Origin of the sequence: Rhizobium sp. CRRU65, from assembly GCF_048551595.1 — a bacterium.
Lineage (GTDB): Bacteria > Pseudomonadota > Alphaproteobacteria > Rhizobiales > Rhizobiaceae > Rhizobium > Rhizobium leguminosarum_J.
This window is the reverse complement of sequence record NZ_JBLYZH010000014.1, coordinates 1-55,336: the sequence shown is the minus strand read 5'-3', so window position 1 is coordinate 55,336 and position 55,336 is coordinate 1. Positions and strand designations below refer to the sequence as shown.

Here is a 55,336-nt window from a genome sequence, read left to right as displayed (position 1 = left end):
CATGGTCCAGCTGCGCGCCCGCGCCAAGAACATTGCCATTTCGGACCAGTTCGAGCGGCAGCTGCCGGCCATCTGGGCCGACGAGAAGTCGATGCGCCAGGTGGTGCTCAACCTTCTCTCCAATGCGGTCAAGTTCACGCCGCAGGGCGGCGAGATCCACGTTAAGGTCGGCTGGACAGCTGGCGGCGGCCAGTACATCTCGATCAAGGACAACGGCCCCGGCATTCCGGAAGAAGAGATTCCCGTCGTCCTGTCGGCCTTTGGCCAGGGCTCGATCGCCATCAAGAGCGCCGAACAGGGTACCGGCCTCGGCCTGCCGATCGTCCAGGCGATCCTTGCCAAACATGATGGGCAGTTCCTGCTGAAATCGAAACTGCGCGAGGGCACCGAAGTCATCGCCATCCTGCCTGCCAAGCGCGTGCTCCAGAGCCTGCCGGCCGTCGAAGAGGCTCACGCCGTTGCGCGCAAGCGCAAGAGTTTTGCCTGATTCAGCTAAAGAACAGCTGCTTGCCGAGGACGAAGCCGAGATAGAGGCAGCAGGCGGCGATCATGCAGGTCACCGCGAAGGAGCCGAGATCCTTGGCATGTTTGCCAACGATCGAAATCTCCGGCGAAATCCGGTCGATCACCTCTTCGACAGCGGTATTCATCGCCTCCATCGAAAAGAGCCCGAGAAACAGAAGCACGGCGACGACGATCTCGCCGATACTAGCACCGACGAGCGCCAGCGCCGCGATCGAAACGACGAAGAAACCGAGTTCCTGGCGGAAGGCTGCCTCTTTCAGCACCCGCAGGAAACCCGCCCAGGAATAGCTGGCGGCGGCGATGAAATGCCGAAGTCCGGTCTCTTTCGTCACCGCAGGCTTCATCAAGATGCCCTTCCTCTTCCTGTTGCATCAAACCGGGGAGCCTCCCCATCAATGAGCGAATACGCAAATACCGAATCCATTTGGGCGGCGCAAGCGAACGCGCGCGGATCGACGGCGCCCACTGCGGCCTTAATGCTTATTCGACACACCCGCCTGGGCGAAGGTCGCCATGCCGGAATGACAGGCGGCGGCCGCCTTGACGATACCGGCGGCAAGTGCGGCACCGGTGCCTTCGCCGAGCCGCATGCCAAGCGCCAGAAGCGGCGTCTTGCCGAGCATCTCGATTGCGCGAAGATGTCCGGGCTCGCCGGAGACATGGCCGATCAGGCAATGATCGAGCGCGGACGGATTGGCGGCCTTCAGGATCGCCGCCGCGGCGGTCGCGACATAACCGTCGATCAGCACCGGAATGCGCTCCATGCGGGCCGCAAGAATGGCGCCGGCCATCGCAGCGATCTCGCGGCCGCCGAGCCGGCGCATGATCTCCAGCGGATCGTCGAGATGGTCGCCATGCAGCGCCACCGCCTTTTCCACTGCCGCGATCTTGCGCTCCAGCATCTCGCCTTCCGAACCGGTGCCGGGTCCCACCCAGTCGCGCGCCGAACCGCCGTAAAGCGCATAGTTGATCGCCGCCGCAATCGTCGTATTGCCGATGCCCATCTCGCCGATGCAGAGCAGGTCGGTGCCGCCGGCGATCGCCTCCATGCCGAAGGCCATGGTCGCGGCGCAATCGCGCTCGGAAAGTGCTGCCTCCTCGGTGATGTCGCCGGTGGGATAATCGAGCGCCAGATCGAAGACTTTCAATCCGAGATCATAGGCGACACAGATCTGGTTGATTGCAGCACCGCCGGCTGCAAAATTCTCGACCATCTGTTGCGTCACCGTTGGCGGAAAGGGCGTGATACCTTGTCTGGTGACGCCGTGATTGCCGGCAAAGATCGCCACCAGCGGCCGGTTGACGGCAGGCGTGCGGCCCGTCCAGGCGGCAAGCCAGAAGGCGATCTCCTCGAGCCGTCCGAGCGCACCCGGCGGCTTGGTCAGCTGCGCGTCACGTTCGCGCGCGGCCACCAGCGCGCGGGCGTCCGGCCCCGGCAGGTCGCGGAGCAGGGTACGGAAATCGTCGAACGGCAGGCCTGAAACGCTCATCTGTGCGGTTTTCCTATAAATCCGGGTATTCTTGTTTTTTCCCCGCAAATCAGCTTCTTTGCGGATGGCAACTCTCTTAAAGCGGGCGGACGAGGCGAACAACTCCAAAAGCGCAGCCGCGACCATAAGCCGAGACCTCCGGCAGAACGAAACAGAATGAAGATCAAGGACTATGCGGTCGATACCGCCCGCGCCGTCGCCTTCCTCAGCCGCATTCCCATGCGGCAATCGCTGTTCAAGGGCTATGACGGCATGCTCGGCCCGCTGGTGCGCTCCTTTCCCTTTGCCGGCATCGTCATCGGCTTCATCCCCGCACTCGCCCTCTTCCTCCTTTTGGGGCTGCGCGCCGATCCGCTGATGGCAGCCCTGATCGCGCTTTCCGTCCAGGTCCTCGTCACCGGCGCGCTGCACGAGGACGGTCTGGCCGATACGGCCGACGGCATCGGCGGCGGCAAGAGCCGCGAACAGAGCCTGCTCATCATGAAGGACAGCCGGATCGGCACCTATGGCGCGATAGCCCTGATCCTCTCCTTCGCGATCCGCGCAGCCGCACTTGCCGCCATCGCCCGCCATTCCGCGCCGCTGGCTGCAGCCCTCGCCATTCCCGCCGTCGCGGCTCTCAGCCGTGGCGCCATTGCCTGGCACTGGCAGCGGTTGGCACCGGCAAAGGCCGACGGCGTAGCCGCCTCGACCGGCCAACCGGACGAGGCGGCGATGCAGTTTGCGCTCGCCTCAGCCGGCCTCGTCGCAGCGCTTCTGATCTGGCCGGCATTCGGCCTGCGGCCGCTGGTCGCAAGCCTGCTCGCCACCGGCATCGCAGGGTTTGCCTTCACCGCCTTCATCCGCCGCAAGCTCGCCGGCCACACCGGCGATACGCTGGGCGCCACGCAGCAAATTTGCGAGATCGCCACTCTTTGCGCCCTTGCCACGGCCCTTTGAAACTCCGATATATCCTCCATGCAAACACCCTGCATTCACGTCTGCTCGCTGGAACCCGCCACCGGATTTTGCGCCGGATGCGGCCGGACTCTTCGGGAAATCGGCAGTTGGATGAGTTATTCCGACACCGAGCGAAGACGGATCATGGCGCTGCTGCCGGCAAGGCTCGCAGGCGCCGCCACGCTGTCGAACCATATGAAAACGAGCCTCGCCGGTGAGTCGGAGCGGCCTTTATGATCCGTTTGACCGTCTTCCTCGTCGTGATCGGCATCGGCCTTGCCGTGCTGATCGTCAACAATGACAGCAGCCGCATCCTTGGCCTGCAGAGCGATGACTTCGGCCGCGTCGTCTATCTGCTGCCGATCGCGCTGATGCTGTCGGCCGGCATCTGGGCGAGCCGGCGCAGCGTCGGCGAAACGATGCGCCAGATGATGATCTGGCTGGTCATCATCCTGGCGCTCGTGACCGTCTACCTCTATCGCCAAGAAGCGCTCGGCGTCGGCAACAGGCTGCTCGCCGGCCTCGTTCCCGGCCGCGCCGTCGTCGTCACCACAAGCGAGGGCGGTCAGGAGATCATCCTGCACAAGCTGCTGAACGGCCATTTCCAAGCCGATGTCGCGGTCAACGGCCAGACGATCGAGATGCTCGTCGATACCGGCGCCAGCATGGTGGCGCTGTCGCGCGAAGATGCCGAACGGATCGGCATCGACCTCTCCCGCCTCACCTATTCCATGACTGTCATGACAGCCAACGGCCGCGGCCGCGCAGCACCCGTCACCCTCGACCAGGTGGCGATCGGCCCGATCGTCCGCAACAATGTCGCAGCCAGCGTCTCCGAGGACGGCCGGCTCGACCAGAGCCTTCTCGGCATGAGCTTCCTGGAAACGCTGGGCTCGCTGCAGATGCAGACCGACGAACTCCGCATGCGCGACTAATTGCGGCTCCACCGCTTTACGGCGACGACCGGATCTGGCAGCTTGAGCGCAAGAACAACAAGACCACAGAGACCAAAAAGAAACTCCTGCCGCATAATCCCTTAAATCGGAATCGATTTAAGGAATTTTGCAACAATTCAAAGTGCTGCAGCGTCCTTTGCGCATCTGAAAAGACGCGCGGCGCTGTAGTCTGGTGGCACCGCATGTTCGACCGGCCTTTGCCCAATGCGAGGCCTTGACCCATGGGTGCGATAGGAGTTTCGCAATGAATTCCCTCTGGCCGATCGTCATCGGCGGCATTCTGCCTGCCATTTTCTGGGGCATCACCGCCATCTTCCAGAAGCAGAGTGCGACCGCCGCCACCGGCTCCGCCGTCTATCTGATCGCCTTCGGCTCTGCCTGCGCGCTCGCCGGCGTGATCGCCGCACTGATCTGGCGCCCTGCCCCCTGGACCGCCGAGGGCCTTGGCTTTGCCGCCACATCAGGCGCTTGCTTTGCCGTCGGTACCGGCCTCATCAGCTTTACGCTCTTCACCTACGGCGTCCCCGTCTCGAAACTCGCCCCAATCTGGAGCTGCAACGTGCTGGTGACACTGGCAATCGGCGCCGTCTTTCTCGGCGAAGCCTCCGAGCTCGACATAATGAAGCTCGTCGCCGGCACCCTCCTCATCATCTCGGGCGCCCTTCTCGTCAGCAGCGCTTGACGGGAACTGGTGCGCCGCCACATGCTCCTGCGTTGCAGCGCCTTCTGCTTTGTTGATATCCTGCGTCCAGGCGCCTCTGCGCGCCGTACCGGAGCTCGACATGAACCCACGACAATTGAAGACATTCCTTGCGGTGATCCGGCACGAAAATCTCACACGCGCCGCTGCCGAGGTCAATCTCGCTCAGTCAAGTCTCAGCGACCAGATACAGGCGCTGGAAGAGGAACTGGGCGCAGAACTCTTCCTCCGCTCCCGGCAGGGCGTCGTCCCGACAGCGGCAGCTTCGGTCCTCAAGGCCTACGCCGAAGAGATACTGGCGCTGAACGACGAAGCAAAGGCCGCCGTCAGCGCCGCAGCCGGCAGTGCGGAGCAGTCCGTCACCTTGGGCACGCTCGAAACCATCGCCACCGAAAGACTGGCGCCGTGGCTGTCACTCTTTCGCGGGAAGAACCCAGACGTCGGCCTCAAGCTCAAGGTCGGCGGCAGCGGCGAATTACCTGCGCAATTGCAGCAGGGCTCGATCGACGTCGCCTTCACCTTCGATCGCGGGCAGCAGGATGAGCGCTTCTTGACGCGCCGCATCTGCAGCGAACCGCTGGTGCTGATTGCCGGCGGCGATTCACAAGCCCGACCACCGGTGAGCCTCGCGGCACTGAGCACCGCCCCCTTCGTCGCCACCGAAACCGGCTGCGTCTACCGTCACCTGTTCGACACTGCCTTTGCCGAAGCGCAGATTGCAGCACCATCAATCGTCACCGAAGCCGACAGCATCGCGACGATCATCCGGCTCGTCGCATCCGGCACCGGTTATGGCCTCGTGCCGCGCCTTGCGGTCGGCCCGGCCGCAACACGGGGCGACGTCGTCGAACTGCCATGGCCGGGCAATCCACCTGCCGCTTCACTGGTGATGATGTGGCGGCGCAGGCGCGTGCAGCCGCCGGCGCTTACCCTCCTGCTGCAATCGGCAAGCGAAGAACTCTCGCCGCTCAGACCAGCCGATGCCCGCCTTCGACATGCAGGATAGTGCCTGTCGTGAAGCCGTTGCCAATCAGGAAGCGGATCGCATCGGCAATATCATCGGGCCGTCCAACGCGTCCGGCCGGCAGGCGCTGTGCCATCGCATCAAGCGTTGCCTGCTTGGCCTCGCCCGCAACGAAGCTCCAGATCGGCGTATCCACCCATCCGGGCGACACCGCGTTGATCCGGATCGGCGCCAGCTCGATCGCCAGCGCCCTGACCAGGCCTTCGAGCGCCGCATTGACGGCTGCGACCACCGATCCACGCGCCGCCGGCCGGTAGGCCGCGATACCTGACGTATAGGTGATCGATCCTGACGGCGGCAAATGGGCGGCACCATATTTCGCCAGCAGCAGTGGCCCGTAGAACTTGCTCGCGACCACCCTTTGCGCCGCCGCAAGCTCGATCGAAGGCAGCAACTGATAGGCGCCTTCGATATCGGCCGCCGTGCTGACGATGTGATCGACCGGCCCACTATTGCGGAACAGCGCCGCGACCTCTTCCTCGCGCGATATATCGACGGCAACCGTCGCCAATCCAGGATGCTCGCCGAGATCGCGGCGAGCCGCCATGAGCTTACCTTCGCTGCGTCCTGCGATCGTCACCGCCGCCCCTTCCCCGAGCAACCGCGCCGCAAGCGCCAGCCCCATTCCGGAACTGCCGCCAACAATAATGATCCTCGCGCCTTCGATCCTGATATCCGTCATCTGCCATCTCCTTCTCGGCTGATGCAGCAGATGCCTCGGATCAGAGCGAAAGAAAAACGGAAGAAACCGATGGCGTCATCGGGTTTTCCGATGGCGCGTGTTCGGGTGATTGATCAGTTCCGCAGCCGGTAGTCGGTCTTGAAGATCCAGGCGAGCGTTCCCAGGCAGATCACCAGTAACACCGTGATCATCGCCAGGCTGATCGCCGGGTTGACGTCGGCGATCCCGTAAAAACTCCAGCGGAAGCCGCTGAAGATAGGGCACCGGGTTGAAGTGGCTGGCGGCACGACTCGGCGAAGCCTCCGAGCTCGACATAATGAAGCTCGTCGCCGGCACCCTCCTCATCATCTCGGGCGCCCTTCTCGTCAGCAGCGCCTGACGGAAAACTGGCGCAATGCGCTCAGTACGAGATGAGGACTTCACCGATCCTCGGGCGTTGCCTTGCAACCAGCAGAGTCGTGACACCAGAGTCAGCCTCACCGGACAAAATATCGACGGTAGCACGCCGACCGAAGAACTCGATCCGTGATCGCAAATTCCGGAAGGAACAAGAATTGGGTGAGCAATAGATGCTCAATTCACCATGCGCCTCTGAGCCCGAAAACACTGTAATTGCAAGATCAATGCCGAGATCGTCATGCTTGGCGAGACTGCATGTGTCGTCGGGAAGGCATGACACCTCGGCAGAGAAAGGCTCCTTTCCCTCGACCACCACAGCAAAGGTAACCTTGACGGGATGGGCGGCCTCCTGCGATGGGCCTTGCTGCGGTGCTATGTAATAGATGGATGCGATTGCGAGGCATCCAAGCACATTGCTGCTGACCATCAGATTGCCCCATGACCGATGACCTCTTGCTGAGCAATCTTTCATGTTGAAATTGCGGCACTTCCTGAGGGCCGGATCAGTTGCGCAGCCGGTAACCGGTCTTGAAGATCCAGGCGAGTGTTCCCAGGCAGATCACCAGAAACATCGTGATCATCGCCAGGCTGATCGCCGGATTGACATCGGCGATCCCGTAAAAACTCCAGCGGAAGCCGCTGACGAGATAGAGCACCGGGTTGAGGTGGCTGACCGCCTGCCAGAAGGGCGGCAGCATGCTGACCGAATAGAAGCTGCCGCCGAGAAAGGTCAGCGGCGGCACGACCAGCATGGGAATGAGGTTCAGCTGTTCGAAATTGCCGGCCCAGATGCCGATCATGAAGCCGAACAGGCTGAAGGTAATCGCCGTCAGCAGGAAGAACAGGATCATCATGAAGGGATGCTCGATCCTGACGTCGACGAAGAGATTGGCAGTCAGGAGAATGATGAAGCCGATCAGCATCCCCTTGGTCGCCGCCGCCCCGACATAACCGAGCAGGATCTCCGTCATCGCCACCGGCGCGGAAAGTACCTCGTAGATCGTGCCGGTGAATTTCGGGAAATAGATGCCGAAGGAGCCGTTGCTGATGCACTGGCCCAGCAGCGTCAGCATGATCAGGCCGGGTGTGATGAAGGCGCCGTAGGACACGCCCTCCACCTCCTGAATGCGTGATCCCACAGCGGCGCCGAAGACGATGAAATAGAGCGAGGTCGAGATGACAGGCGAGATGACGCTCTGCAGCAGCGTGCGGCGCGTGCGCGCCATCTCGAAGAAATAGATCGATTTGACGGCCTCGATGTTCATTTTTCCGCTCCCACCAGCGCCACGAAGATGTCCTCGAGCGAGCTTTGCCGCGTCGAGAGATCCTTGAAATGGATATTGTTCTCACCGAGCCGGGTCAGCAGGGCCGCGATGCTTTCCTGTTCGTTGCCAGCGTCGAAATCATAAGTCAGCCGGTTGCCGTCTGCTTCCAGCGTCAGCCCATTGCCGGCAAAACAATCCGGCAGGCGGCTGAGCGGTTCGGTGAGATCGAGGATGAGTTGCTTGCGGCCGAGCTTGGCCATCAGCGCCGCCTTGTCCTCGACGAGCAGCAACTTGCCGCCATTGATGACGCCGACACGGTCAGCGATTTCCTCGGCCTCTTCGATATAGTGGGTAGTCAGAATGATGGTGACGCCGGAGGCCCGAAGCTCTTCAACGACATGCCACATGTCCTTGCGCAACGTCACGTCGACGCCGGCGGTCGGCTCGTCGAGGAAAAGAATTTCCGGCTCATGGGAAAGCGCCTTGGCGATCAGCACCCGCCGCTTCATGCCGCCGGAGAGCTGGCGCAGCATATTGTCCTTCTTGTCCCACAACGAGAGCGCGCGCAGCACCTTCTCGATATGGGCAGGATTGGCCTTCTTGCCGTGCAGTCCACGCGAAAAGCTCACCGTATTGAACACCGTCTCGAACTGATCGGTGGTCAGTTCCTGCGGCACCAGCCCGATCATCCCGCGGGTGGCGCGGAAATCCTTCACGACGTCGTGGCCAGCAACCAGCACCCGGCCGCGGCTCGGATTGGCGATGCCGCAGATGATCGAGATCAGCGTCGTCTTGCCCGCACCGTTCGGCCCGAGCAGCGCCAGGATCTCGCCCTTCTCAACGTCGAGATTGATGCCTTTCAGGGCCTCGAACCCATTGCCGTAGGTCTTGGTGAGGTTCTGAACGGAAATGATGGGGGTCATGCAGGACTCTTGTGGATTCTCGAGGTCTTTCGGCCCGCTATATAGTTCCTTCATGACGCTTTGACATCCTTGGGAACGTGAACACTGCATTCGCTCCAGGCCAACACACAGTTGGCCTGCTGGCGCAAGCGGCCCTCTGGCGCAGGCGAAGTAGCCGGCATCGGGTCTTTGCGATACGAAGGCAGCTCGCCGGTGAAAGAAAGGCGGCTGCCGGTTTCAGATGTCATCATCCGGTGATCTTCGTGCCCGATAAGAGAGCCGAGGTCAGCACCGGCATCTGCCCCGCCGCCGCCCCTTTGCGGAGCCGTCTCCGGGTGTTCTCGTTGCGCCCCATTTTTGCTGCCTCGGCATGTAGTCAAAGTTATTGTTCAGTTACGAAGTGCTTGGAACCGGCCAGTATCCCCTGTTCAGCCGCGTTCGTCTTAGCCGGCCCTGCGCCGGCTTTCTTTTTATGTGCCTCTTCTCTGCCCCTCGCTCTTTCCATGATCCACTGTGGATGAAAGCGACTAAGGGTGCACCCTTCACAACTCATCGTAATTGAACCAGTCAAAATCCGCGGCCTTCGCCCGGCCCGACGTATCGAAGGCAAACACGCCGGCGAAAGCGCCGGTGAAGGAGCCGTGTTCGCCGCGGCCGCCTTCGTCGGAAATCACGCCGGCGTCGAGGACCGGGCCGATCGGCTGCCAGGCGCCCTTGCCTTCGGTCTGCCAGAAGAATTGCAGGTCGTTCTCGCGGATTTCCATGGCAAGCTGAACGCGGCCATCGGCGGCAATCGAAACCCCGCTGTCGGCGGGAAAGCTCAGCCGGCCGTTCGGGTAGTCGCCGTTGCAGGAGAGGATCGTCACGCAGCGGCCGAGTGTTTCGTGCAACGTCACCGCGACGGCGTGGAATTTGTGGCGGTTGTAGTAATGCGTCAGCCCCGCAACCTGCTGATAGGTGTCGGGCGAGAAGTCGATCACGGTCTCGGCGCGGAAACTGTGATGCTCCTGGCGGCGGGCAACCAGCGACTGTTCGAACCAGGAGCCGATGCTTTCGCGCGCAATCAGGCGCAGATGGCCGGGACGATCCGTCAGGTTGAAGATGCGCGCGGGCTCTGGCGTGCGCAGCCATTGGAAATCGGCGGGCAACGTGCCGCCATCGAAGCTGTATTCGCTGCGCATCGGCTTTTCCACCGGCGCCGCGCCAAAGAGGCCTGGCACATCGACATCGGGCACCGAGGTGCCGTTTTCAAGATAGAGCCAGTCATCGTCGCGCCAGACGCATTTCTGCAAGGATGTCTCGCGCCCCAGCGTGCAACGTCGTTTCGGCGGTAGCGGCCGGCCGCAGAGATGGGTGTGATAGGCCTCGCCCTCCGGCGTTTCGACATATTGGCCATGACCTGCCCGCTGTAATACCGCGCCTGGATGATCCTTGGAGGTGATGAGATGCATGTTCGGATGCATCTCATAGGGCCCGTCGATATTACGCGACCGCGCCATGGTGACGGCATGGTCGTAGCCGGTGCCGCCCTCGGCGGTGGTCAGATAGTACCAGCCATTGCGCTTGAAGAGATGCGGGCCTTCGACGAGGCCGAGCGGGCTGCCGGCGAAGATGTTCTTGATTGGCCCCTTCAGCGCCTTTGCCACCGGATCCCATTCCTGCAGCAGGATGCCGTCGAAGGCCGGCGATTTCGGCGAGCCGCCATAGCTTTCGGTGCGGTGGTTCCACTGCATGTTGACGAACCACTTGCGGCCGTCATCGTCGTGGAAGAGCGAGGGATCGAAGCCGGAGGAATTCACATAGACCGGCTCGGACCAATCGGCCTCGATCGTAGGTGCCGTGACGATGTAGTTCGGCGCATCCTTGAAATTGCCGTCGTAGCGCTTGACGTCGGTATAGACCAGCCAGAACTGCCCGTCGGCATAGGACAGGCACGGCGCCCAGATGCCGCAGCTATCGGGATTGCCGCGCATGTCGAGCTGCGATCTGCGCTCCAGCGGCCGGCGCACCAGCGTCCAGTTCACCAAGTCGCGCGAATGGTGGATCTGCACGCCGGGATACCATTCGAAGGTCGAGGTGGCGATGTAATAATCCGCGCCGACGCGGCAGATCGACGGATCGGGATTGAACCCGGGCAGGATGGGATTGCGGATCATGACAGGGTCTCCTCCGACCGGCGGTGCTTTGCTGTACGTACATCAGATTATAGCAGAAAAAGGCCCGGAAGACTTGCCTCCGGGCCTGAGATGACTATTCGCGTTCGGCGGACTTGGCCCAGAGGTTGATGTCGGCCTCGCGGGCATAGACGTCGATCTCAGCCAGTTCCTCGACGGTGAATTCGAGATTGTCGAGCGCCTTGACGCAATCGACGATCTGCGACGAGCGGCTGGCGCCGATCAGAGCCGAGGTCACACGGCCGCCGCGCAGTACCCAGGCGATCGCCATCTGCGCCAGCGTCTGGCCGCGCCTTTCGGCGATCTCGTTGAGCTTGCGGATATTGTCGATAATTGAAGGGCGGATGTAGTCGCGCTTGAGAAAGTGGTTCTGCGCCGCTCGGCTGTCTTCGGGAATGCCGCCGAGATATTTCGTCGTCAGCATGCCTTGGGCGAGTGGCGAGAAGACGATCGAGCCCATGCCGACCTCATCCAGCGTATCGAGCAGCCTGTCGTCCTCGACCCAGCGGTTGAGCATCGAATAGCTCGGCTGGTGGATCAGGCACGGCGTGCCGAGATCCTTCAGGATCTTTGCAGCTTCGCGCGAGCGCTGCGAATTATAGGAGGAAATGCCGACATAGAGTGCCCGGCCGGAACGGACGATATGGTCGAGCGCGCTACAGGTCTCTTCCAATGGCGTTTCCGGGTCGAAGCGGTGCGAATAGAAGATGTCGACATAGTCGAGGCCCATGCGCTTCAGGCTCTGGTCGCAGGAGGCGATCAGATACTTGCGGCTGCCCCATTCGCCGTAAGGGCCGGGCCACATGTCGTAGCCGGCCTTGGAGGAGATGATCAGCTCGTCGCGAAGCCCGACAAATTCGGTGCGCATGATTTCGCCGAAGGCGGTCTCGGCGCTGCCGGGAGGCGGGCCGTAATTGTTGGCGAGGTCGAAATGGGTGATGCCGAGGTCGAAGGCCGTGCGGCACATGTCGATTTTGCGGTCATGCGGCGTGTCGCCGCCGAAATTGTGCCAAAGGCCGAGCGAGACGGCCGGCAGCTTCAGGCCGGAACGGCCCGTGCGGTTATATTTCATTTTCGAATAGCGGTCTGCGGCTGGTTGCCAGCTCATCTGAATGTCTCCTTGATAAAATAGCTATATGGTCGTCATGCGACATTATCGGCCCAAGAGATTGCCGACACCTGCCTCTCATCCGGCTGCCGCCACCTTTGCCTGGGTCGAGCCACGTGTCCCGACCCACCCTTCGGACCCCCGTAAACGGGGCGAAGGGACATGCCGCGCCGTCTTCCTCAACCTCAACCTCGACGCTGCGTTTGGCACGTCCCCTCTCCCCGTTTTTTTTACGGGGAGAGGGTTAGGGTGAGGGGCAGCCATCGGCGCGAACCGCACAGCCGTGGGACAGGCCCGAGGTTGACGAAACTATTGTAACAAGCGCGCCGATACGGCAAGCCCAAGGCGCGCGTGCTCTCTACTTCAGAAGCGCCTGCGCTTCTTCGATGCCGAGAGCCGCCGGCTGCGTGCAGGTCGTGGTCAGGTCGATGAACCGGCCCTCCTCGCCCGATTTCAGGATCGAGGTCATGACGTCGACGCCGTGCAGCGTGCGGTCGAGCGAGCAGCGCGCGTCGCGTCCCTCGATCAGCGACATCGCCATGTCGGCAAGGCCGGCGGTGCGGTAGTTGGCGCGCGATCCGTTCGGGCTTTCCTGGTTGATCTTGCCGAACGGATGCTCCCAGGCATCGAGCGGCTTGATGTCCTTGTCGCGGCCGCTTGCCTCAACGGTGCCGCCGAAGAAGTTCGGGTCCGGCACGTAGAGCGAGCCGTCGGTGCCGTAGAGCTCCATATTGGCATGCCGATGCGACCACACGTCCCAACTCGCCGTCAGCGTCACGGTGGCGCCGTTGACGAATTCGAGCAGCGCCTGGATCGTCGTCGGCGTCTTGACCGGGATGATCTCGCCGTTGCGCGGCTGGCTGGTGATGGTGCGGGTGGGCGACGCCATCGAGGTCATGCCGCCGACACGTTTGACCGGGCCGATCAGGTTGATCAGGTTGGCGATGTAATAAGGGCCGAGATCGAGGATCGGGCCGCCGCCCGGCAGAAAGAAAAAGTCCGGGTTCGGATGCCACATTTCCATACCAGGGCTCATCACGTAACAGGCGCCCGAGGTCACCCGGCCGATGCCGCCGTCATCGATGAACTTGCGGGCGAGCTGATGGGCGCCGCCGAGGAAAGTGTCGGGCGCGCAGCCGACGGCAAGGTTCTTTTCTTTGGCAATGCGGCGAAGCTCCTCGCCCTCTTCCACTGAGAGCACCAGCGGCTTTTCGGAATAGACGTGTTTTCCGGCCTCGAGGATCGCCTTCGATACCCGGAAATGCGCATCCGGGATCGTCAGATTGACGACGACGTCGATCTCGTCATTGACGAGAAGCTCGTCGATCGTCTGCGCTTTGACGCCATATTCCTTGGCGCGCGCCTCGGCCGCCTGCGCGTTGATATCGGCGCAAGCCAGCACCTTAAGCCCCTTGAAGAGCGGTGCCAGCGAGAAGTAGGTGGTGGAGATGTTGCCGCATCCGATGATGCCGACGCCAAGTTCCCTGGTCATGATGAAGCCTCAGTAGGTCTGGAAGGATGCGATCGAGCGGCTGATATTGCGGTCGATGTCATTCGGGTTATCGTGTTCGACGACGTAGTGCTTGGCCTTGGTGGCGCGCAACGCTGTCATCAGCCTTGCCCACTCGACCTTGCCGTGACCGACATCGGCCCATCCGCTCTCATCCGTCGCTTCGCCGGCCGGTGCGATGTCCTTGACATGCACGGCGGTGATGCGCGGTCCGAGCTTCTCGATCCAGGCGAAGGGATCGGCGCCGCCGCGGATGACCCAGGCGATATCGGCTTCCCAGGAAATGTCGGGCGCGCCTTCGAAGATGTGCTCGATCGGCCGCGAGCCGTCCTGCAGCTTGAAGAATTCGAAATCATGATTGTGCCAGCCGAATTCGTAGCCGGCAGCCTTGTAAGGCTTGCTGATTTCCTGCAGGCGCTTGCCGAAGGCGGCCCAGCCGGCAGCGTCGGATGGCCGTTCCTCGGCCGCCAGATGCGGCGCATAGATCGAATCCATGCCGAGGATCTTGGCAATGTTCAGCGACTTCTGAACTTCCTTCTCCAGGAAATCGGGGCTGAAATGGCCGCTCGCCATGACCAGGCCATTCTTGTCGAGTTCAGCACGAAGGCTCTTCAGCCCGGCATCGTCGAGATCGGCATAGATACCGCCGAAGCCCTCGACTTCGGCATAACCTGATTTGCCGAGCTTTTCGAAGATCGCCGAATAGGGCTGGAAGTTGCGGGCGCTATAGAGCTGGTAGCTGAGTTTCGTCATCATGTTCTCCTTGGGCCTCGTGCCCATTCTTGCAAGATCAATCCGCCGACTGGCAGGAATACAGGTCGTAGAACCGGAACTCCGGAAGCGCGCCACGATCAAGCGGCCGTGCCGGGGTAAAGGTGATGCGGCGGCTCTCGCCGGCCGCAAGATCGAAGGCGTTGTCGGAATATTTGCCGTCGGTCTCGGTTTCGATCATCACGAAAAGCGCAAGTCCCCTAGCGGTGACGTTTATGTCGACGGAGCCATTCTCCTCGACATAGTCGTGGGTGACTGTCAGCCCCGCAGGTTCCAGCTCCAGCGCCTTGTAGGTACCGTTGACATGGTGCCCCTCGCCGCCTGTGCCGTTCGACGCGGTGAAACGCCAGGCAAGCAACGTTCCCTCGGGAATATCGGAAACGTTGATGCTCGTGGCAGTGACGGCCGCATCCGGCGAACATATGGCCTGTACGTCTCTCAGGTGTCGGCGCTCGCCCTTCGTCGTCAGCAGCGAGATCGAAAGGTCGACACTGACATCGGCAAGCGTGTCGTTGACGAGCGAGAAGCGGATCGTCTTTCCGTCGTCGGAAGGAATGGCAGCGACCGCGACCGGCTGGAAGAAGCGCTTGACGAGGTAGTGCATCGCCTTCCAGCGGCCGCCATAGTCGAGGCTCGACCAGGAGGCGACCGGCCAGGTGTCGTTGAGCTGCCAGTAGATCGTGCCCATGCAATGGGGTTTGAGCGACCGCCAGTATTCCACCGCCGTCTTGATCGCCAGCCCCTGCTGGATCTGGGAGAGATAGACGAAGTTCGGAAAATCCTTGGGGAAGCGGAAATAACGGAACATCGTGCCGGCGATGCGCTCGTTGCCGCCGGCATTCTTCTGGTGCAGCTCCATGACCGGGGAAGCGATGTTCATGTCTTTCGCCTCGGCATAGGTCTTGATCACAGGCAGCGACGTATAGGACTGGAAGCCGAATTCCGAGCAGAAGCGTGGACGCACCGAGCGGTAGTTGTCGAACGACTTGTTCTCGTGCCAGACCGACCAGTAATGCATGTCGCCGGATCCGTCCGCATGCCAGGCATCGCCGAAATCGAGATAACCGGAAGCCGGGCTCGAAGGCCACCAGAGCGCGCCGGGCAGCGCCTTTTTCACTGCCTGCTCGATCGTGCGGTTGAGGCGATCATAGGAGACGAGATAGCGGTCGCGGTCTTTACGGGATTCCTCGAACCAGGTCAGTGCTCCGACCAGCTCATTGTCGCCGCACCAGAGCACGATCGACGGATGCGAGGAGAGCCGGCGCACCTGGAAATCGACCTCGATCGTCACATTGTCGAGAAAGTCCTCGGTCGAGGGATAAAGGTTGCAGGCGAACATGAAGTCCTGCCAGACCATGAGGCCCAGCCGGTCGCAGAGATCATAGAAATGATCCTGCTCGTAGAAGCCGCCGCCCCAGACGCGGATCATGTTCATGTTGGCGGCTTTGGCCGATTGCAGCAGGTCTTCGGTCTTCTCGGGCGAAGACAGCGAAAACAGCGCGTCGGCCGGTATCCAGTTGGCGCCGCGGCAGAAGATCTCGCGGCCATTGACCTCGAAGGCGAAGCGACTGCCTGATGCATCCGGCGTGGTGATCAGCTCGATGGTGCGAAGACCGATCTGCTTGGTCACCTCATCAGTCGGCAATTCGACGGAAAGCCTGTAGAGCGCCTGCTCGCCACTGCCGGAGGGCCACCAGAGGCGCGGATTGTCGATATGGAAGAGGTGGTTGACATGCGTCTCGCCGTTGACGCCGACATCCAGGCGCACCCGCTCGCCGTCGAGGTCGAAATAGACCTGGGCAATGTCTGGCCCCTTTGAAAACAGCGTTGCCGTCACTTTGAGGTCCACCGAGCCGTCGTTATTGTGGGTCTGGCGGGTGACCACATGTTCGATGCGCGCGGTTTCGAGCTTCTTCAGCGCGATCGTCCCGTAGAGGCCGAGCGGGGCAATGGCAATGTTCCAGTCCCAGCCGAAATGGCATTGCGGCTTGCGCAGCATGTTGCCGTCGGGGATCGGCGAGTTGCCCGTGCTGTAGGGGATGTAGAAGGGCTGCTGCTTCTGTCGCGCAGCGCCGACAGCGACGTTGGAGGCGAAGACGATGCGGATGCTGTTGTCGCCTGATTTCAGCATGCTGGAAACGTCAGGACGATAGCGGCGGAAGCTGTTGTCGGCTTCGAGCGCCAGAAAACCGTTGACGTGGACGCTGGCAACCGTGTCGAGATAGTCGATATCGAGATACCAGTCGCCCTCGATCTCCTGAAGCGTGAAGCTGCGCTCGACTGCCCATTCGCGCTCGGCGACCCACTGCACCTTTTCCTCGTTGCGGCCGAAATAGGGATCGGGGATCAAGCTTGCACGGTGGAGCGCCGTGTGCACGTCGCCCGGCAGCATGATCGCGGTGCGGATCTTGCCGTCGACGGAGGCGAGCTGCCACGAACCGGAAAGGTCGATGTTGGGAGTAGTTGATCGATGCGTCACGATATCGTTTCCGATTTATGATTTTGAAAGAGACGGCGTTTGGTCGTCGTCCGGTCGTTGTCGTTCGTCAGGGCTCCTTCTGCCCGCCTCACTCTCGTCATCCTCGGGCTTGACCCGAGGATCCACACCGCATCCACCAGCAGCCACGGGCATGGATCCTCGGCACAAGGCCGAGGATGACGGAGAGTGGAGGCCTCTCGCCGAATTCGCCCCGCCCGCAGAGTTCTCTAGAGACGCAGCTCGCTTTCGGCATCGAAGACCGAGGCGACCGTCATGTCGAAGCTGAGCTTCACCTTGGCTCCGACGTTGAAGCGGCGTGCGCCGTTGACACGTACCGACATCGTGTGACCGGCATGTTTCAGCCACAGCAGATTGTCCGCGCCCATGGGCTCCTCGATATCGACGGTGGCGTCATGTTCTTCGCCGCCGGTATTCTCGTTGACCTTGATGTGTTCCGGACGAACGCCGAGCACCACTTTGCGGCCGGGCTGCAGCGTCTCGCCAGCGTCGTAGTCAGCGAGCGAGAAAATGACGCCATTGGCCGAAAAAGCAATGCCGTCGCCTGATTTGACCAGCTCGCCGTGCAGGAAATTCATCGACGGCGAGCCGATGAAACCGGCAACGAACAGATTGCGCGGCCTGTTGTAAATCGTCGTCGGATCGTCGAGCTGCTGGATGATGCCGCTCTTCATGATGGCGATGCGGTCGGCAAGCGTCAGCGCCTCGATCTGATCATGGGTGACGTAGATCATCGTGTTCTTCAGCGACTGGTGCAGGCGCTTGATCTCGACACGCAGCTCCGAGCGGAGTTTGGCGTCGAGATTGGACAGCGGCTCGTCGAACAGGAAGACGTCGACATCGCGCACCAGTGCCCGGCCGATCGCCACGCGCTGGCGCTGGCCGCCGGATAGCTCAGCCGGCTTGCGCTTCAGCAGCGGCTGAATCTGCAGGATTTCGGAGGCACGCGCCACCCGCTTGTCGATCTCTGCCTGCGGCACCTTGGCGACGCGAAGACCGAAGGACAGGTTCTTCTCGACGGTCATCTGCGGATAGAGCGCATAGGACTGGAACACCATGCCGATGCCGCGGTCCTTCGGCTCTTCCCAGGTAACGTTCTTGCCCTTGATGAAGATCTGCCCTTCCGAGGCATCGAGCAGGCCGGCGATGCAATTCAGCAAGGTCGACTTGCCGCAGCCGGACGAGCCGAGGAGCACGAGGAATTCGCCGTCATTGATGTCGAGGTTGAGGTCCTTCAGTACGCTGACCGCACCGAAGTTCAGGGACAGATCCTTGATGGAGACGCTTGCATTCATATTCATGAGATCAACCCTTCACTGCGCCGGCGGCGATGCCGCGGACGAAAAGCCGCCCCGACACGAAGTAGACGATGAGCGGCACCAGACCCGTCAGGATCGTTGCCGCCATGTTGACGTTGTATTCCTTCACGCCCTGGACGGAATTGACGATGTTGTTGAGCTGTACTGTCATCGGATAGGTATCCGGCCGGGTGAAGACCACGCCGAACAGGAAGTCGTTCCAGATGCCGGTCACCTGCAGGATCATCGCGACCACGAAGATCGGCAGCGACATCGGCAGCATGATCCGCAGGAAGATCTGCCAGAAGCCCGCCCCGTCGACACGCGCCGCCTTGAACAGTTCCTCCGGCAGCGACACGAAATAATTGCGGAAGAGCAGCGTCAGGATCGGCATGCCGAAGATCGAATGCACGATGACGAGGCCGGTCAGCGTGCCGTAGATGCCGATTTCGCGCAGGATGATGACGATCGGATAGATCATTACCTGGTAGGGAATGAACGCGCCGACGATGAGGATCGAGAAGAAAAGCTCGGATCCTCTGAAGCGCCAGTTTGCCAGCGCATAACCGTTCACCGAGGCGATCGCGATCGAGATGATCACCGACGGCACCGTGATGCGCACCGAATTCCAGAAACCGCGCGACAGGCCATCGCAGTTGAGCCCGGTGCAGGCCTGCGCCCAGGCTTTCACCCAGGGTTCGAAGGTGATCTCCATCGGCGGCGAAAAGATGTTGCCGAGCCGGATTTCCGGCATGCCCTTCAGCGAAGTCACCACCATCACATAGAGCGGCAACAGATAGTAGAGCGCTGCGATGATCAGCGTGCCGTAGAGCATGATGTTACGCGCCGACACCGCCGGGCGCGGCCTGGGGCCGCTAGGGCCATCGCCGAGTTTAGGCGCCACGGCGTCGATGCCGGCGGCGGTGGTGTTGAGAGTTCCTACATCAGCCACGCTTGCGCCCTCCGCCGAATTCCAGATAGGCCCACGGAACGATAATGATCGCGACTGTGACGAGCATCATGGTCGAGGCAGCAAAGCCCTGCCCCAGGTTTTGCGCCTGGAACATGTAATCGTAGACATATTTCGCCGGCACTTCCGAGGAAATGCCCGGTCCGCCCGATGTCTGGGCGACCACGAGGTCGTAGACCTTGACGATGCCGGAGGCGATGATGACGATCGTGGTGATGAAGACCGGCCGCATCATCGGGATGACGATGAAGAGGTAGGTCCTCCACATCGGAATCCCGTCCACGCGCGCCGCTTTCCAGATATCCTCGTCGATCCCACGCAGGCCGGCGAGCATCAGGCACATGACGAGACCCGTTCCCTGCCAGAGTGCCGCGATCAGAATGCCGTAGATGACGATTTCAGGCGTATAGAGCGGATTGAAGGTGAAGCTCGTCCACCCGATCGAGCGCACCACCGCCTGAATGCCGAAATCAGGGTTCAGAACCCATTGCCAGACGAGGCCGGTCACGATGAAGGACAGCGCGAAGGGATAAAGAAAGATGGTGCGGAAGGTGTTTTCGAAGCGGATTTTCTGGTCCATCAGCGCGGCGAGCATGAAACCGATGACCAGACTGAAGATCAGCGAGAGGATGCCGTAGACGGCCAGATTCTCGATCGCCGTCACCCAGCGGGGTGCCGCCCAGAGGCGCTGGTACTGATCGAATCCGACAAAGCTCAACCGCGGAAGGAGCTTGGAATTGGTGAAAGAATAAAAGATCGTCCAAAACGTGCCGCCGACAAAGATCACCAGCGCTGTGAGGATCATCGGGATAGACGCAATCTTGGCATTCAGATTGCGCAGTAACTTGTTTGGCCGGCCTGCTCGCGCTTGACCCGTCATAAACACTTCTCCTCAATCGCCACTGCGACAAGTAACAGAACGGCAAAACGCCGCCTGTCGTCTCCACCTCCGAAACCTGCTGAAGGTACCAGAGAGACGCCGCCGCGCGCCGGACCATCACCGATCGTCCGGAACGATCCGGCCCCCATGGGAGCCGGACCGCAAGGGCAGCGAATCTGCCGATCAGTCAGCAGAAGCGATGATCCCGGCGAAACGCTTCTGAGCGTCTTCCGGCGTCATCGATGGGTTGGCGAAGAATTCGGAGAAGAGGTCTTCCTTCTGCTTCTGGCTGTCGGCCGAAAGCAGCTGGTCGGTACCTTGGATCACGTTGCCCTTGGCCAGGATTTCGAGACCCTTCTTCATGCAATCGTTGGCGGCGGCGAGATCGACGTCGCCGCGAACCGGCAGAGAACCCTTCTTCAGGTTGAAGGCAACCTGGGTCTTGGGATCGAGCAGGGTCTTGGCAAGCACGGCCTGCGCCTTGGACTTTTCCTCGTCCTTCAGCAGCGGGAAGTAGAAGGCGTCGCCGCCAGTCGAGATGATCTCGTTCACGCCGAGCCCCGGCAGGCAGGTATAGTCGGTACCGGCCTTCTGACCGGCGAGCGCGAACTCACCCTGCGCCCAGTCGCCCATGATCTGGCCGCCGGCCTTGCCTGTGATGACAAGGTTGGTGGCTTGGTTCCAATCCTGGACGTTGCTGCCTTTGGCCATGCGCCGAGCGTCGTCGGCCGCCTTGAACACCTTGGCGATTTCGGGACCGGCGGCAACTTCCGCATCCTTGTCCTTGAAGACCTTGTTGAAGGTATCCTTGCCGGCAACCGCAACCATCAGCACGTCGAAGGCGCCAGTCGCCTGCCACGGCTGACCGCCGACGGCGAGCGGAATGATGCCGGCCTTTTCGAGCGCCGGAGCGGCGGCGACGAACTCGTCCCAGTTCTTCGGAACTTCGACGCCGGCCTTCTTGAAGGCGGCGTTCGACAGCCACAACCACTGCCAGGAGTGGATGTTGACGGGAGCGCAATAGATCTTGCCGTCGATGGTGCAGGAATCGAGCAGGCTCGACGGACGAACGATGTCCTTCCAGTGCTCGGCAGTCGCCACATCCGTCAGATCGCGCATCAGCCCGGCCTGAACGAGTTCCTCGGCCTGGCGGCCATGGTTGAACTGGGTGGCGCCCATTGGGTCGCCGCCGGTGATGCGGCTGATCATGATCGGACGGGCAGTGCCGCCGGAACCGGCGATAGCACCGTCGACCCAGTGGTTGCCGGTAGCGTCGAATGCCTTTGCCAGTTCGGCGACGGCAGCTGATTCGCCGCCCGAAGTCCACCAATGCGTGACTTCGAGATCGGTGGCGTTGGCGGCGCTGAACGGAAGCGCGACCGAAGCGGCAAGCATGGCCGCCATTATACGGATTTTCATGAGTTCTCCTCCCTCACTGAAACGTTGCCGGAAAAACTTAGATCAATCGATTTCTCCACGCAACTGCCCGCAGGCAAATTTTTCCGTGATAACCGGAATTGCTACTTCTGCCTGTTTAGATCAGGAGCACTGCATCCCCTTGAAACGATACTAGGCCGGGCGTTCTCGCACATGCGTTGCCTATTTATCAATTTGAATTTGCATAATAATTTTACACAAGAAATTTAGCCTTCCAATTCAGTCTCTTCGCAATCGCAATAAAACAGAGCACGGATTGCCGATTCAACCTATACGTACAATGTTGCAATGCACACAACAAAAAGCACTCGACATTTCTACTGTATCGTTACAGATTGCATTCTTCAGGGAGGTGCGATTTTGGCATGCGGCGGGCTTACGACGCTGGGAAAAGCCTCTATAAGCGACACCAATTCGCGCAGGACGGCCTAAAGGGATGGAAAACAAGGGAAATTTCGGGAACGCGGCATCGACGCCGGCAGCGCGCGAGCGCCCGACGTTGAAGACGATCGCCTTCATGACGGGCCTTGGCGTGACGACGGTGTCGCGCGCGCTGAAGGATGCGCCGGATATCGGGGCCGAAACCAAGGAGCGCGTGCGCATGGTCGCCCGCCAGCTCGGCTACCAGCCGAACAGGGCGGGTGTGCGCCTCCGTACCGGTAAGACCAACGTCATCGCCCTCGTCCTCAGCATCGACGAGGAGATCATGGGCTTCTCGAGCCAGATGGTCTTCGGCATCTCCGAGGTGCTATCCGGCACGCCCTATCATATCGTCATCACGCCGCATTCGCACAGCAAGGACCCGATGCTGCCGGTGCGCTATATCCTTGATACCGGCTCGGCCGACGGCGTCATCATCTCACGCATCGAGCCGGACGATCCGCGCGTAAGGCTGCTGAGCGAGCGCGGCATGCCCTTTGCCACGCATGGGCGCACCGATGCGGGTCTCACGCATCCCTTCCACGATTTCGACAACGAGGCCTTCGCCCATAAGGCGGTGGAAAAGCTGGTCAAGCGCGGCCGGCGCCGCATCGCCCTGCTGCAGCCGCCGAGCAAGCTCACTTACTACGCCCACATCCGCATCGGCTTCCAGACCGGCCTGCATGATTACGGCGCCGAGGAAGTGCCGCTGCGCATCAACACCGATGCCCCGCTCGCCGACATCCGCGACGTCGTCGAGGTGATGATGCGCTCGGCCAACGCACCTGACGGCATCGTCTGTTCAGCGGGCAGTGCTGCAATCGCCGTCAATGCCGGCATCGAAGCCGCCGGCAAGGCGCTCGGCCGAGACCTCGATATGGTCTCCAAACAATCGGTACCGATCCTGAACTGGATTCGCCCCGAGATCATCACCGCCCAGGAGGACGTCCGGCACGCCGGCCGCGAAATGGCCAAAGCCGTCATCGCCCGCATCGACGGCGTCGAACCGGAACTGCTGCAGAGCGTCAGTCAGCCGACTTGGCCGGAGAGTGGCAGGTAGGGCTGCGAGGACGGAACCAGTGCGGCGATGGCGAGCTTGGCTTGTCCCCATGGGGGATCGAAAGCTTTCCAATATTGCCGGCAAATCTTGTCAACGATAGCAGGAGACCGAGCCTGTCACAGCGGATCACTGCGTAAATCTAATGCCTACCAGCACCCGTAAACCGCCATCGAGGACATACCACACATACAATGTTGATTGTCCCCGCCGTTCCAAGCTGAATGCCAGTGTTTAAACAAGCTCACGCCCAATGCGCGCCCGGATTGCCGCCACCTGAGCAACCTGACCCTGTAGGCCCAGCATGCGTTCGCGCAACTTTGGGTCAAGCACGCTAGCATCGGGATGCCGCAGGGCCGCTCTCGCTTCGTTGAGTTTCTTCAACTGACGATTCGGCACCTTCAACGAGTCTCCACTGATGATGACCCCTGTCACCTCTGCCGGGCGATCTACAAAATGCTTCTCTTTATGATATTTCAGGCCAGCTCCGTGGATAGCACGCTTGATGGCCCACATGACGTCGCGGGACACGGATTGGCCCGAGATCGTAACGTCGTCAATGTATACGGTCAGCCGATAACCATGCTCCCTGCATTGTGTCGCTACCGCCTGCCAAAGGTCATAATGTGCGTAGTGCGCCATAATGGGGCTTAGAGGGCTTCCCGTAGGTAGATGCCCCTTGTGACAAGCCAAGCTAGCCAACGTAGCCGCAATGTCCTTCTCGCACTGCATTACCTTATGAAAGAAATAGAATACCTTCCTGGAGGGCGTGCTTGGAAAATATTTTTTGATATCGAGGCATCGGATGACCCTTTGGCCTCGATGCTGCGCGGCATTCGTCACGTAACAACGGCCTTTGACCGGGCAGAATAAATAGTCAGGTGGCTGAATCCGACCGAGAAGTCGTGCGACAGTTGCTTGGACCAATTTGAGTTGCCGCCTCGGATTCTCAACTCCTCGTACGCCGCCATTTTTCTTCGGAATTTCAAACATTGAGTAAAGCGAGTCCGCGAGAGTGGCTAGTTCCAGCAATTCTTTTTCCGACATCCCCAGAAGAGAAGCCAGCCGCCCTTTGCTCCGCAATTTAAAAAGCGGAGACTGATTCATCGGGTAGCTTTTCCTAATCGCTGACATCGATACGACCTGAACGTTGCTCTATAAACTGCATTAAATTGATGATCTTCGACGCTGCGAAAGCTTTTGCCTTCGCTTTAGACGGAGATTGCCCGATGTTTTCCGCAAAGAACATGATCGACGACATAGGTATACCGAACGTGGACTCGTACTTCTTTAAAAGATCGAGCGAGGGTTCTTTGTGGTGCCGTTCAATTTCTGATAGATATGACTTCGAAATGCCCAGTTTCTCCGCAGCCTCGTTCTGCTTCATGTCATGGAAGACACGTATTAGCCGAAGCGCTTCGTTTAACATCACTATACCTCCTTACAGAATACAAAGCAGGGCGGCGGCTACTCCCTCAAGTGTCCCATGATGACGTTATACACCCACACCAAGAAGGTGAGAGTACGCCCAATCAAGACCAAGAACTTGAAGGTCCTCGGAGAGAGAAGAGCTTTCGCACACCCCTCGGTCTTCGAAATCAAGAATATTATTCGCTGTCAGCGAACTTTTTTGAACTGCTTGGAGGCAAGATAATGTGGGTCGCGTAATCGGCGACATCCGCCTATGGCTCGCATGAGATCCTCGACAAGCCTTGGCTTGGCTGAGAAGTATGAAGCACGGTTGGTCGATTCACATAGTCGACTTGTTGCTCCGTCAATTGCTGAGCATGGTCACCTGCCCCGTCATCGCCGCAGGTCAGAGCGGGTCGCCTCAGCAGTGAAGAGCGTCTTGAACGCGAGCGTCCTTGGTCGCGGCGGCCAGGGCCAGTGATTGGCTCGATCTCGCGGAGAAATCCGCTCACATTGAAAAACGCACTCCGCCCCTCCAAGCATGGAGAGATCGGGATTCTTTAAAAGCCGTGGAGCGTGATGACCAAAGGCTGGATCAGAACCGCGGCGGAAGTACAGACACCATCTGCGAAGGAAACTGCCTGATGCGTTAAATGCAAGCCTCCTCGCGCCTTGGGGCGCTCCTCCTCAGTTGATCCAGCACCGCGGCGATCTTCGGGTTGCGCGCCTCGCCGCGCCGGGTAATCGCATGGATGCCGCGGTAGGTGGATGGCGCCAGCGGCTTGACGGTCAGGCGTTCGCCAAAATCTCGAAGCGACAGTCCGGGCATCACCGAGATCGAGCATTCGGCTTCCACCAGTGCGAACACCACTTCGAAGCTGTCGCTGAAGCCGTTGATGACGGGCTCGAAACCGATGTCGCGGCAGGCCTGGCGGATGGCCATGGAATAGGCGCTGGAGGCGACGTCGAGCGCCCAATGATCATCTCTCAGCTGTGCGAGTTCTATGACGGGCTCGCTCTCCAGCCTGTGGCCAGCAGGCAGAAGCACGAAAAGCTGGTCGCGGCAGAGAAACAGCGCGTCGGCCGTGTCCTCCAGCGTATGCGGATCGAACGATATGTCGTCGGCAATGACGATATCGGCCTGCCAGGCCCGGAGCGCTGCTACGCCTTCGGCAGGCCCCATCGTCGTCATGACGATGTTGAGATGCGGATGGTCGATCGCCAGTTGACGCATCGCGGCGGGGATGAAGGACGACGCCGCCGAGGGTTGGGCGGCGATCCGGAGGTCGCCGGCGACGATGTTCTGCAGCTCGGCAATATCGGTTTTGGCTTCCTCGACGATGCCGAAGATCCGGTCGGCATGCAGGACGAGCCGCCGGCCGGCCGGTGTCAGCGTCACCCCTCGCCCACGCCGCTCGACGAGCGCAATGCCGACTTCGTCCTCCAGTTGGGCGATCTGCTGGGAAACGGCGGATGAGGAAATTCCGAGCGCGTCGGCGACCGCCGCCATCGTCTCGCGGCGCGAGAGCTCGCGAAGCGTGCGTAATCTGAAAAAGTCCAAACTTGGCTCCCTCGGCTGATCAATCGACCACAATTTCTAATCTATATCCTTATTTTAATTAAGTAGACCTACGGAAAAACGCACCCTACCGTCGGATTCGTCAGCGTGCATCGGTTCGAAAAAAGCCAAGATTGCCCGCCATCTCATGAGACGAGTCACGGGGGATATCGACAGGATGCAGCAGAGCGGCGTGCCCTATTTCAGCCAATGGGAAACACCGGGCATGACGCTGCCGGTGCTTGCCGAGGGATCTCAGGCTCTGCTCAGCGATTCGCTCTGGCGCCATTCGGGAGCCGCGACGATCGAGGAGTATGCGCGCTGGGCGGTCAATGTCTGCGGCATGGCCTGCCTGAAGATGATCCTTGCCGCGCGTGGCGAAATCCATCCGACCCTCGAGCTTGCCCGCGCCTGCACCGCCTATGGCGGTTATGTCGTCAACGAGATCGATGCAACGATCAAAGGACTGATCTACGCACCCTTCGTCCGATTCGCCGCCGACCGTTTCGGGCTTAGCGCGGAGACGATCACCGGCGTCGAGACATCGGCCATTCCCGAGCTTCTGTCGAAGCGCCGGTTTTTCATCGCCTCGGTGAACTCGGGCATCCGCTGGCCGGAGCGCGAGCCGCCGTCGAAAGGCGGACATCTGGTGCTGGTGACGGCAGCCAGCGACGCGACAATCCGCTTTCACAACCCGTCCGGTCATGACGAAGCGAGCCAGGCCGATGTCACACTGCCGCTCGCCATTTTCGACCGTTTCTTCGCCAATCGCGGCATATCGGTCGACGCCTGACCTTTTTCAACACCAGATCGTTTCGGAGCCTTTCATGACCCCATCCCCAAACAGGCTGCGCATTGCCGTGCTCTTCGGCGGCCGCTCGGCCGAGCATGAGGTTTCCGTGCTCTCGGCAACCAATGTCATGGGTGCACTCAAGCCCGAGAAATACGACGCCGTCCCTGTCTTCATCACGCGCGAGGGGCAATGGCTGCTGAGCAATTTCGAGGACGGTATACTGGCGACGCCTTCATCGGGCACGGAAATCTGCCTGGTGCCGGGTGGGCACGGCCGGATGCTGGCGATGCCGGCTCATGGCGCGCCGCATGAGCTGGCGAGGATCGACATCCTGTTTCCCGTGCTGCACGGCCCGCATGGCGAGGACGGATCGGTGCAGGGCGCTACGGAGGTGGCCCGCGTCCCACTCGCCGGTTGCGGCATCCTCGGTTCGGCCGCAGCGCTCGACAAGGACATCGCCAAACGCCTGCTGAGGGCAGCGGGCCTGCCGGTGGCGCGCGCGGTGACGATCCATGAGGGTGCCGCCCCTTCACTGGCAGCCTTGGAAGGTGAGCTCGGCCTGCCGCTCTTCATCAAGCCTGCGCGCCAGGGATCGTCGGTCGGCGTCGCCAAGGTCCATGCCAGCCAGGAATTCGCGCCCGCCCTTACTGAGGCCTTCCGCCACGATCGCACGCTGCTCGCCGAGGAGTTCGTGCGCGGCCGTGAGATCGAATTCAGCGTCTTGGAAGATACGGCAGGAGAACTCTTCGTCTCTCGGCCGGGCGAGATCGTGCCGGCCGAAAGCCACGGCTTCTATAGTTACGATGCCAAATATATCGACGAGAAAGGTGCTGTGCTGAAAGTGCCGGCCGAACTGCCGCAGGAGATCGAGACCGCCATGCGCGACGTGGCCTCAAAAGCCTTCAGAGCCGTCGGCTGCGATGGCATGGCCCGCATTGACTTCTTCCTGACGGATGACATGCAGTTCCTCGTCAATGAAATCAACACCATCCCCGGCTTTACCGATATCAGCATGTATTCCAAGGCGATGGCGGCAAGCGGCGTCACCTACGCCGAAATCATCGACCGCCTGGTGGATCACGGCCTGGCGCGGAGCCGACGGGCCGCCTGAGACGGGAGCTTGATCATGAACAGGCTGGTCTTGATTTCGGGATGTTCCGGCGGCGGAAAATCGACACTGCTTGCAGAACTTGCCGCCCGCGGTCATTCCATCGTCGAAGAACCCGGCCGGCGGATCGTCAAACAGGAACTCGAGGGCGACGGCGCAGCCCTGCCCTGGGTCGACATGGCGGCCTTTGCTCGCCGCGCAATCGAGATGGCGATGGCCGACCACACGGCGGCGCGTGAGCAGTCCGGCTGGACGTTTTTCGATCGTGGGCTGATCGATGCGGCGGCAGCGCTGCAGCACCTGACCGGAGAACAGGTCCTGGAGAAATTGAGCGCCGCCCACCGCTATCACCAGAGGGTTTTTCTCACGCCGCCATGGCCCGAAATCTACACGACCGACCCCGAGCGGCGCCATGGCTTCGACGAGGCGGTCGCCGAATATGATCGACTTGCCGCCGTCTATCCGACGCTCGGCTACGACGTCGTCACGCTGCCGAAAATCGTGGTCGCCGACCGGGCGGATTTCATCCTCGACTGCCTCTCTCCGGAAACGAGGCAGCAGTAGACGAGATCGTTAGGGTCTCTCTCGGCCGCCTTCTCGAAGGGGCTCAGCGCGTCCGAAAAACGCACCACTGGAACGACTGCCGGCCGCCACCCGGTGTCGTGTGTTCCTCCCGCCAGTCATGCTGAAGCGCGAAGGTGGACGAGAATTCGGTCGCAAGCGCCACCGCGTCGTAACGCTGGACAGGCAAGCCGCTGCACCGTTCCGGCCCGTCCGGCGCGAAGGTCGCGATGATCACGACGCTGCCCGGCGCCGTGCCGGTTTCGAGTGCTCGACGATAGGCCAGCCGCTGCTCTGGCTCGGTGAGGAAGTGAAAGACGGCGCGGTCGTGCCACACATCGTAATGGCGGTCGGGCTGCCATGACGTGACGTCGGCAACCACCCAGGCGATGCGGGCGGCTTCATCCCGCAGCCGCGCCTTGGCGACTTCGAGCGCCGGCGCGGCTATGTCGAGGACGGTGAGGTCGGACCACCCGCGCTCGACAAGACGGTCGACAAGGCTCGATGCGCCGCCGCCTACATCGATCAGCGAGGCCGTGGCCGGCAGTTGCAGCGCGTCAAGCGCCTGCAAGGAAGGCCCGGGCGTCGGCTGATACCAGCTGACGCTGTCGGCAGATTTCGTCCGATAGACCTCGTCCCAGTGTTCCCGCTTCTCGCCTGTCATCCGATATCCCCATCTCTTGCAGAGCCCGATTCCCTAACCGATCAACATGTAGGGACTGAGACGTCTGCAACCAGTCGCAGTGTACCCAGGACCATGTTCTCCGTTCAGGAAGCGAAGTGACGATAAACCAGATCCTTAGGGTCATCTCTGGGTGCAGCAGGATCGAGGCGTGCGCCCAGCCGTTCGGCAACGGCAGCGGATGCAGCATTGCCGGGAGCAATATAGCTGACCAGCGACGGCAGCTTGAGCGTCGCGAAGGCCCAGTTGCGCAGCGCCAAGGCCGCTTCGGTCGCATAGCCTCTGCCCTCGTATTCCTCGTAGACGAACCAGCCCAATTCCTTTTCGGGAAAGAGCGGTCCGTGATTGATCCCCACCTGACCGACGCATTCGCCGGTTTCGCCAAGCTCGATCGTCAGCGCTCCATGCCCGAAAAGCTGCCACAGAGCGACGTCGTGACAGAACATCCCCCACGCCGCGCGCAGATCGAACGGACCACCCATTCCGATCGATCGCGGCGACGCCATGATCTGCGCATAGGCGGCGAAATCGCGATGTCAGGCATGCGGAGCCTGAGACGCTCGGTTCGAATGGTTATCGCGCCCGCTTCGGACAAGTCGCCTTCTCTGTCAGGTTGGGTTTGGAGTTTCGGCCGTTGAACGAAATATTCTAGCTTTCAAATGCCGAGGCGAATTGCAACGTCCCGCTTGGCGGAGATCCGCGAAAAACAATCCTCTGCACGAGCCGCGTATCGAGGTCGAGATACTCCAGTTGTCCATCGCTGCTGAAACCGACACGGCTGTAGATCTCGGGATTGCCGATCAGGGCGCATCCGCTGGCGCCCATCTCGTTCAACAATTCGAGACCCCGTGCAATCATCGCCTTGCCGATGCCCTGCCGCTGTCTCTCCGGCTTGACCGATATCGGCCCCAGCCCGAACCAGCCGTCATGCGCGCCGTTGATCGTCACCGGCGAAAACGCCACATGCCCGAGAATCTCGCCGCCCTGCTCGGCCACCAGCGATATCTTGAGATCGCCCGCCGCACGAAGTCTTCGGACAATTTCCGCTTCCGTACCGTCGCTGTAGGGCATCGGCTTGAAGGCGGTCGAGGTCAGATCATGAATCGCATCGATATCATCAGGCGTTTCGTCTCGGATAAGCATCTCTGTCAATTCCTCAAGCGCGTTGTCGTCAGGGCTGCCCGTACAAACAATGTCTTATCCCATTGAAACGAAGTGTCGCAGATCCCACGAAAATCTCGCGGAGATTCCGCTACCCCCTCTTCCGAAGAGGATTCCGAGGCTATAGACCTAAGCTCGTGGGCACCGTCCTGCTGATCGAAACATCGGAGCGTACCATCTCTGTCGGCACCGTCCGGAAGGTGGTTTGCGTCTTCGCAATCAGAGGTTCTGCGATGAATGATATCGCCGATCACGGTGTTCGTTTCGGACGAATTGCCGCCATGCTGCCGGTCAAGGACATGACCAAGGCCTATGATTTTTACGCCAATATCCTCGGCTTCAAGAAAACATTCGAGAACGGCAATCCTGTCGGCTTCATGATCCTGAAGCGCGATCAGGGTGAAGTGCATCTCACCTTGCAGCCGAACCACAAGGCTGCAGACTTCAATGTTGCCCACCTGATGGTCGACAATGTCGATGCCCTGCACACGGTTTGCCAGCAATATGGGCTGAGAATCATCAAGAGCCTTCAGGACAAGGACTACGGATTGCGGGCCTTCGTGTTTGAAGACCCCGACGGCAACCGTATTGACGTTGGCCAACCGATCTAAGCCAGCCATGAGAAGTGGATGGGGATACTGTCCCCATCCAACTTTCGGGCACATTCCCGGATTTCGCAGTGCTCGTCATTTGAGTCGAGCACCTGCATCTTGTCCATCACAGGGAAAGTCGAAGACCAGCAAGCCGGGCTCCTCCAGCGGCAGTTGCGCCACGACCTGCCCTTCCTGGTTCAGCACCGCCGTCGGCCCCCAGGCGATGCGCCCGTCGTGCTCGCCCGTCACGTCGGACGATATCAGCCACAAGCCTGTCTCGCGGCATCTTTCACCTCGAACGGCATTATGCAGCGGCTTGAATATTTCCGCCTTTTCCCGTGGCATCATGTTGTTGGACAGGCATAGGATCAGCGACGCGCCAGACGCGGCGACCTTTGCGGCCGCTTCCGGAAAATTGGTGTCGTAGCAGATGTTGATCCCGTAGCGTAGGGCACCGATCGCAAAGAGCGGACTGTCTTTTCCTGCCTCGAAAGCCCGTTCGCCACGCAACAGGTGGGCCTTCCGGTAGCGGCCGAGGAGAACGCCGCGCTCGACGACGACGGCGGTGTTGAACAATCGCCCGTCATCGATCTCGATCAGCCCCATGACCAGCACCGGTCCCGACTTCGGCAACCGATCCAGGACCGCCGCGAACTCGGCCGATGCGAGATCGAAGGCAACACGCCGCGCCGATCGTTCATCGGTCAGGTAGCCCTGCAGAAAACCTTCTGGAAAGACCAGCAGGACCACGCCATCAGCCTCGGCGAGCGCCGCGACCCTAACCGCATAATCCAAGGCCGCTCCGACATTCTCCCGAAATTCCGGCGTCTGCGCGGCGGCTATCCGAATGCTCGTCACTTAGATCTCCGGGTTCTCGGCCGCAGCATCTCAGCAAAAGGCCCGGCACTGTGGCCGGGCCTCTCCTTGAAAAATCGGAAAACCTCAGAAGGTCGAGGCACCGCTGCCCCAGGGGCCGTGGTGGAAATCCCTACCATCAAGGCGGTCGAAGCCGTGGGCGCCGAAGAAGTCGCGCTGTGCCTGGATGAGGTTTGCCGTTCCCCTGCCCTGGCGATAGGCGTCGAAATAGGTCAGCGCCGAGGTCAGCGCCGGCACCGGCAGGCCGGCGGCAATCGCGGCACCGACGACACGGCGCAGCGCCGGGACCGATTCCTTGACCATGTCGGAGAAGGCTGGCGTGACGATGAGGTTTGCAGCATCAGGCGCCTTGGTAAAGGCCGAGGTGATCTCGTCGAGGAACTGCGAGCGGATGATGCAGCCGGCACGCCAGATCCTGGCAATCGTCGGCATCGGCAGTGACCAGTTGAACTCGCGCGACGCTTCCGCCATCACCGCGAAGCCCTGCGCATAGGCGCCGATCTTGGCGGCAAACAGCGCCAGTTCGAGATCCTTGTTGAGCTCGGGGCCGTAAGCGATCGGGAAGGACACGGCCTGCGTCCCGAAGATCTTTTCGGCGGCTTCGCGCTGCGATTTCATCGAGGAGAGGCTGCGGGCGGCGACCGCGGCTTCGATCGCCGTTGCCGGAATGCCCATGTTCTGCGCCTCGATCGCCGACCACTTGCCGGTACCCTTCTGGCCGGCCTTGTCGAGGATCATATCGACCATCGGCCCGCCGGAAACCGGATCGGTTGCGGCAAGCACCTTCTCGGAGATTTCGATCAGGTAGGAGTTCAGCCGGCCCTTGTTCCATTCGCCGAAGATGCCGGAGATTTCGGAGGCACTCTTGCCGAGGCCGTCGCGCAGGATGCCGTAGATTTCGGCGATCATCTGCATGTCGGCATATTCGATGCCGTTGTGGATGGTCTTGACGAAATGGCCGGCGCCGTCATTGCCGAGCCAGGCGACGCAGGGCTCGTCATTGTAACGGGCGGCAATCGAGGTCAGCACCTTCTCGACGCGCTTCCAGGACTCTTCAGTGCCGCCGACCATGATCGACGGGCCGTGGCGCGCACCTTCTTCGCCGCCGGAAACACCCATGCCGATGAAGGTCAGATCGGTATTCTTCAGCCGATCGAAGCGGGCGACGGTGTCGCGGAAATTGGCGTTGCCGGCATCGATCATGATGTCGCCCTTGGAGAGATGCGGGCGCAGCAGCTCCATCTGCTGGTCGACGGGCTCGCCCGCCTTGATCATGATGATGATCGGGCGCGGCGGCCGGATCGCATCGACGAATTCCTCGATGGTCTTGCAAGGAATGATCTGCTTCTTCAGATCGCCGGCGCTTTCGTAGAATTCGTCGGTTTTCTCCGGCGTGCGGTTGAAGACCGCGATTTTATTGCCTTTCTCCGCGATGTTGAGCGCCAGGTTGGAGCCCATGACCGCAAGGCCGATCAGTCCGATTTCTGCCTTTTCCACGACAAACCTCCGATGTGTCATTTGGACCGGTGTTGTGGCACTGTCTCGGTCAAACGGCAAGTCTCGCAAGGGTCTAATCGGTTCGCAAAAGCCAATGAAATGAAGCTTGCAATATCGCCGCTTGTCCGACAACCCGCCGGCTGGCGCCCAGTCCGGAAGCCCTGAGTTTTTCGTGCGCCCTGCCCGCAATGCCCTATCTCATGTTATCATCAGGGCATCGGGAGATATCACATTGTCATCGGGAAGACGAAAAGATACGGCTCTCCTGGCGGCCCGCGCCGGCCAGTACCGCGAGGCTATGCCGCCGCCGGCGCTGCGACGCCATTTCAGCCGCCTCTGGTCGCATGCGCTGCATGACGGACCGCCGGCAATGGTGGCGATCGTGCCGGACGGCTATTGCGACCTGCTCTGGATCGACGGCCGGCTGGTCGTCGCCGGCCCTGACCGGACAGCGGCCTTTCCCGTCATCCGGCCGGGCGCGACTGTCATCGGCGCACGTTTTGCGCCCGGCGCCGCAGCACCCTGGCTGAAAACGCCGCTCTCGGCACTGGTCGGGTGCTCGGTGCCCCTTGCTGACATCGGCCGAAAGGACACCGCCGAATTCGAAGCGCGGCTTGCGGATTGTCTCGACCCCCCGGCCGCCACGGCGCTGTTTAGCCGCCTGCTCGAAGAGACCGCGCGCGATGAGGAGGAGCCAGCCCGCGACGCCGCCATGATCTTCGCCGCCGCCGACAATGCTCGCCCGGTGTCCGGCCTGCTCGACCGCCTCGGCATGAGTGAAAGGCAGCTGCGCCGCCGCTGCCACCACCATTTCGGCTACGGCGCAAAGACGCTGGAACGGATTCGCCGGTTCCAGCGTTTCCTCGACCTCTGCCGCAGGTCGGGCGCTATGCCGCTTGCCCGCCTTGCGCTCGAAGCGGGCTTTGCCGACCAGCCCCACATGACACGCGAGGTCGGCGAGCTCTCGACGCTGACACCTGCCGTCATTCTCGGCCAGCTCAGCATACGGCAAAGAGCCGATTGACCGTTTTGTTCAAGACGCTGCTGGCCGGTCTGTTATTCTGACGAAACCAAATGCCAGGGACCTGCAAGCCATGTCGACAATGCCCGCGAAAATCCTACACCTGTCGATAGAGCGCGACTGGCGCGACGTCTATGACTTCGCCGGCAAGCCAGAGAACATGCCGCTCTGGGCCTCCGGCCTTGCGACCGGCTTAGAGACTCACGGCGCCGACTGGATCGCCCACGGCGCTCTCGGCAGCGTCAAGGTGAGTTTCGTTCCTGCCAATGAATTCGGCGTGATCGACCATACGGTGACGATCGAATCCGGCCTCAGGGTTTATAATGCTCTGCGCATCGTGCCGAACGGCGATGGCTGCGAGGTCATGTTCACGCTGCTGCGCCTACCCGGCATGACCGACACACAGTTTTCCGCCGATGCCGCCCATGTCGAGAAGGATCTCGCCATGCTGAAAGCCCTGATGGAGAGATAGATGGCCGAGAAGACAGAAAACCACGACCGCCGCATCGACTATGTCGAATTCAACGTCGCCGACATCGCCGCCGCCAAAGCCTTTTACGGCTCGGCCTTCGGCTGGCGCTTCACCGATTACGGCCCCAATTATTGCGAATTCGACGATGGCCGGTTGAAGGGCGGCTTTTCCGATTTCGGACCGGTGCGGCCGGGCGGCGGCCCGCTCGTCGTCGTCTATGCCAGTGATCTGGAAGAAGTGCTGACCTCAGTCGAAAGAGCCGGCGGCACGATCTGCCGGCCGATCACCGATTTTCCCGGCGGCCGTCGCTTCCACTTCCTCGACCGCGATGGTTACGAGCTCGCCGTCTGGGCGGCTGCTTAGCCAGACTGCCCGAGGCAGCCGAGTTGGTCAGGCTGCCTAAGGCTGCCGACCTAGATCAGGCAGTCTGCGACAGCCGATCGAGATCTTCCATGACGAGCAGGGCGCCGATCACCGTACCGCCCGCATCGCGCAGCGGCGACATGCGACAGCGCACCTGCCGCGATTTGCCGCTGCCCGCCGAGCGCTCATAGGAATAGTCGATCTGTTCGCCGGCAAAACAGGCGTCGAGCTTATGCTTGGCGCATTCGGCAAACCGCTCCTCGCCGATGAATTCGGAAAGGTGACGGCCGATGAGCTCCATCGGCTTCCTGTTGAGATGGGCGCTGTTGGCTGGATTGGAATAGAGGTAGCGATAGTCCCTTGTCAGCACCGCCACGCGATCCGGCAGGCTTTCCAGGATTACCGCGTTGAGGAACTGGCCATTGTCGGTATCAGGCACATAGGCTGGCGGCGGCTCGATGCGCACATCCTGCGGCGAAGGCACGCGCCAGTCCGGCCCATGTGCCCCGAAATAGCGGTCGAGCAGGTAGGAAAGCACCGACGTGTGCTCCGTGACGCTGGCGCTGTCGTCGGCATCCTGGCTGATCAGATGGCTCACAAACTGTAGCTGCATGTAGACTTCGAGCAGATTGACTGCCCGGTAGGCGAGGATTGCCTCGACCAGCGGCTCGACATGGCGGTCGAGCGCCGTGACACGTTGATCGTCGCCCAGGCGTATGGCTTCCTCGATTTGCACGCAACGCAAGGAAAAAGCTCGAAAAAGCTCCAGCAAGACGCCTCCACTCCCATTGTCCCAAGAGACGAGTCCGAAACCTCACATGGCTGCATTTCCCAAAAATGCGCCTTCCGGTAGACATTATTCGCGTCTTGGTGGTGACGGGTAACATGAAGTGCCCTCAGATTCAATCCGAGAGCACCTGCCGCTTTTCACCGCTGATAAATGGGGGTGGACCTTTTTTAGAGTATGATGCCGAAAAGTGTCAGCGGTTTTCGGGCGACATCATGCTCCAACTATTATTCTGGAGCATCCTATTCTAAGGCGCGAGCGTCTGCTTGATCTGCCAGCGGTCGTGATACCAGAGCCACTGTTCCGGATATTCCCGCACCCAGCTTTCCACCTTGTCGTTGAGCAGCTGGGCGGCGGCCGGCAGGTCGAGGTTGCCCTTGGCATCGCGCGGCATATCCAGCCGCGGCTCGATTTCCAGCCGGTAGCGATTTCCGGGCAGCCGGATGCAGCGCGCCGGATAGACTTCGCAGTCGAACTGGCGCACCAGCTTCGGCAGCAGCGGATTGGTCTTGACGTCGCGCCCGAAGAAGGTGCCCTTCAGCCCCTTGCGGAATTTCTGGTCCACCAGCACGCCCACGCCCTGGCCTGCTTCCAGCTGACGGGCGAGCGCGAAAGACGAGCCTGCGTGCGAGGGCACCAGCTTGCCCATGCGGGCGCTCCGGAAGTCGAACACCTTCTTGGCGACATAAGGATTATTCGGCGGCCGAAAGAGCACGGTGACGGTGAGCCCGAAGGCGGCACCCGCCACCGGCAGCAGCTCAAAATTGGCGGTATGGCCCGTAAAGACGATGAAGGGGCGCGGATTGTCGCGCAGGTCGAGAAAAATCGGGACGCCCGACACCTCCACCCTGCCCGGCTCCGACTTTTCAGGATCATAGTCGAACAGCTGATCGAGGAAGACGTATTCGGCCGCAAGCCGGCCCATATTGCCCCAGCTGGCGAGCGCGATCTCCTCGATCTCGGCCTCGCTCTTCTCGGGAAAAGCGTTGCGCAGATTGGTCAGCATCAGTCTGTGGCGGCTGGTCAGCCGGCCGAGGCGTCGCATCATCCTGTCGGCAAAGCGGATCGCGCCATCGGCCGGAAACAGCTTCAGGAAATTCATGAAGCCGAACATCAGCTGAGCCACCAGCCATTGCTGGAAATTCCTGAGCGCCAGAACGATCCGGGTGATGAACAGCTTCACGCGGTCAATCCATCTTCAGGATGATCTTGCCGAAGATCTGGCGCGATTCCATCCGCTCCAGCGCCCGGTCGATATCGCTGAAGCTGACCTCGGTATCGATGACGGGATGGACGAGCCCCCGGCCCATCTTCTGCATCGCATTCGCCATGTTCTCCATGCGGCAACCGAAGGAGCCAAACAGCTTCAGCTGCTGCTGGAACAGCATCATCAGGTTCATCTCAGTGGAAACACCCGAGGTAGAGCCGCAGGTGACGAGGCGCCCGCCGCGCTTCATGCAGAGCATCGAGCCTGCCCAGGTATCCTTGCCGACATGTTCGAAAACGACGTCGACGCCCTTCTTCTTGGTGAGCTTGCGCACCACGCCTTCGAAACGGTCGGTGCGGTAGTTGATAACGTGATCGGCGCCGAGCGCCTTGGCCCTCTCGATCTTGTCGTCCGAACCAACCGTGGTGATGACGGTGCAGCCGATCTTCTTGGCAAGCTGGATCGCCGCCGTGCCGATGCCGGAGCCGCCGGCATGGACGAGGATCGTCTCGCCCGGCTCAAGCTTGGCATTGTCGAACAGCATGTGCTCGACCGTGCCGAAAGTGACCGGAGCAAGCGCCGCGCCGATCGCGTCGACGCCGGGAGGAGCCGGCACCAGCAGGCGCGCCGGCAGGTTGACCTTCTCCTGCGCAAAGCCGTCGAGATGGAAGCCGTGCACGCCCGAGACATGTTCGCAGAGATTGTCGCGGCCTTCGCGGCAGGGGCGGCAGAGGCCGCAGGTGCGCGCGCCGTAGATGGAGACGAGCTGGCCCGGCAGCACGTTGGCGACGCCCGGCCCGATCGATTCCACCACGCCGGAGGCTTCCGCACCGATGACCAGCGGCATCTTGCGCTTGGCGAATGCCATACCGCGCCAGCCCCAGACGTCGATATGGTTGAGCGCCACCGCCTTGACGCGCAGCGTCACCTCGCCGGCACCAGGAGCGTCCGGCTCCGGCAGGTCGGTGATCTCAAGCTTGCGGTCATCGATCAGTTGCAAAGCGCGCATGGCAAAATCCCTCGCCTTCAAGACGGTCTTCTTGTTTTGAAATTGTCGCGAACCGCTTAAGCCGGTTCGAGCGCCATGACAAGGCTGGCATTCTGCCCGCCGAAGCCGAACGAGTTGGAAAGCACGGCTGAAACCTGGGCTTCCCGCTTCTTGTTCGGCACGACATCGAGAACAATCGACGGATCGGGGTTGTTGTAATTGATCGTCGGCGGCAGCGTTCCGGTCAGCATCGTCTGCAGCGAGAACACCGCCTCGACGGCGCCCGCCGCCGTCAGCGTATGGCCGATCATCGACTTGTTGGACGACACCGGAATGCCGACGAGCCGATCGCCGAACACGGCCGACATCGCGCCATACTCCATCTTGTCGTTCTCCGGCGTCGAGGTGCCGTGCGCATTGATGTAGCCGATGCCGCTCTCGTCGATGCCGGCATCGGCTAGGGCCGCGCGGATCGTCGCGATTGCCGGGCCGCCATCGGGCGACGACCGGGTGCGGTGGAAGCTGTCGGCCTTGTCGCCGGCGCCCTTCATGATGCCGAGCACCTTGGCGCCGCGGGCGACCGCTGATTCCAGCGATTCCAGCACCAGCGTCGCCGCGCCTTCGGCGATGACGAAGCCGTCGCGATCCTTGCTGAACGGCTTGGAAGCCTTGGTCGGCGGATCGTTCTGTGTCGAAAGAGCTGACAGCAACGAGAAGCGGATCAGCGCTTCGGCACTCAGCGATCCATCGGTCGCGACCGTCAGTGCGCGATCGGTGCGGCCTTGGCGGATCGCCTCGATGCCGAGCTGGATCGCCGTGACGCCGGAGGCGCAGGCGGTCGACAGCGTGACGGGAAGGCCGCGGGTGCCGAACCGGTCGGCAAGGCGCTCGGAAATCGCACCGAACAGGGCCGCCTCATGGAAGGCCGGATCCGGACGCTGGCGCAGCGCCGTCAGGAAGCGCTCATAGGCATCCCCCGGATGGTCGGAAGCCGGCGAACGGTCGGCAAGCTCGAAGCGCGCACTCCACTCCGGCTCGATCGGCGGGGCGGCGAGGAATAGCGGGCCGTTGAAATCGCCGGAAAGGCCGGCGTCGGCGAGCGCCTCGATCGTCGTTTCGCGGGCGAAGGCATAGGAGCGCTCGACGGCGTTCGGCACCGGAATGCCGATGAAATCGACGGTGCCGGCGATCCGCGTCGACAGGCCCTCGGTCGGGAAGCGGTTGATCTCGTGGATGCCCGATGTGCCGGAGGTAAGGGCTGCCCAGTTGTCACTGAGGCCCTGGCCGAGCGAAGTGATGATGCCCATGCCGGTTACGGCGACGATCGGACGGCCGAGATGATCCTGGTAAGCGGAAGCTGTCATATCTCTCACTCCTCACGCATCTGCGGAAAGAACGGCAACGCCCTCGCCGCGCTGGTGTCCGACCATGGTCACGACGGCGGCGGTGACCCCTGCCCGCATCGGCGCCTCATGGGCGGCGTCGAATGGCGGAACCTTGGCCTTGCCGTCGACGGCAAGGGCGGCGAGCGCAAGACCCAGCGTAAACTGCGTCTCGATCGTATGGCCGGTGACGCCGCCGAAGCCGCGGATCGCAACGTCCGGCAATTGATGCTCGAGCACCGCCCGCTCGCGGGCGGCAAGATCGTGCATGCCGGTCGATCCGGAAAAGATCGCCGTGCTTTCAGTGGCAAGCCCGGCAGCCGGCGCCAAAAGCCGCTCCAGCCGGACTTCGAGATTGCCGGAATTGCGATTGCCGCGGTCGCCCTCGACTGCATCGATGACGGCATAGATATGGGCGCCGCGGGCTTCGGCGTGTTTGCGCGATTCCAGCACCAGGAAGGCGCCTGCCGAACCGGTGATCATGCCGCCGCCGTCGCTCGGCCTGCGCGACCAGAGCGGCACCCAGTCGCCGCGCGCATGAGCGCCGATCGCCTCGGTGAGCAGGATCATGTCGGGCCGTTCGGCCGCGAAGGCGCCTCCAACAAGTGCATGTGAGGATTCGCCTGATTTGATGCGGTAGAAGGCGGTCTCGACGGCGGATATGCCGGCTGCTTCCTCGCCCATGAAGGTACGCGACGAGCCGGTGACCTTGTGCACGATCGAGATATTGCCGGCGAGCAGGTTGGAAAGCTGGGCGAGGAACAGCGTCGGCCTCAGCTCGGTCGTCAGCTTCTCGTTGAGCAGCAACTCGCGGTCATTGCGCTTCAGCGCCTCGTCGACGATCAGCGTGTCGACATTGATGTCGCGCTCGCCGCCGCCGGCCGCCACGATCATGTCCATCGTGCCGCAGGCCTCGATATCGTCCTTGAAACCGGCATCGTCGAGCGCAAGGCCGGCGGCGAAGACGCCGATGCGCTGCCAGTTCTCCATCTGGCGTTGATCGCCGCGCTTGGCGATCTGCTGCGACCAGTCGATCTCGGGCAGCGGATGCACCGGATAGGGCTTGAACTTTTCGGTCTCGACGATCGCTTTGGGCGCACTGGCGGCCGAAAGCAGCGCGATATGCGCATCCTTGCCAACGCCCTGACAGGTGACGATGCCGATGCCCGAGATGACGACGTCGTTTGCAGCCTTGCTCATCCAATCACTCCCTGCGCCGCGATCGCCTCGAGAAGCCCGATCTCGCCGGCACGTTTCTTCACGATATCGCCGAGCGGCACCTCGGAAAACGGCATGGTGCGCAGTTTCAGCTGCGCATCGCAGACCTTCTTGCCGCCGCTGGTGATTCTAGCCTTGGTGACCGCGAAACCCGAACCGTCATGCTCGAGCACCGCCTCGATGTCGAGCACGGCTTCCGGTTCGACGAAGGTGCGCATCTTGGCGCCGTCGACCGTCATCAGGAAGGGCATGGCGGCAAAATTGGTGACGGCAAGCACCAGCATGCCGGAGGCCTGGGCCATGGTCTCGATCAGCAGCACGCCGGGAACGAGCGGCATGCCGGGAAAATGACCCTCGAAGACGGGGCTCTTCGCCGGCACGACGGATCGCGCCTTAAGCGTGCCCTTCTTCAGGTCCACCGCTTCGACGCGGTCAATCATCTGGAAATATTCCAGCAGCATTCGGATCCTCCGGCCCGACAGGCCAGATCCGCCCGCCGGTGACGCCTAAAGCGCGTCTGGTTCGCACTTTAGGTCTTTGTTTTATGCATGCCGTTGTCCCAAAACCGCTGCGCACTTTTGGCCGGCATGCACTAGTTAGGAACGAAACCGCCCGGCCGCCATATTCACGGCGGCAGGGCGTTCAAAAAAGACTGTTATATCGCTCAGGCCTTGGCTGCTTTGAGCTCGTCGATCTTGGCGCAGAGGTTCTTCAGCACGAAGTATTCTTCGGTGGAAACCTTGCCTTCGTTGACTTCCTGCGTCCACTTTTCGAGCGGGATCTTGATGCCGAATTCCTTGTCGATCGCAAAGACGATGTCGAGGAAATCGAGGCTGTCGATACCGAGGTCGTCGATCGTATGGCTCTCCGGCGTGATCGTCGCGCGGTCGATCTCGCTGGTTTCTGCAATAATGTCGGCAACTTTATCGAATGTAGCGGTCACGCGCTGTACCTCATGAAATGACGATTTAAACCCCCTCATAGGCAAATCCATTTCAAAAGCCAATGCTTTCGTCCCGGCGTTGCGGCAATTTGCCGGCTGGGTGTTGCCTAAACAGCAATGGAATGCCGGCCTTTGCCGTCACCCAGGGCGCGAGGCGACGCTGCTGCAGAAAACCCGTCTCGCCGGCGAGGGCGAAGAAGCCGTCCGAATCAAACCCGCGGACGGCCTCGTCTCGACGCCGCACTTCCAATAACAGCCAGGGCACGCAAACTTTGATCTGGATCAAATCGCGATCCGGCCAAAATTGATAATCATCAAGCCGCGCTGGAAGAAATCGGGATAGCCGAACCCGCAATCGCGGCGTAATCGTCTAGGGTATGCCCGGCATGCGCAGCCACACCCGGCACACGCGGATTTCGAAGGGATCAGGACATGGACGTCGCACGCAGTGAGGTTTCCGACGCCGGCACTCTCGCCGCCTGCCGTTCCTGCCAGGCGCGGCACGGCGTCGTCTGCGGCGCGCTGTCGAGCAGCCAGCTCCGGGAGCTTGGCCGCCACTCGCTGCGCCGCAAGGTCGATGCCGGCAGCGAGATCATCGCTCAAGGCTCGGAAAGCTCCTTCTATTCGAACATCATGCGCGGGGTGGTAAAGCTCTGCAAGGTGATGCCGGACGGGCGCCAGCAGATCGTCGGCCTGCAATTCGCCCCCGATTTCGTCGGCAGGCCATTCGTGCGTGAAAGCACGCTGTCGGCCGAGGCTGCGACCGATTCCGAAATCTGCGTCTTCCCGCGCAACCTGCTCGACCGCATGATATCGGCGACGCCGGAACTACAGCGCAGCCTGCACGATCAGGCGCTGAAGGAGTTGGATGCCGCGCGCGAATGGATGCTGACGCTCGGCCGACGCACCGCCGAAGAGAAGGTCGCAAGCCTGCTCCACCTCATCGCCACCCATGCCGAACCGCAAACGGCCACAAGCACCGCCTTCGACCTGCCACTATCCCGCGCCGAGATCGCCGATTTCCTCGGTCTGACGATCGAAACCGTCAGCCGCCAGATGACCAGGCTGCGCAAGAGCGGCGTCATTCGCATCGAGAACTTCCGACGTATCATCGTCCCCGACATGGATGAGCTGGAGAGGATGATCAGCGCGTAAACTGGGATCAGCTGCCGATTTCGGGTCAGGCGCTGATCTGAGATCAGCGCATAAAAGGGATCAGCTGTCGATTTGCTGATCCGAGATCAGCGCGTAATGACCACGCGGGTATTGGCAAGGCCGGCCTGCCGCGTCAGCGAGAAGAATTGGGCGGCATTGTCGGGATGCAGGCGAACACAGCCATGCGAGGCCGGCCGGCCCAGGCGCTTCAGGTCGAAAGTGGCGTGAACGGCGTAACCGCCGTTGAAGAACACGGCGTACGGCATCGGCGCATTGTCGTATTTGCGCGAGCGATGATCGCGCGACAGCCACTTGGCGCTCCACGAACCGGTTGGCGTGACATAGCCGTTGCGCGCGGTCGAAACCTTCCAGCGGTACTTGACGAAGCCGTTCTCGGAAACGGTCATCGTTTGCTTGCCGATGCTGATATTGGCGACCAGCGTTGCTGCCTGAGCGGCAACGGGAGAAAACTGCAGCAATAAACTTGCGGCCGCAGCCGCCAAAACCCGCCTCATGATACCCTCTTATCGCCTTGGCGCAGTTTAATTGCGCCCCCACGAAAGAGAGACTACGGCAATACTTATTATATTGCTTTAATCCGAATGGTAATCACAACTCTAACGGCGCATGGCAGCAAGCGGGTGCGCCGCAGGCTTACTGAAGCTTACGCTTCGCCCCAAATTGATTGAGCTGCTGGTAGGCCTTGTTCATCTTCTCGCGGATCGAGGCCATGGTGCCGAGATTATGGCCGCAGGCGGCACAGGTGATGATGTCGGTCTCCCGGATCTCGGGACGCTCGAACTTCATCTTGGTGCTCTTGCACATCGGGCACGGTAATTCAACCTGAACTGTCATCACTCTGCTTCCGGTCTGGTGGAGGTAGGAGGCGTTTCGCATAAACGTTTGAGTGGGAGCTGTCTACCGAGGCGTGGTCGTACCGTGCCGCCTCTACAGAAAACACAAGAAAAGCCCGAACGTCACACCGGCGAGCACCATGCAGCTGGCATAAAACACCGATACGCCGTCCTCGATGTCGCCCGAGGTCGCCACGTCGCGGCCGGCGTCGTTGATCATCGGTTCACGCACGATGACGCCGCCATAGATGCGCGGGCCGGCGAGCTGGACGTTCAGCGCGCCTGCCATGGCCGCCTCCGGCCTGCCGGAGTTCGGCGAACGGTGCAGGGCCCCGTCGCGCATCGCCACGCGGATCGCCTCACGGCCGGCGCTTGTTCCCCGCCGGATCCAGGCTCCGGCGGCAATCAGCAGGATGGAGAGGCGCGCGGCCGGCCAGTTGGCGACATCGTCGAGCCGAGCGGCCGCCCAGCCGAAGTCGATGTATTTTTCCGACTTATGGCCGATCATCGAATCCGCCGTGTTCAGCATCTTGTAGGCGAAAAGCCCCGGCAGGCCGAAGACTGCATACCAGAGCGCCGGTGCGACGACGCCGTCGGAGAAATTCTCGGCAAGGCTTTCGATCGCCGCGCGGCAGACGGCAGGCTCGTCCAGCGTCTCGGGATCGCGCCCGACGATGCGGGAAACGGCGGTCCGCCCGCCGGCAAGCCCCTCGTCGCGTAGCGCGACGGCGACGGCCGCGACGTGATCGGCAAGGCTTTTCTGCGCCAGGAAGATCGCCACCAGCCCGGTCTCCAGCAAGATGCCGACAAGGCCGAACAGCGCGAAGAACCGGTTGAACACGAAGCCTGCGGCCACCGCCAAAAGAAGCAGCGCCAGGATGGCAGCGACGCCGTTCATCCGGCGTTGCGACCCCGTGAGGCTTGCGGGATTGAGCTGCCGGTCGGCACAGGAGATCGCCGCGCCGAACATGACGACGGGATGCGGCACCCGCAACCACAGCCATTGTGGATCGCCGGCGATCCGGTCGAGCAGCAGCGCCAAAAGCAGCACGAGAAGGTTTTGGTCGATCGTCATCGCTTAGATCTCTGAAGGGCTTCGCCAAGCCGCCTGTCCGCCGCCGGATCGGGAGCAAGCCCGAAACGCAACCAATCCGGCGCATTATCGAACTTGCGGACGAGAATATGATGCTGGCAGAGATATGTGTAAATGTCGCTCGCCCTGGCGTCATTGACAAGGGTAAACAGCGCCGTGCCCCCTGCTATCCGCAACCCGGCACCATCCAGCGCCGTATGCAGGCCGATGCTGCGCTCCTCGATGCGGCTGTGGATCGGAGAAACGTCCGAACGCAGCAGCGAAGCGGCCAGCGAAAGCGCCGGGCCGGAGACGGCCCAGGGGCCGAGCCAATCCTCGAAGCGTTCGAGAATATTCTCCCCCGCAATCGCAAAGCCGAGCCGCAGGCCGGCAAGCCCGAAGAACTTGCCGAAGGAGCGAAAGATCACCAGATTGGAAAGCTGCGGCGCACGGGATGCAAGGCTCAGCGCCGGATTTGTATCACCGAAGGCCTCATCGACGACAAGAAACCCGTTTGCAGCCTTTATCCTGTCGTGCACGGCGACCAGCGTTTCGGCCGGCCATATCCGCCCATCCGGATTGTTCGGATTGACGACGACGGCCAGCCGATGCGCGGCTCCGATCGCGGCAACATCGTTGACCGCATCGACGGCAAAACCGGCCGAGGTGAAGGCACGCGCATATTCACCGTAAGTCGGCGACACCACAGCGATCCTATCGTCCGTCACGGCGATGCGTTCATCCGCGCCGACCAACCGCGGCAAAAGCTGAATGACCGATTGCGTACCGGGCACGGGCAGCGGCAGAATCTCGCCGCTGCCGTAATGGTCGCGCGCTGCAAACCTTGCCGCGTCGACCAAATGCCTGTCCGGCAGGCGGTGCCAAGCCCGTGCAGGAATCTCCGGCAGGGCGACGGGGCACGGATTGATGCCGGTGGAAAGATCGAGCCAATCTTCCGGCCTGCCGCCGAAAGCGGTGGCAGCGGCGGTGATGCCGCCGCCATGGACGATCGGTGCGCTCATGCAGCCGTTGCTCCGGCCAGATCGATCAGATGCATGTAGGACCCCGCCACCTGCCCGCACCGGAGCCCGGCTGCACCCAGATCGGTCCCGAGCGCATCCTGCACCTGAAAAAGCCGCTTGCCCTCGCCCTCGGAGACGACGCTGGAATAGTGGAATTCATGGGCCGTCATCATCCGCGCGAAGAAGGCGCCGTCGAGCGGCACGACACGGCGATAGCCGAGATGGCGCGTTCGCTCGGCATAGCTGGTAACGACCGGCAGCAGGCCGAGCATCTGATGGCGCTTGCCCTCCGCATCGATCAGCCCGTCGCCGAGCACCATATAGCCGCCGCACTCGCCGTAAATCCTGACGCCGCGCGCCGTCGCGTCGAGCATGCCGGCGCGGAAATTCTGCGCCTCTGCGAGCCGTCCGGCGTGCAACTCAGGATAACCGCCAGGCAGATAGATCGCATCGGCGTCGTTAGCTGGTGCCTCGTCGGCAAGCGGCGAGAAGAAGGAGATCGCAGCACCCCGGCGACGCCAGCCGAGCAGCATATGCTCGTAGGAAAAGGCAAAGGCGACATCGCGCGCCACGGCGATGCGTGCGCCCAGCGGCGGCAACCGGTCGATATTGGCGGCCGACGGCCGGTTGAGCCCTTGCTTCGCAATGCGTAGCAGAAATTCGAAATTGCATTCCTCGGAGACCGCATCCGCTGCATGGTCGATGAAATTGTCGAGCGTCGCATGTTCGCCGGCCTGGACGAGGCCGAGATGGCGTTCCGGCAGGGAAAGCGCCTTGTCGTTGCCGATGACGGCGATGACAGGCATGCGGATAGCCTCCAGCGCCTGTCGCAGCATAGCTTCATGCCGGTCACTGCCGACCTTGTTGAGGATGACACCGGCAACGCGGACATCGGCGCGGAAGCCGGCAAAACCGGCAACCAGCGGCGCCACCGACTGCGACATGCGGGAGGCGTCGACGACGAGCACCACGGAAAGCCCGAGCTGAGCGGCGAGATCGGCCGCCGTTCCCTTTCCGTCGGCCGCGCCGTCGAAAAGCCCCATCATTGCCTCGATGACAAGGATACGGTCGCCGGAGCGGTGAAGGGCGCCATTGGCCGAGATTAGCTCCGGGCGCATCGCCCAGGGATCGAAATTCAGGCAGAGCGTGCCGCTTGCGGCCGCATGAAAGGCGGGGTCGATATAGTCGGGGCCAGCCTTGCCGGGCGCGACCGCGACGCCGCGCCGGCGCAGCGCACGGAGCAGCCCGAGCGTCACCGTCGTCTTGCCGGCGCCGGAGGAAGGGGCTGCGATCAGGAGGCCGCTCATGCCCGCACCTTGCCGGACCGGCGGAATGGATCGGGTTGCAGGCGCCGCCCCGCGAGCGCACCAAGCCAGTCGAGTGAAGCTCGGAGCCGGACCTCCTCACCGACGACGACCACCGCCGGCGGCTCCAGCCCGGAGACAGCGACGGCCTCAGTCGCCTCCCCGAGCGTCGTTTCCAGCACCTGCTGCCGGCCAGTGGCAGCATTGCAGATGAAGGCAACGGGCTCCGACGGCAGCCGGCCTGCGGCGATCAGCCGGGCGCTGATCTCGCCGATATGCTTCATCGCCATGTACATGACGATGACGGGCGAGCCCTGGCCAATCGCCTCCCAGTTGATCCTGTCGGGCACGATGCCGGACAAATCATGGCCTGTAAGGAAGGTCACGGCATGGTTGATGTCGCGATGCGTCACCGGGATGCCGGCATAGGCGAGTCCGCCGATACCGGCGGTGATGCCGGGCACGATGCGGAAGGGAATGTTGTGTTCGGCCAGCGTCAACGCCTCCTCACCGCCGCGCCCGAACACGAAGGGATCGCCGCCCTTCAGCCGCAGCACCCGCTTGCCGGCGCGCGCCAGCTCCACCAGCCGCAACGAAATGTCGCGCTGTTTCGCCGAAGGCTTACCGCCGCGCTTGCCGGCATATTCCACCAGCGTTTCCGGCCGCGCCAGCGCCAGGCATTCCTCGTTGACCAGCGCGTCGTGGACGATGACGTCGGCCTCGAAAAGCCCCTTGGCGGCGAGCAGCGTCAAAAGCCCGGGATCGCCGGGACCGGCGCCGACGAGCCAGACGCTGCCCGGCTCAAGCACCGGAAGATGGGAGAATGCGGCATCGATCATCCTGCTGATCTAGGCCCCGCAAAGGGCAAGGTCAACGCCGCGCCCATCACCTCACTTGAAGTTGCTAAGACGACCATGACTCACTTTGCAAAGAGGCGGATTCGAATTCTCGAAAAACCGGCACAACAATATGAATATATTATCATATATCGAAAGCCGGCGCGATGCGCCGGCTCACCCATCCCTCAGGCTGCAAGCAGCGTGTTGCGGATGAGGTCGAGGACCTTCTCCGATTCAATACCGGTGCAGACGACCTGGCTCGGCAGGCCATCCCAAGCGCCGTCAGGCGGAAAACGCCGCCCATCCGGCCTGACGATCGTCTGACCATCGGCGATGCCGCCGCAGACGACGCGCACCGCCCCCGATATCGACGAGAACAGCTCCGGCACCACGACATAGACGCAGGCGCAACTGTCATGCACCATCATGCCGTCTTCGACCGCGTGCTTGTAGAAATCGATGTAGGACTGCGAGAGTGCGTCGAGCTGCTTCACCGCCTTGTCACCCCTAGCCGCCATCTCGCCGAGATAGCTGCGGCTCATCGTGGTGATCGCGGTGACGTCGAGGCCGATGACGGCGACCTTCCAGGGCGCGGTCATGACGATGTCGGCAGCTTCGGGATCACCGTGGATATTGGCCTCGGCGACCGGCGAGACATTGCCCGGCACATAGAAATTGCCGCCCATGATGACGACGTCCTTGGCCAGCGTCGCAATCTCGGGATCTTCCTTCAGCGCCAGCGCCAGATTGGTCATTCGGCCAACGGCGACGAGTCGCACTTCGCCCGGATGAGCGCGCACCGTGTCGATGATAAAGCGATGCGCCGGGCGCGGATCGAGCGGCAGGTCGATCGTCTCGGGCACATCGATATCGCCGAGGCCGTTCTCGCCATGCACCATGGCCGGCCACGGCCGCTCCGCGCGCGCGGAATCGATGGTGACGCTGGCGCCTTTGGAAACGGGTGCCGCAATATTCCATTCGCGCTTGAGGAAGAGCGCATTGCGCGTCGTCGTCTCGACCGAGGCGTTGCCGAAGACCGTGGTGATGCCGAGGAGGTCGATTTCGGGATGACGATGCAGAAACAGAAGCGCCATGGCGTCATCGACGCCAGGGTCAGTGTCGTAGATGACCTTGTGCATGAGATATCCTCTAGATGTGAACCGTGAAGCTGCCGAACGGCGCTGCGAATTGGCGCCACCATAACGTCCACTAGGCTTTCTGCAACCCGCTGCGGGCAACTGCCGCCGTCGCATGTGCAGATTTGATCTTGGCGACAGCAAGCTCGGCATCCGGCCCCGCAGCCGCCAGCGCAGCTGCCTCGGAGACCCCATGGCAGCCGACGCGGGCAAAGACGATCGCAGAAGGATTCGCCAGTCGCGGCGTCTCCTCCTCGAGCCGCAGCGCGCCGAAAAACACGGCGGGCACGGAAAAATGCGCGGCAACGGCAAGGATCGCGGGCTCCAGTCTTCGGCTGTCGATCGAGGCAATGGCTGTGAGTTCCGCCGCGCTTATAGCGACTGCGTCGAGCGCCTCGATCGCAAGCGCCAGCATCTCGGCAGGCGGCGTGCCGCGCTCGCAGCCGAGCCCGAGCACGTGGCGCCTCGCCGTATCGAAAGAGATATCGCTCATGGAAACCGTCAAATACGCCCTGCCCATGTCTTTGCAGCCATTGCAGCTTGGGGCGGCAAATGCAACAAGGCCGTTCGAAATCCCTGCCCGGAAAACCACCTTGCCCGATATCGCCTTCCATCTGCTTCTGCTGCTCTGCGCCGTGGCTTTCTTTGCCGGGTTGGTCGATTCCATTGCCGGCGGCGGCGGCCTCATCACCGTCCCCATCATGCTGATCGCGGGCATTCCGCCGCTCCAGACCCTCGGCACCAACAAGGTGCAGTCCCCATTCGGCGCGGCCTCGGCCACGATCACCTATACCCGCAAGGGCCATGTGCAGCTTGCGGAACAACTGCCGATGGCGCTGATGGCTGTCATGGGCGGTTCGACCATCTTCCATTACCTCTGGCGTAATTGATAGGGTGCATCGCCTTCCCGCATGATCGGACTGCCTGGAACTGACGGGCGATCAAAAGGAGATGACCCGATGAACGACGCAAACACCAACGCAGAGCGCTATCTCGCCATCTGGAACGAGACGGATGCCGCTCGCCGTCGCGCTCTCATCGCCGAGAGCTGGAGCAAAGCCGCCACCTATATCGACCCACTGATGCGCGGCGAAGGCCATGAGCAGATCAATTCGCTGGTCGAGGCGGTACAAAGCCGCTTCCCCGGCTTCCGCTTCGCCCTGATCGGCGCGGCCGACGGCTACGGCGACAACCTGCGCTTCTCCTGGGGCCTCGGCCCGGAAAACGGCGATGCGCTAATCAAGGGCACGGATTTCGCCGAACTCGAAGGCGGCAAGCTGAAATCCGTCCGCGGTTTCATAGATTTGCTGCCGGAAGCCGCCTGATGACGCCGACCGCCCGCTCCCTTGGAGACCATCTGCGCGAATGGCGCCAGCGCCGCCGCATGAGCCAGCTCAACCTCGCGCTGGAGGCGGAGATCTCGCAGCGGCATCTGAGCTTCATCGAGAGCGGGCGCTCGACACCGAGCCGCGACATGCTGCTGCATCTTGCCGAACGGCTCGACGTACCCCTTCGCGATCGGAACCCGCTGCTGCTCGCGGCGGGTTTCGCTCCTGTTTTTGCCGAACGCGCACTCGACGATCCCGCATTGGAACCGGCTCGTCGCGCCATCGACATGGTGTTGAAAGGGCACGAGCCCTTCCCAGCAATCGCTGTCGACCGCCATTGGACACTCATCGCGGCCAATGCGGCCATCGCTCCGCTGCTCTCAGCCGTTTCCGACCAGTCTCTGCTCACGCCACCCGTCAACGTACTGCGCCTCAGCCTGCATCCACAAGGATTGGCGCCCCATATCAAAAACCTTTCCGAGTGGCGCGCCCACCTTATCGGCAGGCTGCGCCAGCAGTTCTCGGCTTCGGGCGATCCAATGTTGGACAAGCTTTTAAAGGAGTTGCTGTCCTATCCGGCGCCTAAAACTGCTGGCGAGGTCCACACCGACTACGCCGGCATCGCCGTTCCCCTTCAGCTTTCGAGCAAGGCCGGCTTGCTTTCCCTGATCTCGACGACGACTGTGTTCGGCACGCCCGTCGAAATCACTTTGTCGGAACTCGCGGTCGAATCCTTCTTCCCGGCGGATGAGGAAACGGCTGCCATCCTGCGCAGCCTCGCGCTCAACTGACCGCCTCAGAACTCCACGCCCGGTTGACCCTTGATGCCGGAGCGGAAGGGGTGTTTGACGAGTTCCATCTCGGTCACCAGATCGGCGATTTCGATCAATTCTTCCTTGGCGTTGCGCCCCGTCAGCACGACATGCGTCATATGGGGCTTCTCGCTCTTCAGAAAAGCGACGACTTCGTTGATGTCGAGATAGTCGTAGCGCAACGCTATGTTGATTTCGTCGAGCAACACCATGGAGTTGCTTTCATCGCGGATCAGTTCCTTGGCCTTTTCCCAGGCGGCCGACGCTGCCGCGACATCGCGGGCGCGGTCCTGCGTCTCCCAGGTGAAGCCCTCGCCCATCGTGTGGAACTGGCAGAGATCGGAGAAATGCTTCTCGATCAGGTCGCGCTCGCCGGTCCACATCGCGCCCTTGATGAACTGCACGACAGCCGACGGCTTGCCATGGGCGATGTGGCGGAAGATCATCCCAAAGGCAGACGAGGACTTGCCCTTGCCCTTGCCGGTATGGACGATGATCAAGCCCTTGCCGTCCGTCTTGGTCGCCATGATCTTGTCGCGCGCGGCCTTCTTCTTCGCCATCTTCTCGGCATGGCGCGCGCCGTCCTTGCCAACTCCGCCTTCTGCGATCTCGCTATCAGGGGTCTCGTCGCTCATTGGGTCACCTCATTCTGTTGTGTAGCAGCCAGGTCAAACCGGGCCGAATTGCTGCGCGGCGTCCAGAGGCTGCGATCGATCGCCTCCAGCAGCCGCTCTCTCATCTCGTCGAATGCTGCCGGGTTCTTCTCGATCATGAAGCCGGCGACGGCGGGATTGGCGACGAAGGCCTGATAGACGGCCTCGAAGTGATGTTCGCCGACCGCCCCCGTCGTCGCCGAAAAGGCGAAGAGATAATCGACGGTGGCGGCGATCTCGGCAGCGCCCTTGTAGCCGTGGCGCATGACGCCTGATATCCATTTCGGATTGACGACGCGCCCGCGCACGACGCGGCCGATCTCCTCTTCCAGCGAGCGGATCAACGGCTTTTCCGGCCTGGAATGATCGTTGTGATAGATCGAGGGGCGCGCGCCTGCGAGCTGTTCGGCCGCCGCCGCCATACCGCCCTCGAACTGGTAATAGTCGTCGCTGTCGAGCAGGTCGTGCTCGCGATTGTCCTGGTTCTGAATCACAGCTTGCACCGAGCGCAGCCGCTCCTCGAACAAGCCGCGTTCGGCCTTGCCCTCTTCGCCAGCACCATAGGCATAGCTGCCCCAGACGAGATAGGCCTCGGCGAGATCGGCGCGCCGCTCCCAGCCCTTCTCGTCGATCAGCGCCTGCAGGCCGGCGCCGTAAGCGCCAGGTTTCGAGCCGAACACACGGTAGCCCGCCCGGCGTTTTGCCGAGACTTCGTCCAGGCCGGCGGCACCAAGCCTTGCCGCCTCGCCGCGCATGCGCGTTGCGATCGGATTGTCGGCCTCGTCCTCTTCAAGCGCTCCGACGGCGCGGATCGCCTTGTCGAACAGCGCGATCTGCTCGGGAAAGGCATCGCGGAAGAAGCCGGAAATGCGGAGGGTCACGTCAACACGCGGCCGCCCGAGCATCGCCGGCGGAATGATCTCGTAGCCGGTGACGCGGCGCGAACTCATGTCCCACAGCGGCTTGACGCCGATCAGCGCCAGCGCCTGGGCGATATCGTCGCCGCCGGTCCGCATGTTTGACGTGCCCCAAGCCGTCAGCCCGAAGGAAACAGGCCACTCGCCGTGATCCTGCACATAGCGGCGCACCAGCAGTTCCGCGGATTTCTTGCCGAGTTCGTAGGCCGCCGGCGTCGGCACGGCGCGGCTGTCGACCGAATAGAAATTGCGGCCCGTCGGCAAGACGTCAGGCCGCCCGCGTGTAGGTGCGCCAGAGGGGCCGGGCGCGACGAAGTGGCCGTCGAGCCCGTTGAGTAGACCGTGAATTTCGGCGGGGCCGCAGGCGAGGATGGAGGGCTTGAGGCGGGTTTCGATCTCGGAGAGGACTGGATGCGTCGCCTTCCAGTCTCCGGGGCATTCGATTTCACCGGACACGAATTTCGCCGCCAGCAGTTCGATACGCTCGACGGTGTCTCCGTTGGTTCGCCAGGGGGCATCGAGAATATCTGCGAGAATATCAGAACGCGGGCCGGTCCAGACGGCGGCCATGTCACAATCGAGAGGGTCGAAGATGGAGGCGCCCCCCTCTGTCCTGCCGGACATCTCCCCCACAAGGGAGGAGATCGAGGATGAGAGGCCTCGCTCAATCTCATGCGTCGAATGTACGGCATCTTCAAACGGTTCTTTTTCGGGAAACCCAAGCGACTTGCCGATCTCCCCCCTTGTGGGGGAGATGTCCGGCAGGACAGAGGGGGGTATCCCCCGCACGCCGCCACCCAATCCAGCATCCGCCGCAATCGCCCGCTGCAAACTCGCATCCCCGCCCTCGCCGAGCCCGCGCGGCACCCGCGCCAGAGCCACGGTGAGGTCGGTCAGCAACCGCCCCTCGGGCGAAACGCCGAACACATGCAGTCCATCTCGGATCTGCATTTCCTTAAGGTCGCAGAGGTAGGCGTCGAGCTTCTTCAGCGCCTCGCCCTCGCTTTCGCCCTTCGCAATCCCGGCATCCCGGTCGAGGCCGATATCGGTCACGAGATCGAGGATCTGCCGGCTGAGCAGACGGATACGGCGGGGATCGCTGCCCGAGGCTTCGTAATATTCGTCGACCAGCGCCTCCAGATCCTTGAGCGGTCCGTAGCTCTCGGCCCGCGTCAAGGGCGGCGTCAGGTGGTCGATGATGACGGCGGCAGTGCGGCGCTTGGCCTGCGTGCCCTCGCCCGGATCGTTGACGATAAAGGGATAGAGATGCGGCAGCGGCCCGAGGATCGCCTCGGGATAACAGCTTTCAGACAACGCCAGCGCCTTGCCGGGCAGCCATTCGAGATTGCCGTGTTTGCCCATATGGATGACGGCATGGGCACCGAACTCGCGGCGCAGGAAAGCATAGAAGGCGAGATAACCGTGCGGCGGCACGAGATCCGGCGAATGATAACTTTCCTTCGGATCGATATTATAGCCGCGCGCCGGCTGGATGCCGACAAGCACCTCGTCGAAACGGGCAAAAGGCAGGGCGAAGACGCCCTCGCGAAAATACGGATCGTCTTGCGGATTGCCCCAGCGGGCTCTCACCTCATCTTGAATCTTATCGGGAAGAGATTCCAGGAAGCTGTTGTACAGACTCAGAGAAAGCGTCTCGCGGATGATCTTTCCGTCATGACCGGAATTGGTCGGCCCTTCCATCAGGTGGCGGATCAGCGCGTCGCCGTCGGCGGGAATATCGGCGACCGGGTATCCCGCCAATCGCATGGCGCGAAGCACCTCGATGGTGCCGGCCGGCGTATCCAAGCCGACGCCGTTGCCAAGTCGGCCGTTCCGGTTCGGGTAGTTCGCCATGACGAGCGCGATGCGCCGGTCGCGCGCCGATGTCTTCCGCAGCCGCGCCCAATTGGCGGCAAGCTCCGCCGTATAGCGCACCCGGCCGGCATCGGCCTGGCTGGCGACGATATTCGTCTCGACCAGCGCATCGTAGCGCGCCGCCGTCTTGAAGGAGACCGCCCGCGCCAGCACCCGGCCATCCACCTCGGGAAGCGCCACGTTCATGCCGAGATCGCGCGCCGACAGGCCTTGCGAGGACGCCGCCCATGCCTCCCTCGACGAGGCCGACAGGATCGCCTGCAGCACGATCGCCTCACTCGCCTCCAGCACCGTCGCCTGCCGGTCCGCACCCGGTGCGGAGACGGCAAAACCCGTCGTATTGATGACGACATCAGGTTTCAGTGCCGAAAACACGCTTTCGAGAATGCCTGTCGAGACAGGATCCTTGAGGCTGTAGGCAAAGACCGGCAGCGGCCGGAGGCCGAGTGTCATCAGCGCTTCGATCAGAGCTTCGATCGGCCCGGTCTCGCCGCTTTGGACGAGCGCGCGGTAGAAGCTGATGGCGACGATGGGTTGCGATCCTGCGTCTGCCGCCGAGTTCGGGATACCCCCCTCAGTCCTGCCTGACATCTCCCCCACAAGGGGGGAGATCAGGGATGAGAGGCCTCGCTCCATCCCATGCGCCGAAGGTGTTGCGGCATTTTCAAACGGTTCTTTTGCGGGAAGCCCGTGCGACTTACCGATCTCCCCCCTTGTGGGGGAGATGTCCGGCAGGACAGAGGGG

General features: G+C 61.8%; 57 protein-coding genes and 3 pseudogenes (1 of these 60 cut by a window edge). 18 read left to right on the top strand and 42 right to left on the bottom strand.

Annotated elements, in window-relative coordinates; genetic code table 11:
- Positions 1-487 carry the 3' end of a sensor histidine kinase gene (locus ACM5SV_RS25270; RefSeq protein ID WP_222014922.1) on the top strand. The gene continues 1,049 nt to the left of window position 1, outside the view, so only the last 487 of its 1,536 coding nucleotides appear in the window; its start codon lies beyond the left edge, outside the window; the stop codon is at positions 485-487.
- 1 nt (position 488) lies between these two features.
- Here ACM5SV_RS25270 and ACM5SV_RS25265 read toward each other — a convergent pair whose 3' ends face one another.
- Both ACM5SV_RS25265 and cobT read right to left on the bottom strand, forming a co-directional pair.
- On the bottom strand, positions 489-872 hold the full coding sequence (locus tag ACM5SV_RS25265; protein WP_222014923.1) for a diacylglycerol kinase: 384 nt from the start codon (positions 870-872) through the stop codon (positions 489-491).
- Positions 873-998: 126 nt separating this feature from the next.
- Positions 999-2,015, bottom strand: coding sequence for a nicotinate-nucleotide--dimethylbenzimidazole phosphoribosyltransferase (gene cobT, locus ACM5SV_RS25260; protein WP_017994336.1), 1,017 nt, complete (start codon positions 2,013-2,015; stop codon positions 999-1,001).
- Positions 2,016-2,171: 156 nt separating this feature from the next.
- Here cobT and ACM5SV_RS25255 point away from each other — a divergent pair, with 156 nt between their 5' ends.
- From ACM5SV_RS25255 to ACM5SV_RS25235, 5 genes are all read left to right on the top strand, one after another.
- Positions 2,172-2,954, top strand: coding sequence for an adenosylcobinamide-GDP ribazoletransferase (locus ACM5SV_RS25255; RefSeq protein WP_113545809.1), 783 nt, complete (start codon positions 2,172-2,174; stop codon positions 2,952-2,954).
- Between the two features lie 18 nt (positions 2,955-2,972).
- Entirely contained in the window at positions 2,973-3,191 is a 219-nt protein-coding gene (locus ACM5SV_RS25250) for a DUF1289 domain-containing protein (RefSeq protein WP_113545810.1), read from the top strand.
- Positions 3,188-3,889 carry a TIGR02281 family clan AA aspartic protease gene (locus ACM5SV_RS25245; RefSeq protein ID WP_138329175.1) on the top strand — a complete coding sequence of 234 codons (702 nt, stop codon included), beginning with the start codon at positions 3,188-3,190 and terminating at the stop codon, positions 3,887-3,889. The genes ACM5SV_RS25250 and ACM5SV_RS25245 overlap by 4 nt, the downstream gene beginning before the upstream one ends.
- A 265-nt stretch (positions 3,890-4,154) precedes the next feature.
- Positions 4,155-4,592, top strand: a complete 438-nt coding sequence (locus tag ACM5SV_RS25240; protein ID WP_113545812.1) for an EamA family transporter — start codon at positions 4,155-4,157, stop codon at positions 4,590-4,592.
- Positions 4,593-4,692: 100 nt separating this feature from the next.
- Positions 4,693-5,616, top strand: a complete 924-nt coding sequence (locus tag ACM5SV_RS25235; protein ID WP_222014924.1) for a LysR family transcriptional regulator — start codon at positions 4,693-4,695, stop codon at positions 5,614-5,616.
- Here the strand turns inward: ACM5SV_RS25235 and ACM5SV_RS25230 are convergent.
- The 14 genes and pseudogenes from ACM5SV_RS25230 to ACM5SV_RS25165 form a co-directional block, all read right to left on the bottom strand.
- Positions 5,579-6,316, bottom strand: coding sequence for an SDR family oxidoreductase (locus ACM5SV_RS25230; RefSeq protein WP_222014925.1), 738 nt, complete (start codon positions 6,314-6,316; stop codon positions 5,579-5,581). The genes ACM5SV_RS25235 and ACM5SV_RS25230 overlap by 38 nt on opposite strands.
- Before the next feature lie 113 nt (positions 6,317-6,429).
- Positions 6,430-6,604, bottom strand: a pseudogene (locus ACM5SV_RS25225) (sugar ABC transporter permease); the annotation flags it as partial.
- Between the two features lie 112 nt (positions 6,605-6,716).
- Positions 6,717-7,142 carry a hypothetical protein gene (locus tag ACM5SV_RS25220; RefSeq protein ID WP_222014926.1) on the bottom strand — a complete coding sequence of 142 codons (426 nt, stop codon included), beginning with the start codon at positions 7,140-7,142 and terminating at the stop codon, positions 6,717-6,719.
- 76 nt (positions 7,143-7,218) lie between these two features.
- Positions 7,219-7,980 (bottom strand): ABC transporter permease, encoded by a 762-nt coding sequence (locus ACM5SV_RS25215; RefSeq protein ID WP_012757797.1) that lies wholly within the window; start codon positions 7,978-7,980, stop codon positions 7,219-7,221.
- Positions 7,977-8,903, bottom strand: coding sequence for an ABC transporter ATP-binding protein (locus ACM5SV_RS25210; RefSeq protein WP_017994342.1), 927 nt, complete (start codon positions 8,901-8,903; stop codon positions 7,977-7,979). Before ACM5SV_RS25210 ends, ACM5SV_RS25215 begins: the two co-directional genes overlap by 4 nt.
- Before the next feature lie 521 nt (positions 8,904-9,424).
- A complete protein-coding gene (locus tag ACM5SV_RS25205; protein ID WP_017994343.1) occupies positions 9,425-11,038 on the bottom strand; it encodes a glycoside hydrolase family 43 protein in 1,614 nt (537 codons plus the stop codon).
- A gap of 94 nt (positions 11,039-11,132) precedes the next feature.
- On the bottom strand, positions 11,133-12,164 hold the full coding sequence (mgrA, locus tag ACM5SV_RS25200; protein ID WP_012757801.1) for an L-glyceraldehyde 3-phosphate reductase: 1,032 nt from the start codon (positions 12,162-12,164) through the stop codon (positions 11,133-11,135).
- Positions 12,165-12,522: 358 nt separating this feature from the next.
- Entirely contained in the window at positions 12,523-13,656 is a 1,134-nt protein-coding gene (locus ACM5SV_RS25195) for a Gfo/Idh/MocA family protein (RefSeq protein WP_012757802.1), read from the bottom strand.
- Between the two features lie 9 nt (positions 13,657-13,665).
- Positions 13,666-14,427, bottom strand: a complete 762-nt coding sequence (locus ACM5SV_RS25190; RefSeq protein ID WP_017994345.1) for a sugar phosphate isomerase/epimerase family protein — start codon at positions 14,425-14,427, stop codon at positions 13,666-13,668.
- A 37-nt stretch (positions 14,428-14,464) separates the two neighbouring features.
- Positions 14,465-16,924 carry a beta-mannosidase gene (locus tag ACM5SV_RS25185; RefSeq protein ID WP_222014927.1) on the bottom strand — a complete coding sequence of 820 codons (2,460 nt, stop codon included), beginning with the start codon at positions 16,922-16,924 and terminating at the stop codon, positions 14,465-14,467.
- 227 nt (positions 16,925-17,151) lie between these two features.
- A complete protein-coding gene (locus ACM5SV_RS25180) occupies positions 17,152-18,243 on the bottom strand; it encodes an ABC transporter ATP-binding protein (protein WP_012757805.1) in 1,092 nt (363 codons plus the stop codon).
- Positions 18,244-18,247: 4 nt separating this feature from the next.
- Positions 18,248-19,192 carry a carbohydrate ABC transporter permease gene (locus ACM5SV_RS25175; protein WP_012757806.1) on the bottom strand — a complete coding sequence of 315 codons (945 nt, stop codon included), beginning with the start codon at positions 19,190-19,192 and terminating at the stop codon, positions 18,248-18,250.
- Positions 19,185-20,090 carry a carbohydrate ABC transporter permease gene (locus tag ACM5SV_RS25170; protein ID WP_012757807.1) on the bottom strand — a complete coding sequence of 302 codons (906 nt, stop codon included), beginning with the start codon at positions 20,088-20,090 and terminating at the stop codon, positions 19,185-19,187. The genes ACM5SV_RS25175 and ACM5SV_RS25170 overlap by 8 nt, the downstream gene beginning before the upstream one ends.
- A 183-nt stretch (positions 20,091-20,273) precedes the next feature.
- Positions 20,274-21,509 (bottom strand): ABC transporter substrate-binding protein, encoded by a 1,236-nt coding sequence (locus ACM5SV_RS25165; protein WP_222014928.1) that lies wholly within the window; start codon positions 21,507-21,509, stop codon positions 20,274-20,276.
- Between the two features lie 454 nt (positions 21,510-21,963).
- Here ACM5SV_RS25165 and ACM5SV_RS25160 point away from each other — a divergent pair, with 454 nt between their 5' ends.
- On the top strand, positions 21,964-23,007 hold the full coding sequence (locus tag ACM5SV_RS25160; RefSeq protein ID WP_011652324.1) for a LacI family transcriptional regulator: 1,044 nt from the start codon (positions 21,964-21,966) through the stop codon (positions 23,005-23,007).
- Positions 23,008-23,238: 231 nt separating this feature from the next.
- Here ACM5SV_RS25160 and ACM5SV_RS25155 read toward each other — a convergent pair whose 3' ends face one another.
- From ACM5SV_RS25155 to ACM5SV_RS25145, 3 genes are all read right to left on the bottom strand, one after another.
- Positions 23,239-24,111 carry a reverse transcriptase family protein gene (locus ACM5SV_RS25155; protein WP_222014929.1) on the bottom strand — a complete coding sequence of 291 codons (873 nt, stop codon included), beginning with the start codon at positions 24,109-24,111 and terminating at the stop codon, positions 23,239-23,241.
- A 13-nt stretch (positions 24,112-24,124) separates the two neighbouring features.
- Complete coding sequence (locus tag ACM5SV_RS25150) at positions 24,125-24,433, bottom strand: helix-turn-helix transcriptional regulator (RefSeq protein WP_222014930.1); 309 nt, start codon at positions 24,431-24,433, stop codon at positions 24,125-24,127.
- Between the two features lie 630 nt (positions 24,434-25,063).
- The gene (locus ACM5SV_RS25145) at positions 25,064-25,975 is read right to left on the bottom strand and encodes a LysR family transcriptional regulator (protein ID WP_222014931.1); all 912 of its coding nucleotides are present in this window, start codon (positions 25,973-25,975) and stop codon (positions 25,064-25,066) included.
- Positions 25,976-26,150: 175 nt separating this feature from the next.
- Between ACM5SV_RS25145 and ACM5SV_RS25140 the strand changes: the two genes are divergently transcribed.
- From ACM5SV_RS25140 to ACM5SV_RS25130, 3 genes are read left to right on the top strand one after another with little or no spacing between them, the layout of a single operon-like run.
- Positions 26,151-26,765, top strand: a complete 615-nt coding sequence (locus ACM5SV_RS25140) for a C39 family peptidase (protein ID WP_222015028.1) — start codon at positions 26,151-26,153, stop codon at positions 26,763-26,765.
- 34 nt (positions 26,766-26,799) lie between these two features.
- Entirely contained in the window at positions 26,800-27,876 is a 1,077-nt protein-coding gene (locus ACM5SV_RS25135; protein WP_012757813.1) for a D-alanine--D-alanine ligase family protein, read from the top strand.
- Positions 27,877-27,891: 15 nt separating this feature from the next.
- Positions 27,892-28,437: an AAA family ATPase gene (locus tag ACM5SV_RS25130; RefSeq protein ID WP_012757814.1), complete on the top strand. Its 546-nt coding sequence runs from the start codon at positions 27,892-27,894 to the stop codon at positions 28,435-28,437.
- Positions 28,438-28,480: 43 nt separating this feature from the next.
- Here ACM5SV_RS25130 and ACM5SV_RS25125 read toward each other — a convergent pair whose 3' ends face one another.
- The 3 genes and pseudogenes from ACM5SV_RS25125 to ACM5SV_RS25115 all read right to left on the bottom strand — a co-directional run bounded on the left by ACM5SV_RS25125 (position 28,481) and on the right by ACM5SV_RS25115 (position 30,259).
- Positions 28,481-29,098 (bottom strand): class I SAM-dependent methyltransferase, encoded by a 618-nt coding sequence (locus tag ACM5SV_RS25125; protein WP_222014933.1) that lies wholly within the window; start codon positions 29,096-29,098, stop codon positions 28,481-28,483.
- Between the two features lie 104 nt (positions 29,099-29,202).
- Positions 29,203-29,711: pseudogene (locus ACM5SV_RS25120) on the bottom strand (GNAT family N-acetyltransferase).
- Between the two features lie 53 nt (positions 29,712-29,764).
- Positions 29,765-30,259, bottom strand: coding sequence for a GNAT family N-acetyltransferase (locus tag ACM5SV_RS25115; protein WP_012757816.1), 495 nt, complete (start codon positions 30,257-30,259; stop codon positions 29,765-29,767).
- Positions 30,260-30,510: 251 nt separating this feature from the next.
- On the opposite strand from ACM5SV_RS25115, the gene ACM5SV_RS25110 reads away from it, so the two are divergent.
- Positions 30,511-30,888 (top strand): VOC family protein, encoded by a 378-nt coding sequence (locus ACM5SV_RS25110; protein ID WP_012757817.1) that lies wholly within the window; start codon positions 30,511-30,513, stop codon positions 30,886-30,888.
- A gap of 75 nt (positions 30,889-30,963) precedes the next feature.
- Here ACM5SV_RS25110 and ACM5SV_RS25105 read toward each other — a convergent pair whose 3' ends face one another.
- Together ACM5SV_RS25105 and gndA are read right to left on the bottom strand one after the other, a co-directional pair.
- Positions 30,964-31,728 carry a carbon-nitrogen hydrolase family protein gene (locus ACM5SV_RS25105; protein WP_017994357.1) on the bottom strand — a complete coding sequence of 255 codons (765 nt, stop codon included), beginning with the start codon at positions 31,726-31,728 and terminating at the stop codon, positions 30,964-30,966.
- Between the two features lie 84 nt (positions 31,729-31,812).
- Positions 31,813-33,264, bottom strand: a complete 1,452-nt coding sequence (gene gndA / locus ACM5SV_RS25100) for an NADP-dependent phosphogluconate dehydrogenase (RefSeq protein WP_171815688.1) — start codon at positions 33,262-33,264, stop codon at positions 31,813-31,815.
- Between the two features lie 211 nt (positions 33,265-33,475).
- Between gndA and ACM5SV_RS25095 the strand changes: the two genes are divergently transcribed.
- From ACM5SV_RS25095 to ACM5SV_RS25085, 3 genes are all read left to right on the top strand, one after another.
- On the top strand, positions 33,476-34,267 hold the full coding sequence (locus ACM5SV_RS25095; RefSeq protein ID WP_222014935.1) for a helix-turn-helix domain-containing protein: 792 nt from the start codon (positions 33,476-33,478) through the stop codon (positions 34,265-34,267).
- 70 nt (positions 34,268-34,337) lie between these two features.
- Positions 34,338-34,736, top strand: coding sequence for a polyketide cyclase (locus tag ACM5SV_RS25090; RefSeq protein ID WP_012757821.1), 399 nt, complete (start codon positions 34,338-34,340; stop codon positions 34,734-34,736).
- The gene (locus ACM5SV_RS25085; protein ID WP_003540467.1) at positions 34,737-35,099 is read left to right on the top strand and encodes a VOC family protein; all 363 of its coding nucleotides are present in this window, start codon (positions 34,737-34,739) and stop codon (positions 35,097-35,099) included.
- A 55-nt stretch (positions 35,100-35,154) separates the two neighbouring features.
- On the opposite strand, the gene ACM5SV_RS25080 is transcribed toward ACM5SV_RS25085, so the two are convergent.
- The 8 genes from ACM5SV_RS25080 to ACM5SV_RS25045 form a co-directional block, all read right to left on the bottom strand.
- On the bottom strand, positions 35,155-35,871 hold the full coding sequence (locus tag ACM5SV_RS25080) for a PAS domain-containing protein (RefSeq protein WP_012757822.1): 717 nt from the start codon (positions 35,869-35,871) through the stop codon (positions 35,155-35,157).
- A 262-nt stretch (positions 35,872-36,133) separates the two neighbouring features.
- Positions 36,134-37,069 carry a lipid A biosynthesis lauroyl acyltransferase gene (locus ACM5SV_RS25075; RefSeq protein ID WP_017988604.1) on the bottom strand — a complete coding sequence of 312 codons (936 nt, stop codon included), beginning with the start codon at positions 37,067-37,069 and terminating at the stop codon, positions 36,134-36,136.
- A gap of 4 nt (positions 37,070-37,073) precedes the next feature.
- Positions 37,074-38,102 carry a zinc-binding dehydrogenase gene (locus tag ACM5SV_RS25070; protein WP_130668653.1) on the bottom strand — a complete coding sequence of 343 codons (1,029 nt, stop codon included), beginning with the start codon at positions 38,100-38,102 and terminating at the stop codon, positions 37,074-37,076.
- A gap of 56 nt (positions 38,103-38,158) precedes the next feature.
- The gene (locus ACM5SV_RS25065) at positions 38,159-39,445 is read right to left on the bottom strand and encodes a beta-ketoacyl-ACP synthase (protein WP_221969614.1); all 1,287 of its coding nucleotides are present in this window, start codon (positions 39,443-39,445) and stop codon (positions 38,159-38,161) included.
- A gap of 12 nt (positions 39,446-39,457) precedes the next feature.
- On the bottom strand, positions 39,458-40,663 hold the full coding sequence (locus tag ACM5SV_RS25060; protein ID WP_017994366.1) for a beta-ketoacyl-ACP synthase: 1,206 nt from the start codon (positions 40,661-40,663) through the stop codon (positions 39,458-39,460).
- Complete coding sequence (locus ACM5SV_RS25055; RefSeq protein WP_012757827.1) at positions 40,660-41,142, bottom strand: 3-hydroxyacyl-ACP dehydratase FabZ family protein; 483 nt, start codon at positions 41,140-41,142, stop codon at positions 40,660-40,662. Before ACM5SV_RS25055 ends, ACM5SV_RS25060 begins: the two co-directional genes overlap by 4 nt.
- Before the next feature lie 203 nt (positions 41,143-41,345).
- The gene (locus ACM5SV_RS25050; protein WP_003540486.1) at positions 41,346-41,624 is read right to left on the bottom strand and encodes an acyl carrier protein; all 279 of its coding nucleotides are present in this window, start codon (positions 41,622-41,624) and stop codon (positions 41,346-41,348) included.
- Between the two features lie 52 nt (positions 41,625-41,676).
- On the bottom strand, positions 41,677-41,910 hold the full coding sequence (locus tag ACM5SV_RS25045; RefSeq protein WP_017994367.1) for a hypothetical protein: 234 nt from the start codon (positions 41,908-41,910) through the stop codon (positions 41,677-41,679).
- A 146-nt stretch (positions 41,911-42,056) separates the two neighbouring features.
- Between ACM5SV_RS25045 and ACM5SV_RS25040 the strand changes: the two genes are divergently transcribed.
- Positions 42,057-42,779: a Crp/Fnr family transcriptional regulator gene (locus tag ACM5SV_RS25040; RefSeq protein ID WP_012757829.1), complete on the top strand. Its 723-nt coding sequence runs from the start codon at positions 42,057-42,059 to the stop codon at positions 42,777-42,779.
- Positions 42,780-42,865: 86 nt separating this feature from the next.
- On the opposite strand, the gene ACM5SV_RS25035 is transcribed toward ACM5SV_RS25040, so the two are convergent.
- The 8 genes from ACM5SV_RS25035 to ACM5SV_RS25000 all read right to left on the bottom strand — a co-directional run bounded on the left by ACM5SV_RS25035 (position 42,866) and on the right by ACM5SV_RS25000 (position 49,499).
- On the bottom strand, positions 42,866-43,294 hold the full coding sequence (locus ACM5SV_RS25035) for a L,D-transpeptidase (protein ID WP_012757830.1): 429 nt from the start codon (positions 43,292-43,294) through the stop codon (positions 42,866-42,868).
- A 139-nt stretch (positions 43,295-43,433) separates the two neighbouring features.
- Positions 43,434-43,634, bottom strand: a complete 201-nt coding sequence (locus tag ACM5SV_RS25030; protein ID WP_222014937.1) for an ECs_2282 family putative zinc-binding protein — start codon at positions 43,632-43,634, stop codon at positions 43,434-43,436.
- 93 nt (positions 43,635-43,727) lie between these two features.
- A complete protein-coding gene (gene cbiB / locus ACM5SV_RS25025; RefSeq protein ID WP_222014939.1) occupies positions 43,728-44,708 on the bottom strand; it encodes an adenosylcobinamide-phosphate synthase CbiB in 981 nt (326 codons plus the stop codon).
- The gene (gene cobD, locus ACM5SV_RS25020) at positions 44,705-45,727 is read right to left on the bottom strand and encodes a threonine-phosphate decarboxylase CobD (protein WP_222014941.1); all 1,023 of its coding nucleotides are present in this window, start codon (positions 45,725-45,727) and stop codon (positions 44,705-44,707) included. The genes cbiB and cobD overlap by 4 nt, the downstream gene beginning before the upstream one ends.
- Complete coding sequence (locus ACM5SV_RS25015) at positions 45,724-47,034, bottom strand: cobyrinate a,c-diamide synthase (RefSeq protein ID WP_221969609.1); 1,311 nt, start codon at positions 47,032-47,034, stop codon at positions 45,724-45,726. The genes cobD and ACM5SV_RS25015 overlap by 4 nt, the downstream gene beginning before the upstream one ends.
- Positions 47,031-47,870 (bottom strand): uroporphyrinogen-III C-methyltransferase, encoded by an 840-nt coding sequence (cobA, locus tag ACM5SV_RS25010; RefSeq protein ID WP_419425440.1) that lies wholly within the window; start codon positions 47,868-47,870, stop codon positions 47,031-47,033. Before cobA ends, ACM5SV_RS25015 begins: the two co-directional genes overlap by 4 nt.
- 185 nt (positions 47,871-48,055) lie before the next feature.
- Entirely contained in the window at positions 48,056-49,009 is a 954-nt protein-coding gene (locus tag ACM5SV_RS25005; RefSeq protein ID WP_012757836.1) for a nucleoside hydrolase, read from the bottom strand.
- 70 nt (positions 49,010-49,079) lie between these two features.
- Positions 49,080-49,499: a cobalamin biosynthesis protein gene (locus ACM5SV_RS25000; protein WP_026157385.1), complete on the bottom strand. Its 420-nt coding sequence runs from the start codon at positions 49,497-49,499 to the stop codon at positions 49,080-49,082.
- 100 nt (positions 49,500-49,599) lie between these two features.
- On the opposite strand from ACM5SV_RS25000, the pseudogene ACM5SV_RS24995 reads away from it, so the two are divergent.
- From ACM5SV_RS24995 to ACM5SV_RS24985, 3 genes and pseudogenes are all read left to right on the top strand, one after another.
- A pseudogene (locus tag ACM5SV_RS24995) lies at positions 49,600-49,866 on the top strand (TSUP family transporter); the annotation flags it as partial.
- 51 nt (positions 49,867-49,917) lie between these two features.
- Entirely contained in the window at positions 49,918-50,331 is a 414-nt protein-coding gene (locus tag ACM5SV_RS24990; protein ID WP_017988609.1) for a nuclear transport factor 2 family protein, read from the top strand.
- Complete coding sequence (locus ACM5SV_RS24985) at positions 50,331-51,125, top strand: helix-turn-helix domain-containing protein (protein ID WP_017994374.1); 795 nt, start codon at positions 50,331-50,333, stop codon at positions 51,123-51,125. The genes ACM5SV_RS24990 and ACM5SV_RS24985 overlap by 1 nt, the downstream gene beginning before the upstream one ends.
- A gap of 5 nt (positions 51,126-51,130) precedes the next feature.
- On the opposite strand, the gene cobO is transcribed toward ACM5SV_RS24985, so the two are convergent.
- Entirely contained in the window at positions 51,131-51,781 is a 651-nt protein-coding gene (gene cobO / locus ACM5SV_RS24980; protein ID WP_017994375.1) for a cob(I)yrinic acid a,c-diamide adenosyltransferase, read from the bottom strand.
- Positions 51,778-55,336 (bottom strand): cobaltochelatase subunit CobN (gene cobN, locus ACM5SV_RS24975; protein WP_419425439.1); only part of this gene is annotated, 3,559 nt, incomplete at its 5' end. The genes cobO and cobN, both read right to left, overlap by 4 nt.

What these genes read in the sequence shown, in the direction of transcription:
- ACM5SV_RS25165 (WP_222014928.1), bottom strand. Translation starts at nt 21,509, where the DNA reads ATGAAAATCCGTATAATGGCGGCCATGCTTGCCGCTTCGGTCGCGCTT.
- ACM5SV_RS25215 (WP_012757797.1), bottom strand. Translation starts at nt 7,980, where the DNA reads ATGAACATCGAGGCCGTCAAATCGATCTATTTCTTCGAGATGGCGCGC.
- ACM5SV_RS25000 (WP_026157385.1), bottom strand. Translation starts at nt 49,499, where the DNA reads ATGAGCGATATCTCTTTCGATACGGCGAGGCGCCACGTGCTCGGGCTC.
- ACM5SV_RS25195 (WP_012757802.1), bottom strand. Translation starts at nt 13,656, where the DNA reads ATGACCAGGGAACTTGGCGTCGGCATCATCGGATGCGGCAACATCTCC.
- ACM5SV_RS25055 (WP_012757827.1), bottom strand. Translation starts at nt 41,142, where the DNA reads ATGCTGCTGGAATATTTCCAGATGATTGACCGCGTCGAAGCGGTGGAC.
- ACM5SV_RS25180 (WP_012757805.1), bottom strand. Translation starts at nt 18,243, where the DNA reads ATGAATATGAATGCAAGCGTCTCCATCAAGGATCTGTCCCTGAACTTC.
- ACM5SV_RS25230 (WP_222014925.1), bottom strand. Translation starts at nt 6,316, where the DNA reads ATGACGGATATCAGGATCGAAGGCGCGAGGATCATTATTGTTGGCGGC.
- ACM5SV_RS25160 (WP_011652324.1), top strand. Translation starts at nt 21,964, where the DNA reads ATGGAAAACAAGGGAAATTTCGGGAACGCGGCATCGACGCCGGCAGCG.
- ACM5SV_RS25125 (WP_222014933.1), bottom strand. Translation starts at nt 29,098, where the DNA reads ATGACAGGCGAGAAGCGGGAACACTGGGACGAGGTCTATCGGACGAAA.
- ACM5SV_RS24985 (WP_017994374.1), top strand. Translation starts at nt 50,331, where the DNA reads ATGACGCCGACCGCCCGCTCCCTTGGAGACCATCTGCGCGAATGGCGC.
- ACM5SV_RS25065 (WP_221969614.1), bottom strand. Translation starts at nt 39,445, where the DNA reads ATGACAGCTTCCGCTTACCAGGATCATCTCGGCCGTCCGATCGTCGCC.
- ACM5SV_RS25255 (WP_113545809.1), top strand. Translation starts at nt 2,172, where the DNA reads ATGAAGATCAAGGACTATGCGGTCGATACCGCCCGCGCCGTCGCCTTC.
- ACM5SV_RS25190 (WP_017994345.1), bottom strand. Translation starts at nt 14,427, where the DNA reads ATGACGAAACTCAGCTACCAGCTCTATAGCGCCCGCAACTTCCAGCCC.
- ACM5SV_RS25085 (WP_003540467.1), top strand. Translation starts at nt 34,737, where the DNA reads ATGGCCGAGAAGACAGAAAACCACGACCGCCGCATCGACTATGTCGAA.
- ACM5SV_RS25245 (WP_138329175.1), top strand. Translation starts at nt 3,188, where the DNA reads ATGATCCGTTTGACCGTCTTCCTCGTCGTGATCGGCATCGGCCTTGCC.
- ACM5SV_RS25235 (WP_222014924.1), top strand. Translation starts at nt 4,693, where the DNA reads ATGAACCCACGACAATTGAAGACATTCCTTGCGGTGATCCGGCACGAA.
- ACM5SV_RS25135 (WP_012757813.1), top strand. Translation starts at nt 26,800, where the DNA reads ATGACCCCATCCCCAAACAGGCTGCGCATTGCCGTGCTCTTCGGCGGC.
- ACM5SV_RS25210 (WP_017994342.1), bottom strand. Translation starts at nt 8,903, where the DNA reads ATGACCCCCATCATTTCCGTTCAGAACCTCACCAAGACCTACGGCAAT.
- cobA (WP_419425440.1), bottom strand. Translation starts at nt 47,870, where the DNA reads ATGATCGATGCCGCATTCTCCCATCTTCCGGTGCTTGAGCCGGGCAGC.
- ACM5SV_RS25220 (WP_222014926.1), bottom strand. Translation starts at nt 7,142, where the DNA reads ATGGTCAGCAGCAATGTGCTTGGATGCCTCGCAATCGCATCCATCTAT.
- cobO (WP_017994375.1), bottom strand. Translation starts at nt 51,781, where the DNA reads ATGAGCGACGAGACCCCTGATAGCGAGATCGCAGAAGGCGGAGTTGGC.
- ACM5SV_RS25155 (WP_222014929.1), bottom strand. Translation starts at nt 24,111, where the DNA reads ATGAATCAGTCTCCGCTTTTTAAATTGCGGAGCAAAGGGCGGCTGGCT.
- ACM5SV_RS25140 (WP_222015028.1), top strand. Translation starts at nt 26,151, where the DNA reads ATGCAGCAGAGCGGCGTGCCCTATTTCAGCCAATGGGAAACACCGGGC.
- ACM5SV_RS25070 (WP_130668653.1), bottom strand. Translation starts at nt 38,102, where the DNA reads ATGCGCGCTTTGCAACTGATCGATGACCGCAAGCTTGAGATCACCGAC.
- ACM5SV_RS25240 (WP_113545812.1), top strand. Translation starts at nt 4,155, where the DNA reads ATGAATTCCCTCTGGCCGATCGTCATCGGCGGCATTCTGCCTGCCATT.
- ACM5SV_RS24990 (WP_017988609.1), top strand. Translation starts at nt 49,918, where the DNA reads ATGATCGGACTGCCTGGAACTGACGGGCGATCAAAAGGAGATGACCCG.
- ACM5SV_RS25250 (WP_113545810.1), top strand. Translation starts at nt 2,973, where the DNA reads ATGCAAACACCCTGCATTCACGTCTGCTCGCTGGAACCCGCCACCGGA.
- ACM5SV_RS25205 (WP_017994343.1), bottom strand. Translation starts at nt 11,038, where the DNA reads ATGATCCGCAATCCCATCCTGCCCGGGTTCAATCCCGATCCGTCGATC.
- cobT (WP_017994336.1), bottom strand. Translation starts at nt 2,015, where the DNA reads ATGAGCGTTTCAGGCCTGCCGTTCGACGATTTCCGTACCCTGCTCCGC.
- cbiB (WP_222014939.1), bottom strand. Translation starts at nt 44,708, where the DNA reads ATGACGATCGACCAAAACCTTCTCGTGCTGCTTTTGGCGCTGCTGCTC.
- ACM5SV_RS25150 (WP_222014930.1), bottom strand. Translation starts at nt 24,433, where the DNA reads ATGTTAAACGAAGCGCTTCGGCTAATACGTGTCTTCCATGACATGAAG.
- mgrA (WP_012757801.1), bottom strand. Translation starts at nt 12,164, where the DNA reads ATGAGCTGGCAACCAGCCGCAGACCGCTATTCGAAAATGAAATATAAC.
- ACM5SV_RS25060 (WP_017994366.1), bottom strand. Translation starts at nt 40,663, where the DNA reads ATGAGCAAGGCTGCAAACGACGTCGTCATCTCGGGCATCGGCATCGTC.
- ACM5SV_RS25130 (WP_012757814.1), top strand. Translation starts at nt 27,892, where the DNA reads ATGAACAGGCTGGTCTTGATTTCGGGATGTTCCGGCGGCGGAAAATCG.
- ACM5SV_RS25005 (WP_012757836.1), bottom strand. Translation starts at nt 49,009, where the DNA reads ATGCACAAGGTCATCTACGACACTGACCCTGGCGTCGATGACGCCATG.
- ACM5SV_RS25090 (WP_012757821.1), top strand. Translation starts at nt 34,338, where the DNA reads ATGTCGACAATGCCCGCGAAAATCCTACACCTGTCGATAGAGCGCGAC.
- ACM5SV_RS25035 (WP_012757830.1), bottom strand. Translation starts at nt 43,294, where the DNA reads ATGAGGCGGGTTTTGGCGGCTGCGGCCGCAAGTTTATTGCTGCAGTTT.
- ACM5SV_RS25040 (WP_012757829.1), top strand. Translation starts at nt 42,057, where the DNA reads ATGGACGTCGCACGCAGTGAGGTTTCCGACGCCGGCACTCTCGCCGCC.
- gndA (WP_171815688.1), bottom strand. Translation starts at nt 33,264, where the DNA reads ATGACACATCGGAGGTTTGTCGTGGAAAAGGCAGAAATCGGACTGATC.
- ACM5SV_RS25110 (WP_012757817.1), top strand. Translation starts at nt 30,511, where the DNA reads ATGAATGATATCGCCGATCACGGTGTTCGTTTCGGACGAATTGCCGCC.
- cobD (WP_222014941.1), bottom strand. Translation starts at nt 45,727, where the DNA reads ATGAGCGCACCGATCGTCCATGGCGGCGGCATCACCGCCGCTGCCACC.
- ACM5SV_RS25170 (WP_012757807.1), bottom strand. Translation starts at nt 20,090, where the DNA reads ATGACGGGTCAAGCGCGAGCAGGCCGGCCAAACAAGTTACTGCGCAAT.
- ACM5SV_RS25115 (WP_012757816.1), bottom strand. Translation starts at nt 30,259, where the DNA reads ATGCTTATCCGAGACGAAACGCCTGATGATATCGATGCGATTCATGAT.
- ACM5SV_RS25015 (WP_221969609.1), bottom strand. Translation starts at nt 47,034, where the DNA reads ATGAGCGGCCTCCTGATCGCAGCCCCTTCCTCCGGCGCCGGCAAGACG.
- ACM5SV_RS25030 (WP_222014937.1), bottom strand. Translation starts at nt 43,634, where the DNA reads ATGACAGTTCAGGTTGAATTACCGTGCCCGATGTGCAAGAGCACCAAG.